The 57,671-nt window shown below is 42.2% G+C and carries 48 protein-coding genes, 1 other RNA gene and 1 pseudogene (1 of these 50 running past the window's edge); 46 read left to right on the top strand and 4 right to left on the bottom strand.

From position 1 onward, the window contains the following. Positions 1–8, top strand: the 3' end of a protein-coding gene (locus tag ABID27_RS08280; protein WP_354281503.1) for a metal ABC transporter permease. It extends 853 nt beyond the left edge of the window; the window shows 8 of its 861 coding nt (coding positions 854–861); its start codon lies off the left edge, out of view; its stop codon occupies positions 6–8. Then, positions 1–828, top strand: coding sequence for a metal ABC transporter permease (locus ABID27_RS08275; protein ID WP_253364733.1), 828 nt, complete (start codon positions 1–3; stop codon positions 826–828). Before ABID27_RS08280 ends, ABID27_RS08275 begins: the two co-directional genes overlap by 8 nt. Positions 829–891: 63 nt before the next feature. Beyond that, a complete protein-coding gene (locus tag ABID27_RS08270) occupies positions 892–2,787 on the top strand; it encodes a M13 family metallopeptidase (RefSeq protein ID WP_354281500.1) in 1,896 nt (631 codons plus the stop codon). Positions 2,788–3,097: 310 nt separating this feature from the next. Continuing rightward, entirely contained in the window at positions 3,098–3,778 is a 681-nt protein-coding gene (locus ABID27_RS08265; protein ID WP_253364737.1) for a helix-turn-helix transcriptional regulator, read from the top strand. 92 nt (positions 3,779–3,870) lie between these two features. After that, positions 3,871–4,713, top strand: coding sequence for a patatin-like phospholipase family protein (locus ABID27_RS08260; RefSeq protein WP_253364738.1), 843 nt, complete (start codon positions 3,871–3,873; stop codon positions 4,711–4,713). 39 nt (positions 4,714–4,752) lie between these two features. Here the strand turns inward: ABID27_RS08260 and ABID27_RS08255 are convergent, their stop codons facing one another. Further along, positions 4,753–5,979 (bottom strand): MFS transporter, encoded by a 1,227-nt coding sequence (locus ABID27_RS08255; RefSeq protein ID WP_354281497.1) that lies wholly within the window; start codon positions 5,977–5,979, stop codon positions 4,753–4,755. Positions 5,980–6,349: 370 nt separating this feature from the next. On the opposite strand from ABID27_RS08255, the gene leuS reads away from it, so the two are divergent. The 28 genes and pseudogenes from leuS to ABID27_RS08115 all read left to right on the top strand — a co-directional run bounded on the left by leuS (position 6,350) and on the right by ABID27_RS08115 (position 36,033). Beyond that, a complete protein-coding gene (leuS, locus tag ABID27_RS08250) occupies positions 6,350–8,851 on the top strand; it encodes a leucine--tRNA ligase (RefSeq protein WP_354281495.1) in 2,502 nt (833 codons plus the stop codon). Between the two features lie 275 nt (positions 8,852–9,126). Next, entirely contained in the window at positions 9,127–10,062 is a 936-nt protein-coding gene (locus ABID27_RS08245; protein WP_354281494.1) for a hypothetical protein, read from the top strand. Positions 10,063–10,109: 47 nt separating this feature from the next. After that, a complete protein-coding gene (tadA, locus tag ABID27_RS08240) occupies positions 10,110–10,640 on the top strand; it encodes a tRNA adenosine(34) deaminase TadA (protein WP_253364744.1) in 531 nt (176 codons plus the stop codon). Between the two features lie 84 nt (positions 10,641–10,724). Then, the gene (locus tag ABID27_RS08235) at positions 10,725–13,274 is read left to right on the top strand and encodes a pneumococcal-type histidine triad protein (protein WP_354281491.1); all 2,550 of its coding nucleotides are present in this window, start codon (positions 10,725–10,727) and stop codon (positions 13,272–13,274) included. A gap of 568 nt (positions 13,275–13,842) precedes the next feature. Then, positions 13,843–13,928, top strand: an RNA gene (ffs, locus tag ABID27_RS08230) — signal recognition particle sRNA small type. A gap of 97 nt (positions 13,929–14,025) precedes the next feature. Then, a complete protein-coding gene (locus ABID27_RS08225; RefSeq protein ID WP_253364748.1) occupies positions 14,026–15,375 on the top strand; it encodes a glucose-6-phosphate isomerase in 1,350 nt (449 codons plus the stop codon). A 199-nt stretch (positions 15,376–15,574) separates the two neighbouring features. Next, on the top strand, positions 15,575–16,375 hold the full coding sequence (locus tag ABID27_RS08220) for an SDR family oxidoreductase (RefSeq protein ID WP_354281489.1): 801 nt from the start codon (positions 15,575–15,577) through the stop codon (positions 16,373–16,375). A 12-nt stretch (positions 16,376–16,387) separates the two neighbouring features. Beyond that, complete coding sequence (locus tag ABID27_RS08215; protein WP_354281487.1) at positions 16,388–18,229, top strand: HTH domain-containing protein; 1,842 nt, start codon at positions 16,388–16,390, stop codon at positions 18,227–18,229. 9 nt (positions 18,230–18,238) lie between these two features. Then, positions 18,239–18,718: a transcriptional regulator GutM gene (locus tag ABID27_RS08210; protein WP_354281485.1), complete on the top strand. Its 480-nt coding sequence runs from the start codon at positions 18,239–18,241 to the stop codon at positions 18,716–18,718. A 12-nt stretch (positions 18,719–18,730) separates the two neighbouring features. After that, positions 18,731–19,274 (top strand): annotated as a pseudogene (srlA, locus tag ABID27_RS08205) (PTS glucitol/sorbitol transporter subunit IIC). 21 nt (positions 19,275–19,295) lie between these two features. Beyond that, positions 19,296–20,282, top strand: a complete 987-nt coding sequence (gene srlE, locus ABID27_RS08200; protein ID WP_253364758.1) for a PTS glucitol/sorbitol transporter subunit IIB — start codon at positions 19,296–19,298, stop codon at positions 20,280–20,282. A 32-nt stretch (positions 20,283–20,314) separates the two neighbouring features. Further along, positions 20,315–20,680 carry a PTS glucitol/sorbitol transporter subunit IIA gene (locus tag ABID27_RS08195; RefSeq protein ID WP_253364760.1) on the top strand — a complete coding sequence of 122 codons (366 nt, stop codon included), beginning with the start codon at positions 20,315–20,317 and terminating at the stop codon, positions 20,678–20,680. A 9-nt stretch (positions 20,681–20,689) separates the two neighbouring features. Further along, positions 20,690–21,370, top strand: a complete 681-nt coding sequence (locus ABID27_RS08190; protein ID WP_354281483.1) for a fructose-6-phosphate aldolase — start codon at positions 20,690–20,692, stop codon at positions 21,368–21,370. Positions 21,371–21,582: 212 nt separating this feature from the next. Continuing rightward, complete coding sequence (locus ABID27_RS08185; RefSeq protein WP_253364764.1) at positions 21,583–23,016, top strand: PTS sugar transporter subunit IIC; 1,434 nt, start codon at positions 21,583–21,585, stop codon at positions 23,014–23,016. A 31-nt stretch (positions 23,017–23,047) separates the two neighbouring features. Next, complete coding sequence (locus tag ABID27_RS08180) at positions 23,048–23,326, top strand: PTS sugar transporter subunit IIB (RefSeq protein WP_354281481.1); 279 nt, start codon at positions 23,048–23,050, stop codon at positions 23,324–23,326. Between the two features lie 73 nt (positions 23,327–23,399). Beyond that, on the top strand, positions 23,400–23,885 hold the full coding sequence (locus ABID27_RS08175) for a PTS sugar transporter subunit IIA (protein WP_253364768.1): 486 nt from the start codon (positions 23,400–23,402) through the stop codon (positions 23,883–23,885). A 38-nt stretch (positions 23,886–23,923) separates the two neighbouring features. Next, positions 23,924–24,589, top strand: coding sequence for a 3-keto-L-gulonate-6-phosphate decarboxylase UlaD (locus ABID27_RS08170; protein ID WP_354281479.1), 666 nt, complete (start codon positions 23,924–23,926; stop codon positions 24,587–24,589). A 5-nt stretch (positions 24,590–24,594) separates the two neighbouring features. Beyond that, positions 24,595–25,458 (top strand): L-ribulose-5-phosphate 3-epimerase, encoded by an 864-nt coding sequence (locus ABID27_RS08165; RefSeq protein ID WP_354281477.1) that lies wholly within the window; start codon positions 24,595–24,597, stop codon positions 25,456–25,458. Continuing rightward, positions 25,458–26,174, top strand: coding sequence for an L-ribulose-5-phosphate 4-epimerase (locus ABID27_RS08160; RefSeq protein ID WP_253364774.1), 717 nt, complete (start codon positions 25,458–25,460; stop codon positions 26,172–26,174). Before ABID27_RS08165 ends, ABID27_RS08160 begins: the two co-directional genes overlap by 1 nt. Before the next feature lie 175 nt (positions 26,175–26,349). Next, positions 26,350–28,014, top strand: coding sequence for a BglG family transcription antiterminator (locus ABID27_RS08155; RefSeq protein WP_354281475.1), 1,665 nt, complete (start codon positions 26,350–26,352; stop codon positions 28,012–28,014). A gap of 159 nt (positions 28,015–28,173) precedes the next feature. Next, positions 28,174–29,265 (top strand): L-ascorbate 6-phosphate lactonase, encoded by a 1,092-nt coding sequence (gene ulaG / locus ABID27_RS08150; RefSeq protein WP_253364778.1) that lies wholly within the window; start codon positions 28,174–28,176, stop codon positions 29,263–29,265. A gap of 108 nt (positions 29,266–29,373) precedes the next feature. Continuing rightward, on the top strand, positions 29,374–31,344 hold the full coding sequence (gene tkt / locus ABID27_RS08145) for a transketolase (protein ID WP_354281473.1): 1,971 nt from the start codon (positions 29,374–29,376) through the stop codon (positions 31,342–31,344). Between the two features lie 137 nt (positions 31,345–31,481). Further along, the gene (locus ABID27_RS08140) at positions 31,482–32,561 is read left to right on the top strand and encodes a beta-N-acetylhexosaminidase (protein WP_354281471.1); all 1,080 of its coding nucleotides are present in this window, start codon (positions 31,482–31,484) and stop codon (positions 32,559–32,561) included. Positions 32,562–32,680: 119 nt separating this feature from the next. Continuing rightward, positions 32,681–33,154: a hypothetical protein gene (locus ABID27_RS08135; RefSeq protein WP_253364784.1), complete on the top strand. Its 474-nt coding sequence runs from the start codon at positions 32,681–32,683 to the stop codon at positions 33,152–33,154. Between the two features lie 15 nt (positions 33,155–33,169). Then, positions 33,170–33,502, top strand: a complete 333-nt coding sequence (locus tag ABID27_RS08130; protein ID WP_253364786.1) for a hypothetical protein — start codon at positions 33,170–33,172, stop codon at positions 33,500–33,502. A 108-nt stretch (positions 33,503–33,610) separates the two neighbouring features. Beyond that, positions 33,611–34,309 (top strand): 2,3,4,5-tetrahydropyridine-2,6-dicarboxylate N-acetyltransferase, encoded by a 699-nt coding sequence (dapD, locus tag ABID27_RS08125; protein WP_253364788.1) that lies wholly within the window; start codon positions 33,611–33,613, stop codon positions 34,307–34,309. Positions 34,310–34,361: 52 nt separating this feature from the next. Next, a complete protein-coding gene (locus ABID27_RS08120; RefSeq protein WP_354281469.1) occupies positions 34,362–35,492 on the top strand; it encodes an N-acetyldiaminopimelate deacetylase in 1,131 nt (376 codons plus the stop codon). A 1-nt stretch (position 35,493) separates the two neighbouring features. Beyond that, positions 35,494–36,033, top strand: a complete 540-nt coding sequence (locus tag ABID27_RS08115; protein WP_354281467.1) for a 5-formyltetrahydrofolate cyclo-ligase — start codon at positions 35,494–35,496, stop codon at positions 36,031–36,033. Here ABID27_RS08115 and ABID27_RS08110 read toward each other — a convergent pair. Further along, the gene (locus tag ABID27_RS08110) at positions 36,030–37,367 is read right to left on the bottom strand and encodes an MATE family efflux transporter (protein ID WP_354281465.1); all 1,338 of its coding nucleotides are present in this window, start codon (positions 37,365–37,367) and stop codon (positions 36,030–36,032) included. The genes ABID27_RS08115 and ABID27_RS08110 overlap by 4 nt on opposite strands. A 121-nt stretch (positions 37,368–37,488) precedes the next feature. On the opposite strand from ABID27_RS08110, the gene ABID27_RS08105 reads away from it, so the two are divergent. Beyond that, a complete protein-coding gene (locus tag ABID27_RS08105) occupies positions 37,489–38,163 on the top strand; it encodes a rhomboid family intramembrane serine protease (RefSeq protein ID WP_354281464.1) in 675 nt (224 codons plus the stop codon). Between the two features lie 24 nt (positions 38,164–38,187). On the opposite strand, the gene galU is transcribed toward ABID27_RS08105, so the two are convergent. Beyond that, positions 38,188–39,087: a UTP--glucose-1-phosphate uridylyltransferase GalU gene (gene galU / locus ABID27_RS08100; protein WP_354281462.1), complete on the bottom strand. Its 900-nt coding sequence runs from the start codon at positions 39,085–39,087 to the stop codon at positions 38,188–38,190. 36 nt (positions 39,088–39,123) lie between these two features. Beyond that, positions 39,124–40,140 (bottom strand): NAD(P)H-dependent glycerol-3-phosphate dehydrogenase, encoded by a 1,017-nt coding sequence (locus tag ABID27_RS08095; RefSeq protein WP_354281460.1) that lies wholly within the window; start codon positions 40,138–40,140, stop codon positions 39,124–39,126. Positions 40,141–40,296: 156 nt separating this feature from the next. On the opposite strand from ABID27_RS08095, the gene ABID27_RS08090 reads away from it, so the two are divergent. From ABID27_RS08090 to ABID27_RS08035, 12 genes are all read left to right on the top strand, one after another. Next, positions 40,297–42,006, top strand: a complete 1,710-nt coding sequence (locus ABID27_RS08090) for an ABC transporter ATP-binding protein (RefSeq protein ID WP_354281458.1) — start codon at positions 40,297–40,299, stop codon at positions 42,004–42,006. After that, positions 42,006–43,757 (top strand): ABC transporter ATP-binding protein, encoded by a 1,752-nt coding sequence (locus ABID27_RS08085; protein ID WP_354281456.1) that lies wholly within the window; start codon positions 42,006–42,008, stop codon positions 43,755–43,757. The genes ABID27_RS08090 and ABID27_RS08085 overlap by 1 nt, the downstream gene beginning before the upstream one ends. Positions 43,758–44,130: 373 nt before the next feature. Continuing rightward, positions 44,131–44,574 (top strand): dUTP diphosphatase, encoded by a 444-nt coding sequence (locus ABID27_RS08080; RefSeq protein ID WP_253364806.1) that lies wholly within the window; start codon positions 44,131–44,133, stop codon positions 44,572–44,574. A gap of 64 nt (positions 44,575–44,638) precedes the next feature. Further along, on the top strand, positions 44,639–46,000 hold the full coding sequence (gene radA / locus ABID27_RS08075) for a DNA repair protein RadA (RefSeq protein WP_253364807.1): 1,362 nt from the start codon (positions 44,639–44,641) through the stop codon (positions 45,998–46,000). A gap of 90 nt (positions 46,001–46,090) precedes the next feature. Beyond that, entirely contained in the window at positions 46,091–46,588 is a 498-nt protein-coding gene (locus ABID27_RS08070) for a beta-class carbonic anhydrase (RefSeq protein ID WP_354281454.1), read from the top strand. Positions 46,589–46,773: 185 nt separating this feature from the next. Beyond that, entirely contained in the window at positions 46,774–47,487 is a 714-nt protein-coding gene (locus tag ABID27_RS08065) for a TIGR00266 family protein (RefSeq protein WP_253364812.1), read from the top strand. Between the two features lie 182 nt (positions 47,488–47,669). Further along, entirely contained in the window at positions 47,670–48,116 is a 447-nt protein-coding gene (locus ABID27_RS08060; RefSeq protein WP_253364815.1) for a LytTR family DNA-binding domain-containing protein, read from the top strand. A gap of 4 nt (positions 48,117–48,120) precedes the next feature. After that, positions 48,121–48,813 carry a LiaF transmembrane domain-containing protein gene (locus ABID27_RS08055; RefSeq protein ID WP_253364817.1) on the top strand — a complete coding sequence of 231 codons (693 nt, stop codon included), beginning with the start codon at positions 48,121–48,123 and terminating at the stop codon, positions 48,811–48,813. 83 nt (positions 48,814–48,896) lie between these two features. Then, positions 48,897–50,342, top strand: a complete 1,446-nt coding sequence (gene gltX / locus ABID27_RS08050) for a glutamate--tRNA ligase (RefSeq protein WP_354281451.1) — start codon at positions 48,897–48,899, stop codon at positions 50,340–50,342. Positions 50,343–50,513: 171 nt separating this feature from the next. Then, complete coding sequence (locus ABID27_RS08045; protein ID WP_354281449.1) at positions 50,514–51,308, top strand: trypsin-like serine peptidase; 795 nt, start codon at positions 50,514–50,516, stop codon at positions 51,306–51,308. A 699-nt stretch (positions 51,309–52,007) separates the two neighbouring features. Then, positions 52,008–53,849, top strand: coding sequence for a G5 domain-containing protein (locus tag ABID27_RS08040; RefSeq protein WP_354281447.1), 1,842 nt, complete (start codon positions 52,008–52,010; stop codon positions 53,847–53,849). A gap of 76 nt (positions 53,850–53,925) precedes the next feature. After that, the coding region (locus ABID27_RS08035) for an isopeptide-forming domain-containing fimbrial protein (RefSeq protein WP_354281445.1) at positions 53,926–57,671 on the top strand (3,746 nt) is incomplete at its 3' end.

Genomic DNA, 57,671 nt, shown 5'->3' with positions numbered 1-57,671 from the left:
GTGTTTGAAGTTTGGTTAGTTTTAGTATTGGTTTCTTCTTCTTGCGGTCTCATCGGTTCCTTGTTGGTCTTGCAAAATCAATCCCTGCTAGCAGATGCCCTATCGCATTCAGTCTTACTGGGAATTGTCTTGGGATTTTTCATCAGCAATAGCCTAGATTCCCCTCTTCTTATGTTGGGAGCGACGGTGTTTGGGGTTTTAGCTGTTTTGTCCATTGACTTTTTGCATAGCCAAAAAATACAGTACGATGCGGCAACAGGGCTAGTTTTTTCCTTTTTCTTTGCCTTGGCTGTTATCTTGATTTCCGTTTTTGCACGAAATGTCCACATCGATGTGGACATGGTTTTGATGGGGGAAGTGATTTTTGCACCTCTCCATCGAATGGATTTCCTAGGATTTTCAATCCCGGTTTCGGTCTTTAAGTCTAGCATCACCTTGCTGGCCAATCTCGTTTTTTTCCTGCTTTCTTATCAACATCTCAAACTCTATCTCTTCGATAAACGGCAGGCTCACCTCTCGGGTGTGGCTGGCAAGTCCATACGACTTGCAATTTTACTATTTGTATCTCTGACAACGGTTTTGGCCTTTGATGCTGTGGGTTCTATGACGGTCATTGTCTTTTTGGTAGCACCAGCTATGACAGTCTTACCTTGGTCTCGTCACTTTGGTCAATTTTTACTGTTTGGTCAATTGAGCGGCCTCTTGACAGCTAGTCTAGGATTTTTTGTGGGTAATAAACTGGACCTCACTTTATCAGGGACTTGTGTCAGTATCAGCCTCGTGATGTTTTGCTTGAGCATGATTCTTAGAAAAATAAAGAAAGCCTAGTTGGGAAGTGAAAATCTAAGTCAATTTTGCTAAGATAGTATAGAAAGAAACGGAGGAATTGAAATGGTACGTTTACAAGATGATTTTTACGAAGCAATCAATGGCGAATGGGCGAAAACAGCTGTTATTCCTGATGATAAGCCTCGTACAGGTGGATTTTCAGACTTGGCGGACGAGATTGAAGACTTGATGATGGACAAAACAGATGCTTGGTTGGCAGGACAAGACTTGCCAGAGGATGCTGTTCTCCAAAATTTTGTCAAGTTCCACAAGATGGTTGCTGATTTTGACAAACGTGAAGCACTGGGAACAGAGCCTGTGCAAGACTTGATTGCAGAATACAAGGCCTTGGGTTCATTTGCTGAGTTTGCTGAAAAAATTGCAGAGTATGAGTTGGCTGGTAAGCCAAATTATCTTCCATTTGGTGTATCTCCAGACTTCATGAATGCACAGATGAATGTCCTTTGGGCTTACGCTCCGCATACAATCTTGCCAGATACGACTTACTACGCTGATGATAATGAAAAAGGCAAGGAATTGCTTGCCAAGTGGCGTGAAATGCAGGAAGAACTTCTTCCCAAATTCGGCTTTACAGCTGAAGATGTCGCGGATATCTTGGATAAATGCATGGCCTTGGATGCAAAAGTTGCCAAGTACGTCCTCTCAAGTGAAGAGTCTTCAGAGTATGTCAAACTCTATCATCCATACGACTGGGCTGACTTTACACAGTTGACACCAGAGTTGCCACTGGACGCCATTTTCACAGCTATTTTGGGTCAAAAACCTGACAAGGTTATCGTACCAGAAGAACGTTTTTGGACAGACTTTGCAGCAGAGTTTTATTCTGAACAGAATTGGCCACTGCTTAAGGCTAGCTTGGTGCAAAATGCTGCGGTTGACTATGTCAGCTATTTGACAGATGAGATTCGTGTGCTTGCAGGTAGTTACAGTCGTGCCTTGTCTGGTACGCCTCAGGCCATGGACAAGAAGAAAGCGGCTTACTATCTTGCGCAAGGACCTTACAGTCAAGCACTCGGTCTCTGGTATGCAGCTGAAAAATTCTCCCCAGAAGCTAAGGCAGATGTGGAAGAAAAAGTAGCCACTATGATTGAGGTTTATAAGGACCGCTTAGCGAAAAATGACTGGCTCAAACCTGAAACGCGTGACAAAGCCATTACAAAATTAAATGTCATCACGCCACATATCGGTTATCCAGAAAAATTGCCAGAAACCTATAGCAAGAAAATTATCGACGAAAATCTTAGCTTGGTAGAAAATGCACAAAACTTGGCTAAGATTTCGATTGCGCATACGTGGAGTCAGTGGAATCAGCCTGTAGACCGCAGCGAGTGGCACATGCCTGCTCACATGGTTAACGCTTACTATGACCCACAACAAAACCAGATTGTCTTCCCAGCTGCCATCTTACAAGCACCATTTTACAGCTTGGATCAGTCTTCGTCAGCCAACTATGGCGGTATTGGAGCCGTGATTGCCCATGAAATTTCACACGCTTTTGATACCAACGGTGCATCTTTTGACGAGCATGGTAGTCTGAATAACTGGTGGACAGAAGAGGATTACGCAGCCTTCCAAGAACGCACAGACAAGGTCGTAGCTCAGTTTGACGGGATTGACTTTGCAGGTGGCAAGGTTAACGGGAAATTAACGGTTTCCGAAAATGTAGCCGACCTAGGTGGTCTTGCGGCAGCACTTGAAGCAGCCAAGAAAGATGCCGATTTCTCAGCTGAAGAATACTTCACCAACTTTGCGCGTATTTGGCGTATGAAGGCACGTGAAGAGTACCTTCAACTCTTGATCTCAGTCGATGTGCATGCTCCGGGTAAATTACGGACCAATGTGCAATTGCCAAACTTCGATGACTTTATCGAGACCTTCGATATCAAAGAAGGCGACGGCATGTGGCGCGCAGCAGAAGAACGTGTCATTATTTGGTAAAAAAAGAAGTCAGATGAATAATCTGGCTTTTGTCTATTTCAAATTCTTGCGATAGAAAAGGATTCAGTAGCTAAAGCAGAAAGAAAATTTATCATTAATTTGTGAAAAATTGTCTTTTGTAATTTTATTGAATAGTCTGAAAATACCTGTTTTATAGACTATTTGATAAAGCGATAAAGAAAAATATAATTTGTGAAAATTTCATAATTTTCATAAAAATTAGTGCTTTAATGATTGAGTTTTAAGATAATTATGCTACAATGAGTTTAAATATAAATGATCGTTTTTTGCGTAGAAAGATGAGGTTAAAATGGACGCAAGACTTAATCCCTACCCACCCCTAATTGACTTTTTTGCAAAAGTTATGGGGAAAGAGACAGAGATTGTACTTCAAGATTTTACAGAAGGGTTAGATCATTCTTTGGTTTACATTAAGAATAACCTATCAGGTCGCCAAGTTGGTGCGCCAGCTACGGACTTGATTTTGGAAATCTTACAATCAAAGGTTTATTTGGAGGAGGATTACGTTGTCAATTACCGCACAAGAACAGCTGCCGGGAAAGAGATGTATTCGTCAAGCTACTTTATTAAGGATGAAGGTCAACTAATCGGAGCTATCTGTGTAAATGTTGACAAGACAAAATTACTTGCTCTGAAAAATCTATTTGAAAGCACTTTGATTAGTTTGAAAGAATCTCTCCAATTGACAGATGAACCAGCTGAGCAAATCAGTTTCTCAGCAATTGAAAACTTCTATGAAACAGCAGACCAATTGATTGAAGATATTATTATTCGTGAAACCCAAGGGAAAGATTTGACCAAGCACCGGATGACACGCACTGAAAAGATTGCCATTGTCCGTTCGCTTTACAAGAAAGGATTCTTTGACTTTAAGGATTCAGTTTCCAAAACAGCAGAAGCTTTCCGGATGTCAGAAGTATCTATTTACAAGTATATCCAGCAAGTCAAACAAGAAGAATCACAAGAATAAGCTGAGCGTAAGCTCGGCTTTTTTTATAGTAAATTAAAGAGAGTTTTCTGCTTTTTTGCTATAATAAAAACTAAAAGAAAAGAGGGAAAACGATGAGAGTAGGATTGGTCTTAGAAGGTGGCGGCATGCGTGGGCTCTACACAGCTGGAGTTCTGGATGCTTTTTTGGACGCGGGCATCAAGGTAGATGGCCTTGTCGGAGTATCAGCTGGAGCCTTGTTTGGTGTCAACTTTGTGTCTGGTCAGCGTGGTCGGGCCCTTCGCTACAATAAGAAATACATTTCCTATCCAAACTATATGAGTTTTGGCTCTTGGTTGAAGACGGGAAATATGGTTAACAAAGACTTTACCTACTACGAAATTCCGATGAAACTAGATGTGTTTGATGAGCAGGCTTTTGAACAATCTGGTGTTGATTTTTATGCGGTCGCAACGGAAATGTCATCTGGTCAGCCAGCTTACTTCAAGATTGATAATGTTTTTGAGCAAATGGAGATTTTTCGGGCAAGCTCAGCTCTGCCTATCGTCTCCAAAATGGTCGAATGGCAAGGGAAGCAATACCTCGATGGTGGATTGTCAGACAGTATTCCGGTCGAGTTTGCACGCAGCCTTGGTTTTGACAAACTCATCGTGGTCCTGACTCAGCCAAAAGAATACCGGAAAAAACCATCTAGTGGACGAGCTTACAAGCTACTTTATCGCAAGTATCCAAACTTTGTAAAAGTTGCTTCTATGCGCTACAAACATTACAATCAAGCTGTCGAGCGCGTGATTGAGTTGGAAGAAGCTGGAGAATTGTTTGTCTTCCGTCCGCAGGAAAAACTAAAAATTGGCCGACTTGAAAAAGATCTGGATAAACTCCAAGAAATTTATGACCGTGGTTTGGAAGATACGCGGGATAGATTACCTGATTTAGAAAAATATTTAGCAAACTAAATACCCACCAAAACTGCTGTTCTGGTGGGTTTGGTTTGTCTAGGAAATTGTTGTGGGCTTGGTATACATTTTTGGCGTGAGATTGCGGATGCCCATCATAGCAAGGAAGCTGATGACGTAGAGGCTTGCAAGGAATACCATCACCATGGATACGCTAGAGGCATCAAGAATCATTCCAATGATAACAGAGGAGAAGCCACCGACAGCACGACCGACATTTAGAATGACATTGTTTGCAGTTGAGCGGATATGGTGGGGATAGAGTCGGGTAATCATAGCGCCGTAGCCCGCAAACATCCCATTGACAAAGAATCCGACAATGGCTCCGCCAACGAGCATGGCTGCCATAGAATTGGCGAATTGAAAGAGGTAGACGCAGACGGCAGAAGCTAGCAAGAAGATACCGTATACGAGTCTTGGTCCAAATTTATCTAGCAATTGACCAAAGACCAGCATCCCAACGCACATACCAAGAATAGTTGCAATCATCCATAGAGATGAATTTTTGACAGAAATATTGAGACTGGTCTGGATAATGGTTGGAAGCCAGTTCATCACGCCGAAGTAGCCCGCAATTTGCACAGTTGTCATGACCATGAGGGCAATTGTTTGCGCAGCGATAGCTGGTGTTTTGAAGAGTTCGTGGATGTTAATCGGCTCTTTTTTCTCTGCAGCAGTATTCCCGTTATCATTGATTGCTTGGTCGTTGATACTTAGTTGCATCCAGACGAGTAGCAGGATGGGAAGTAGTCCAAAGAGGAAGAGGCCTTTCCAACCAAGAGCAGGTGCGAGCCATCCAGCTAAGAGAGCAGAGCTGATAGATCCGACTTGACCAGCGATGCCGTTGAGTGAGGAAATACGCCCCATCTTACTTGGAGGGACGATACCCGCCATGATGGCAATGGCAATACCGTACTCGCCGCCAACCCCGATTCCTGCGATAAAGCGCATGAGGTAGAGGTAAGACAAGCTCTTTGTAAAGAAAATCAAACCTGTCGCTACTGAGAAAATGAGAATGGTTAGCTTGAAAATCTTGAACTTGTTGTAGCGGTCAGCCAAGAGTCCAAAGAGTAGTCCACCGACCAGCATCCCGAGATTGGTAATGGTGCCAATCCAGCCTGCTTGAGCTGCCGAGATAGATAGGTCCGATATAATCGTGGACATGGAAAAAGCCAGAAACATAACGTTCAAATCGTCAGTTCCAGAAGCAACAATGGCAGCGGTCAAAGCACGCCAATTGTTTTTATCAAGTTGTAATGATGACATTTCGTCTTCTCCTTTAATGATGGCTCACGGGCCAGCTTTATTAAATGGCATAAAAGTCCAAACAAGACCTTTAAAAACAATCATGCCATGCTGCTTGTCACATGCGCAAAGAAAAAACTCAAGGAAAGTCCTTGAGCCAGTAAACGTCCACAAAAATAGTAGGTAGTCAATGCTGAAAACCTCTTGTAGCGCTTATATGCCTCACGGGACATGATTAAAGCAGTATGTCATTTGGAATTAGTATAGAGGAAGTTGGTCTCCTTGTCAAGAAAATTTTGTGAAAAGCAGTTATTGGCGTGGATTTTCAGCTTTTTTATTACTATTATTCATGTTATAATAAAAAGAACGATATTTTTTGGAGAACATCAATATGGCAAACTTTAATCACAAAGAAATTGAGCCGAAATGGCAAGCCTTCTGGGCTCAAAATGAAACATTTAAAACGGGAACGGACGCGGAAAAACCTAATTTTTACGCTCTTGACATGTTCCCATATCCATCAGGTGCTGGTCTTCACGTAGGTCACCCAGAAGGGTACACAGCGACGGACATCCTTAGCCGTTACAAACGTGCGCAAGGTTTCAACGTGCTTCACCCAATGGGGTGGGACGCTTTTGGTCTTCCAGCTGAGCAGTACGCTATGGACACTGGTAATGACCCTGCTGAATTTACAGCGGAAAACATTGCTAACTTTAAGCGCCAAATCAACGCTCTCGGCTTCTCATACGACTGGGACCGTGAAGTCAATACTACTGACCCAAATTACTACAAATGGACACAATGGATTTTCACAAAACTCTACGAAAAAGGCTTGGCTTATGAAGCTGAAGTGCCTGTAAACTGGGTTGAAGAATTGGGAACAGCCATCGCCAACGAAGAAGTGCTTCCTGATGGAACATCTGAACGTGGTGGTTACCCAGTTGTCCGCAAACCAATGCGCCAATGGATGTTGAAAATCACAGCCTACGCAGAACGTTTGCTTGAAGACTTGGAAGAAGTCGACTGGCCAGAATCAATCAAGGACATGCAACGCAACTGGATTGGCAAATCAACGGGTGCGCATGTGACCTTCAAAGTGGCCAGTACGGATAAGGACTTCACCGTCTTTACAACTCGCCCTGATACATTATTTGGTGCGACATACGCTGTTATGGCTCCAGAACATGACTTGGTGGACGCCATCACTTCTCCTGAACAAGCAGAAAGCGTAGCCGAATACAAACGCCAAGCAAGCCTAAAATCTGACCTTGCTCGTACAGACCTTGCCAAAGAGAAAACTGGTGTTTGGACAGGTGCCTATGCTATCAACCCTGTCAATGGTCGCGAAATTCCAATCTGGATTTCTGACTATGTGCTTGCAAGCTACGGTACTGGTGCCATCATGGCGGTTCCTGCGCATGATGAACGCGACTGGGATTTCGCGAAGCAATTCGGTCTTGACATCATTCCAGTCCTTGAAGGTGGGGATGTACAAGAAGCAGCTTATACAGAAGACGGTCTGCACATCAATTCTGAATTCCTTGACGGCCTCAACAAAGAAGAAGCCATCAACAAGATGGTTGACTTCCTTGAGGAAAATGGTTACGGTAAGAAACAAATTAACTACCGCCTTCGTGATTGGCTTTTCAGTCGCCAACGTTATTGGGGTGAACCAATTCCAATCATCCATTGGGAAGATGGTACATCAACAGCTGTTCCAGAAAGCGAATTGCCACTTGTTCTTCCAGTGACCAAAGACATCAAGCCTTCAGGTACAGGTGAGTCACCACTTGCCAACCTGACTGACTGGCTGGAAGTCACTCGTGAAGATGGTGTCAAAGGACGTCGTGAAACCAACACCATGCCGCAATGGGCTGGTTCAAGCTGGTACTTCCTTCGCTACATCGACCCACACAATAATGAAAAACTAGCTGACGAAGAGCTGCTTAAAGCTTGGTTGCCAGTCGATATCTATGTTGGTGGTGCAGAGCATGCTGTTCTTCACCTGCTTTATGCCCGTTTCTGGCACAAATTCCTCTATGACCTTGGTGTGGTACCAACCAAAGAGCCATTCCAAAAACTCTTTAACCAAGGCATGATTTTGGGAACAAGCTACCGCGATAATCGTGGCGCCCTTGTTGCCACAGACAAGGTTGAAAAACGCGACGGTGGCTTCTTCAACATCGAAACAGGCGAAGAGCTCGAACAAGCACCTGCTAAGATGTCTAAATCCCTCAAGAACGTTGTCAATCCTGATGATGTAGTTGAGCAATACGGTGCCGACACCCTCCGTGTTTACGAAATGTTCATGGGTCCACTTGACGCTTCCATTGCTTGGAGCGAAGAAGGTCTCGAAGGGTCACGCAAGTTCCTAGATCGCGTTTACCGCTTGATGATAACTAAGGAGATTTCTGCGGAAAATAGCGGCGCTTTGGACAAGGTTTACAATGAGACTGTTAAAGCGGTGACAGAGCAGATTGAGCAAATGAAGTTCAACACAGCCATTGCCCAACTCATGGTCTTTGTTAACGCAGCAAACAAAGAAGACAAATTCTTTGCAGACTACGCCAAAGGCTTTGTTCAGTTGATTGCACCATTTGCACCACACTTGGCAGAAGAGTTGTGGCAAGGTTTGACCGCATCGGGTGAATCAATCTCATACGTGGCATGGCCAACATGGGACGAGTCGAAACTGGTTGAAAACGAAGTCGAAATCGTTGTCCAAATCAAAGGTAAAGTCAAAGCCAAATTGACGGTTGCCAAAGACTTGAGCAAGGAAGAATTAGAAGCTGCGGCTCTTGCAAACGACAAGGTCAAAGCTGAGATTGAAGGTAAGGAAGTCATCAAGGTTATCGCAGTGCCAAATAAATTGGTCAACATCGTGGTGAAATAAGCAGTGTATATCAAAATAACATGAGAGGGGCTTGCCTCTCTCTTATTTTTTTTAAAAAATCAAAATATGAACACTGATTTAGAAAGACGCTTCTTTTATAAGAAAAACAGAAACGAATAAAATGTTCGGTAAAAAATAGGTTCGTAAATAACCTATAAAAACCATAATAAACAAATTTGATGCATAAAAACGAATGTGAATGGTCGGTTACTGCTAAGTTATAAAGGTTGTTTTATAGGGAATATTCGTTATAATAGAAACGAAAGGAGTTTAATATGAAAAAAAATAAACTAATATTAACATTGGGTGCGATGCTATTTGCTAGTATGTTAGGGGCAACAGCTCAGGCAGATACACCTCTCTATCGTCTATATAATAAAGGTCTTAAAGTGCACCTTTATACAAAAGATACAAACGAATACGCTGTTTTGGGAACTCGTGGTTGGTCACAAGAGGGTGTGGCTTGGAATACTGAAGATCAGCAAGGTGAGCCTGTTTACCGCTTGTACAACCGTGGTCTGAAAGTACACCTTTACACGAAAGATGCCAATGAGTATGCTGTTTTGGCAACTCGTGGTTGGTCACAAGAAGGTGTAGCCTTCCGTTCATTTGGAGAAACGCCTGTTTACCGCTTGTATAACCGTGGTCTCAAAAAGCACCTTTACACGAAAGATGCCAATGAGTACGCGGTCTTGGCAACTCGCGGTTGGTCGCAAGAAGGTGTTGCATTTATGGCTTTGAGCAATAAAAAGGTCGAAGCTGAGAAGCCGGCACAACCAATAGAGCCAATGGCACCTACACAGCCAGTGGAACCAGCACAACCAGTAGAGCCAATGGCACCTACACAGCCAGTTTACCCAAATCAACCAAATCTTGAAAAAGATTTATATACTGAAAATCCAACCGAATATGATGTTCATGTTAGATATTTTACTGAAAATGATGGAATGGGAAGCATGACAATCAGTGGTGTAACAATTAGGCGCGGAGAGGTAGCCTCTTTACCAAGACCGTCAGGTTATAAAGTAAAATCTGCAATTTTAATGACCGCCACTTCAGATGCTTTTGGTGTACACAGAGGTGAAGTTATTATGGATCCAATCGAAAATAATCAGATGGGAGAACTGCCATTTTCTACTTTGGACAAGCTTTATGTTAAAACAAAGTATAGAGGATGGTATATTTGGGAAGTTACTTGGATCAAGGAATGATAAAATAGTCCAGCTCCGTGCTGGTCTTTTTGTGATATACTATTGTCATGGAATTTACACAAGAAGAAAAAGAGTATTATATGAGGAAGGCCTTGAAAGAGGCAGAGAAATCCTTGGCCAAAGAGGAGATTCCCATTGGCTGCGTTATTGTCAAAGAGGGACGGATTATCGGGCGTGGGCACAATGCGCGTGAGGAACTCAATCAAGCCATTATGCATGCAGAAATCATGGCCATCAATGAAGCCAATGCGACGGAAGGCAACTGGCGTTTACTGGATGCAACCTTGTTTGTGACCATCGAGCCCTGTGTTATGTGCAGCGGTGCGATTGGGTTGGCGCGCATTCCTCAGGTCATTTATGGCGCGGCCAATCAAAAGTTTGGGGGAGCAGGAAGCCTCTACCATATCTTGACAGACCAACGCCTCAATCATCGAGTTGAGGTGGAGACAGGTGTTCTTGCTGAAGAATGTACGATCCTTATGAAAGATTTTTTTCGGCAGGGGCGGAAAAAGAAAAAAGTGGCTAAACTTTTAGCCCAACAAGAGTCAAATAGTGATATAAGCGGGAATAATTTTTAGATTGATATTGACAAAATTGGTGAATAAGGTTAAACTTAACTAGTTAAATAACAACTAGTTAACAAAAGGAGACGTTGTGAAGTTGTGAATAAAAACAATCGTATTATGTATTTGGTAGGAATTACGCTGTCTTGTCAACTTGTTTTGACGGCTTGTCATATCGAACAAAAACAAACCACTAACCAGTCATATAAAGTGGAAAAGCAGGTTTCAAAAACCGATAAGGTTTCGGAAGAAGAGCTTGTTGTCGTAACTGCCATTAAAAAGGAAGGCTATCTGCGACTCCAAGGAGGGGATTCCTATTTTGTTCAAGGGCAAGTTCCGTATAGGGCGATGTTCTTGAAAGAGACCCTCCCAGATAAGTCCTATACCTTTAAAAAAGAAGATATTTTCTATAAGGTTGAGCAGGGTTACATTATTTCTGTTAACGGCTATTATCATTATTACCCGAAAGAAAAAGATGCCAATATTATCTCTCTGAAATACGCTAAAAAATTAACAAAAAATCAAAAGAGAATGGATGCCAAGGGTGTTGCTGGTATTGATTTTCCAACAGATGATGGATTTTTATTTGAAAAAGAGTCACAAATTATCAGTAAGACGGATGACGGGCTTGTCATTGACCATGATGGACACTCTCACTTTATTTTCTATAAGGATTTACAGAATAGCAAATGGGCTTACTTAATTCCTAAGCAATCTGGCAGCGGTACTAGCGCTAGCACAAAAAAAACTGGTGAGAAGGTTTCTTCTGGTGTGACACTAGATGATGGCTATGTTTTTGATCCTAAGGATATTGTTGCCGAAGATGAAAATGGCTACACGGTACGACATGGGGATCATTTCCACTATATCTGGAAAAAAGACCTTTCAGGAACAGAGCTCCCTAAGGTCAGTCCAAGGCCTCTAGGACATCTTAACAGTGGTGAGACAGGACAGGCTTTGGCTCCAAGTTCTAAAAAAAATCAGTCAAACGGTAGTCAGATACCATCGGTACCATCTGTTAAGAAGAGATTCCCAGGTGTCGATTATCCAACCAGTGACGGTTTTCAATTTAATGGTAGTGGCGTTCAAGGTCAGACAAGTTTAGGTCTGCTGGTAGACCATCATGGTCACACCCACCTGATTCCTTATAGTCATTTGGTTGCTAGTAAATGGGAAAGCCATATTCCTCAGGTCTACCTTGAAGTAGCTCGGAAAGAATATCAGGTCTTGGGAACTGTGACAGAGAAAGATTTACCACCTGTCAGCCCTCAAAAACCTCAAGAAGATGAAACTGCCAAGCAAATTCAGTCAAAGAAAGAATATTTGGCTCATATTTTGGGCCTTTCAGCGGACAGTATCAAAGTGGCAGACACCGAAGATGGACCAGTTTTTGTCTATCCCCACGGTGACCATTCCCATGCGATTTTGATTGATAAGGTTGATATTGGAAAGCCGATTGATGATCCTCATCAAGATCCTCATGCCCATGATAAAATCGGGATGGCTACCTTAAAATCATTAGGTTTTGATGACGAAATTATCGAAGATATTCTTCATGCGACAGCAGATCAACCATTTCCTTCGACAGAAACTGACCCTGAACGGATGAAAGAATGGTTGTTGACGGTTAAATACCTCAATATTGGTCAGCGTACAGATCCTTTGAAACGAAAGAACTTGGATTTGATGCCAAATCTTGAAGTCTTGGGTATTGGTTTTACAAAGATTGATGATGTTAGACCGGTTTTGCAGTTTAAGAACCTGAAACAGATCTGGATGACGCAGACAGGTATTAAGGACTTTACCTTCCTAAAAGAGTTGCCCCAGCTGGAAGGCATTGATATTTCTCAAAATGAGATTACAGACCTGTCCTTCTTGAAAGACTTTACCCATTTGAAAGTTGTTGCGGCGGCTGGGAATAATTTGACAGACCTCAGCCCTCTAAGTCAGTTAAGCAAGCTAGAATCCTTGAATTTGGACTATAACCGCATTTCTGACTTGACACCGATTTCCCATCTGACCAATTTGACAGCTGTAAGTTTGGAACACAACAACCTTTCAGATATTTCTGCGCTTTCTAACAAAGACAAACTTAATCGTTTGTTCCTGTCCTACAATGAAAAACTTGACTTGTCAACCTTGAAGGCAGAGAAATTGGAAGAATTGACAGCAACTAATAGTAAGGTTTCTAATCTTGAATTCTTAAAAAACAATCCAAGCCTGCGTGAATTGAATTTGACTGAGAACCAGTTGACCAATCTTAAGGGAGTGGAAGAAGCAGAGAAGCTGAAGACTCTCTCTGTGGAAAGAAATCATATCGAAACTTTAGCAATTGACGGTGAGCAGACTTCTGTTGAAACTCTAAATGTTTCTGGCAATCAACTGACAAACTTGGAAGGAATCAATCATTATAAGGCTCTTGAAAACCTGAATGCTTCAAACAATACGATTGAAACTTTGAAATTGTCAGAGACTAACCCAAGCCTCCAAACGATTGATGTCAGCAAAAACCATATTCCACAAGAAGAGCTTGTTCCTAATAGCGAAGGTATTCCACAAGCTATTGCCCAAAACTTCCCAGAAGTTAAGGGAGGAGACATTTCGGAAAATACTCCAAAGGAGGAAGTTGCCTCAACCGATAAAAATTAGTTTTTAAAGAATATTAAGCTAAGTGTGATAAGTTTTATCTGGTAAATAGTTGACTGTTTGAAACACACTTTTCAGTTTTTGGTGGATATAGGAAGCTATCTTAGACCGATTTTCTGCTGTAATGAGCGTCAGTAGTTTCTCCTTAGAGATAAATTCTCTGAGGAATCCGTTGACAAGTTCATGATACCTTTAGATTTGTATTGACTGGGTATCCCCCGCTTGTGAAGTATTCTTGTTTAATGATTTCTTAGATTTGTTTTATAGTGTTTTCAGTGCTATGGATTAGTAATTGTCTCTAATCGTTTTGGCGGTTACTTTAACCATCGTTTTTGGTTTCATTGGTAATCAGAATGATGACGCTTTGATGTTTCGTCTAGTGTAAGGATGTTGGATATTGTCAAGTTCACTCAAAGATGCAAACTCAGAGCTGTTATCAACGGCAATGTTTTTGATTAGTTACTTCTTGATTGGTAGATGTTGCCTTCTTACTTACTAGATAGAGTTGTATATTATTATTAACAATGAGCAGGTACCGAACTTGCATAAACTGAGATTTGTGGTATAATACTCTTTGGAGCAACATTTGTGCGTGAAGCGGGTCAGGGGAGGAATCCAGCAGCCCTAAGCGATGTCAGGTGTGTGCTCTTTTGCTTTATGAAAATTTCTTGAAAATGTGTAAAAGTTAACAAACTACTTGAAAAATTGCTTGTAAAGCGGTATCATAGAATAGATTCAAAAATGGAGGATTACTATGGCACATATTAAATTTGACTACTCAAAGGTCTTGGACCAATTTGTAGCACCACATGAGCTAGACTACCTACAAATGCACGTAACAGCAGCAGATGCAGCTTTGCGTGAAGGTACAGGACAAGGAGCAGAAATGTTGGGTTGGCTCGACCTTCCTGAAAATTACGACAAGGAAGAGTTTGCTCGTATCCAAGAAGCAGCTAAGAAAATCCAATCAGACAGCCAAGTCTTGGTGGTCATTGGTATCGGTGGTTCATACCTTGGCGCGCGTGCGGCAATTGACTTCTTAAACACATCATTTGTGAACTTGCAAACTGCTGAAGAGCGCAAAGCACCACAAATTCTTTACGCAGGAAATTCAATTTCTTCAAACTACCTTGCAGACCTCGTAGAATATGTAAAAGATAAAGACTTCTCAGTTAACGTTATCTCTAAATCAGGTACGACTACTGAGCCAGCTATTGCTTTCCGTGTCTTCAAAGAACTTTTGGTTGAAAAATACGGTAAAGAAGAAGCGAACAAACGTATCTATGCGACAACTGACCGCGTAAAAGGTGCTGTAAAAGTTGAAGCAGATGCTAACGGTTGGGAAACATTTGTTGTTCCAGATAGCGTAGGTGGACGCTTTACAGTATTGACAGCTGTAGGTCTTTTGCCAATCGCAGCTTCTGGCGCTGATATTACAAAATTGATGGAAGGTGCTAATGACGCTCGTAAGCACTATTCATCAAACAAGATTTCAGAAAATGAATCTTACCAATATGCAGTTGTTCGTAACATCCTTTACAGAAAAGGGTATGTGACAGAAGTTCTTGCTAACTATGAGCCATCTCTCCAATACTTCTCAGAATGGTGGAAACAATTGGCAGGTGAGTCAGAAGGTAAAGACCAAAAAGGTATCTATCCAACTTCAGCAAACTTTTCAACAGACTTGCACTCACTTGGACAATTTATCCAAGAAGGCTACCGCAACATGTTTGAAACAGTTGTTCGTGTAGAAAAACCACGCAAGAACATCACAATCCCAACTGAAGAAGCAGACTTGGATGGCCTTGGTTACCTCCAAGGTAAAGACGTTGACTTTGTAAACAAAAAAGCAACAGACGGCGTTCTCCTTGCTCACACAGACGGTGGCGTGCCAAATATGTTTGTGACACTTCCACAACAAGACGAGTACACTCTTGGTTATGTGATTTACTTCTTCGAATTGGCTATCGGTCTTTCAGGTTACCTCAACGGTGTTAACCCATTTGACCAACCAGGTGTAGAAGCTTACAAGAAAAACATGTTTGCCCTTCTTGGCAAACCAGGATTTGAAGAACTTGCAGCAGAATTGAATGCACGTTTGTAACCGATAAAACCGAAATCTCCAGTCGAATGACTGGGGATTTTTTTGTATTGAATCGGGTAAATTGCTTTGATATACTTGTTATGTATGATAATTTACGAGTTAAGGACATATCTTTTTAAAAGCGAAAAAAATAATGTCCTTAAGTATTAATCGCTTTCATTCTATAATAATGTTGAAAAAGACATTAGGAGGAAAGCGTATGTCAGATTGGTTAGGAATCTGTGACAAGGTCTATGTTGTGACGGGAGGTAGCTCGGGAATTGGTCTTGCTATTGTTCAGAGCTTATTAGAACAAGGAGCTAAGGTTGCAAATTTCGATATTCGAGACTCAGATTTTCAAGATGAAAATTTGTTATTTGTAGAGACGGATGTGTCAAGTGCTTTAGCGGTTCAGGATTCAGTTGATAGGGTAATTGAGCGTTTTGGCACGATTGATGGTCTAGTGAACAATGCAGGGATTAACCTCCCAAGCTTACTAGTAGATGCAGCCCAGCCACAAGGAACTTATGAGTTAGATGAGGCCAAGTTTGATAAGATGGTGGGAATCAATATCAAGGGTCTGTTCTTCGTATCGCAAGCGGTAGCGCGCATTTTGGTTGCTAAAAAAGAAGGAGTTATTATCAACATGGCTTCGGAAGCAGGACTTGAAGGTAGCGAAGGACAAAGTATCTATGCAGCCACAAAAGGTGCTGTTTATTCATTGACACGGTCTTGGGCCAAGGAACTAGCCAAGCATCAAATTCGAGTAGTAGGTATTGCTCCGGGCATTATGGAAGCGACAGGATTACGTACTCCCGCATACGAGAGTGCCCTCGCATACACACGTGGTAAAACAGTTGAAGAACTCCGCGCAGGTTACAGTAATACTAGCACCATTCCATTGGGACGCAGTGGGCGTTTGAGCGAAGTTGCTGACTTGGTTTGCTATTATTTGTCAGACCGGGCAAGCTATATTACTGGGGTAACGACTAATGTGGCAGGAGGTAAGACAAGAGGCTAGAAATGGAGAACTATGAGTCTAGAACGAAACAAAAAAGAATTACTATATTATTTGTCTTCTCATCCACATGTACATTACGAGAAGATAAGCTCTAGACTTCAACTTTCTAAACGATCAATTAAATTGTTGGTAGAGAGTTTACTCTATAGCTATGGTCACATTTTTTCTATACAGGAAAAGGGAGAACAACTTTCGTTATTTATCTATGATTCAGAGGCGTTTCGCTTGCTGATATCAGAACAATTATTGCTGTCAACAGATTTAAATTCATTTCATAAAAGACAAGCTATTTTCTTTAAAACCTTACTTGCAGTTGATGGTTATATTTCTGCAGATGATATAGCAGATCAACTAGGGATCAGCCGAAGAAGCCTCAGTCGAGATATGGCCAAAATGAAGCTCGTTTTGGAGAGGTATGGATTAGCATTGACTTCTAAAACGGGGATTGGAATTCGCCTAGATGGTGCAGAACTGTCAAAACGATTGCTCTATCTGTATGAAGTGATGGATTATGTTGAAGACGACATTGAATTGCCAAGCGAAGTTAATGAGACTTATCGTGACTTTGTTTTAAGTAAGAATCTTCCTTTGGATGTACAAAAAAGCTTTTTATATACCATGAAAATCACCTGGATACGCAAAGATAAGCCAGTGGACCTAGAACAACTTAAGTGGTTTACAAGACAAAATCAGTTGGATTTACCGACAATATTCTACGAAATTTTGGAATATTATTGGCAGCGTTCGATCACAGAAGCTGAAAAAGATTTTTTAACTTTTCCGATGCAGATTGGTTTGTTACCTGCAGAAATTCATCGTTCGGATGTTATGGAAGTTGTACAGGATACCTTGCGACGAACGGTTGAAGAATTTGGAATTCAGTTGGCAGTTAACGAAAGCGCTCAATTACTGGAGCAACATCTGATTTATTTGTTAAATCGAAGTACCATGCAATGGGAATTTTCAGAAGTAGGGCTTCGTGAACAGTTGATGCGATCTTCATTTTCGACAGTTGTTGCTCAGTTTTTTCTACAACAATTGGGAGCAGCCCTTCACATGCGCATTTCAGAAAAAGAAAGTGTTCTTTTAGCTGTATGGATGGATTTGCTACTAGCTAGAAATAGTAAACCTTTGATTTCACGGATTGCAGTCATTACTCAAGCAGGACTTTCATTTAACCAACTTGTGGAACAAGAGATAGTTCGTCTGTTCGGCAGAGATGTTCAATTGGATTTTCTTGAATTTACGAATCATCAACCGTATGAAGAGTTAGAAAAACGGTATGATCTGATTTTTACGGATAATTTACTTTGCAGTCAAGAGCTATTTCAATCTTTTTTATCCTTGACGTGGGTAACGAAAGAAAATCAAGCAGAGCGTGAAAGTATCGAGAGGATGGTGTTGGCTCGAAAAATTCAATTATATGGTCAGGTATTGACGGTTGATTTTATAAAAGAAGCATCTTACGAAGTCAATTTACAAACTTTGTTGGACACATTGGTAGATAAGGGATTTTTGATGCCAGAGGCGGTTCATAAGTTGATTGCAAAAGAGAAAAAGCACTCAGCAATTTCTGACAATGGCTTCGCTTTTCCACATTTAACAGTCAGCGGTCTTTCACAAATTACATTATTAGTACCAGAAGATGATGAAGTTTCTTTGATGACCATTCATGGTCAAGAGATTACAGATTTTATTTTATTACTAATTCCAGAAGAATTGAGCGAAGAGCACCAAGATTTACTCTATCAAATATTTGATAATACATTTCGTTTAGAACAGAAATCACAAATTAAAGAACGGTTGGGTTTTCCATTTATGACTGCTTTGCAGAGTATCAGGGAGATGGACTAGGAGGACAATATGAATAGTATTTATATATTGGGGGCAGTTGTAATTGTAGCCTATATTTTGCAAATTATATTGGGGTTACAGCAATTGAAGAATTTCAATAAGACCTACTCAGAATTACGAAAGAAAGGGCGTGTTGCGATTGGACGTCGAGCTGGAAAAATTAAATCAGGGACGATTGTCATGTTCGCTGTGGATGCTAACGGGATGGTGTTAGATGCACGTAAGATGCAGGGAGTAACTGTCTTAGCTCAATTTAAACCCATGCCTGATTATGTTGGACAAGATATTCATTACTTTGACACATACAACCCTCTGGTACGTAAGGAAAATAAATTACTACAAATCGCGATAGAGGATGCGCGTGAGCTCTATCTACGTGTGGAAGCAGGAAACTACAAAGAAGTTCCTAAATCTGCACCATTATTGGATGTAACTAGCCAATGGCAGCTCTTAAAAACACGGTTTAAACTACAATTTAATCATAAATAAAGGAGTTTGATTATGAACTACATTACAAAATTTGCAGAAGGTTTCATGAAATTGTTCCAATCAGGGGGCGAGACTTTCATTAGTTGGATGACTGGAATTGTACCAGTTGTACTGATGCTTTTGGTAGCAATGAATGCACTGATTGCACTTTTAGGAGAAGAAAAGGTTAATAAATTAGCAGAAGCATCTGCTAAAAATCCAGTGAGTCGGTACATGATTCTTCCATTCATTTCAGCCTTTATACTTGGAAATCCAATGGCCATCAGTATGGGACGCTTCTTGCCAGAGTACTACAAACCAAGTTTTGTTGCAGCTCAAATGCAATTCTGTCACACTTCAAACGGTGTATTCCCTCATATCAATCCAGGTGAATTATTTGTTTGGTTGGGAATCGCTTCTGGTCTTGAAACACTCGGTCTAAGTACAATGGATTTGGCGATTCGTTATATGTTGGTTGGTCTTGTGATGAATGCTGTGGGTGGTTGGGTAACTGACTTTACAACTTGCCTGGGTATGTAAACAACAAGGCGTTACATTGAGCAAAACGTTGAGCTAATAAGAGAAAGAGGATAAGAAAATGGCATATAATAGCATTAAAGTTGTTAAAGGTAGTGGCGGTTTTGGTGGTCCCTTAGTCATTACACCAACAGAAGAAAAACATAAATTTATCTATATCACAGGTGGTGGTGAAAAACCAGAGATTGTGGATAAAATTGTAGAATTGACAGGTATGGAAGCTGTAAATGGCTTTAAAACTTCTATTCCGGATGAAGAAATTGCTTTAGCAATTGTAGATTGTGGTGGAACCCTTCGCTGTGGAATTTATCCTAAAAAAGGTATTCCAACTATCAATATTGTTGCGACAGGAAAAAGCGGTCCATTAGCTCAGTACATCACTGAAGAAATCTATGTATCTGCTGTTGGGGTTGATCAAATTACACCAGCAACTGAAACAGGAGTAGCAGTCGAAAAAGTTTCAACTCCAAAACAAGCAACTTATGATACTAGCAAGAAAATTACAGAGCAACGTGCAGAAACAAGCTTTGTAGCACGTATCGGTATGGGAGCTGGTAAGGTTGTAGCCATCTTTAATCAGGCTGCACGTGATGCAATCCAAACTATGTTGAATACTATTTTGCCATTCATGGCTTTTGTATCGTTGCTGATTGGGATCATCAATGGTTCTGGTGTCGGAAATTGGATTGCGAAATTAATGGTTCCACTGACAGGAAATGTCTGGGGATTAGTGATTATTGGTTTTATTTGTTCACTACCATTTCTGTCTCCTCTCTTAGGTCCTGGTGCAGTCATTTCTCAAATTATTGGTACCTTGATTGGTGTTGAAATTGGTAAAGGTCACATTCCACCACAAATGGCATTACCAGCTTTGTTTGCCATCAATACACAAAACGGTTGTGACTTTATTCCGGTGGCGCTTGGTTTGTCAGAAGCAGAAGCTGAAACAGTAGAAGTTGGTGTGCCATCTGTGCTTTACTCACGTTTCTTGAACGGTGTTCCTCGTGTTATCGTAGCATGGATTGCAAGTTTTGGTATGTATAGTTAAAATAGAAGGAGAAAACAGAGAAGGGAATTGTAATGACAACATTATTTGAGACACATATTGTAGGTATTGGTCCAGAGGCTGAAGGGATGCTCTCTGAGGCAAATATGTTTATTCTTTTTGGTGCAGGTGCCCCGGTTGATTTGGCAGAGTATTGTTTCACCATTGACAATAAAAATCTTGCTGGAGAAATTCAAATCGGTGGGAAATTGTTGGTAGATGGTGTTGCCTATCCTATCACAGCAGTTGGGAATTTGGTAGAAACGAATCTTGCTAATTTAGGGCATATTACAGTTTCTCTAGATGGTAGTGAAGAAGGCAGTCTGCCAGGGACTCTTCACATCCAGGCAGAAACATTACCGCAATTAAAAGAAGGAAGCCTTATCCAAATAGTTGCATAAGGAGGGAATATGGCCTTTCTATTAGATAGTGCAAATCTTGCAGACATTCAACGATATCAAGAAATTTTTCCGATTGAAGGTGTAACAACAAATCCATCTATTTTGAAAAAGGTGGGAAAGGTTGACACCTATACTCATCTAAGAGAAATTCGAAAAATTATTGGACCAGAAAAAACGCTTCATGTACAAGTTGTTGGGACAGATGCGGATACAATGCTAGAAGAAGCCGATTGTATTTTAAAGGAAATAGATGCGACAGTTTTTATTAAAGTTCCGGTGACAACAGAGGGTTTAAAAGTAATAAAGACTCTCAAAAATAGAGGTGTTGGAGTTACGGCGACAGCAATTTATTCAAAAATGCAAGCTTTTCTAGCTATTGAGGCTGGTGCGGATTATATCGCTCCTTACTACAATCGTATGGAAAATCTGAATAGTGACATGACAGATACGATGACAGCTATTGTAGAATATATTCGAGATAGAAAAGTTGTGACAAAAATTTTAGGAGCGAGCTATAAAAATATAGCGCAAGTTAATCACACTTTAACATTGGGTGGGCATTGTGTTACGGTCAATCCAGAGTTGTTGTGGAATGCTGTCGAGACTCCTGCGGTTCAAAAGGCGGTAGTAGATTTTCAATCGGATTGGGAGTCTGTCTACGGCGGAGGAGCTAACATGTTGTTAAAATAAATTGGATTTCCAATGGAAATATCCAACCAGAAAAGGCAAGGTCTAACTGACCTAGCCTTTTTCTTTTGCGTTTTCCAAGCTATTTTATTATAGGTGAAAATGAAAAGTCTAGTTTTGCACACTTGGGTGTGTACTTATTGGTCTTTTTTAAAACGCTTACAAAAACTATAATGAACCTATAGAAAACAAATAAAAGAAAAGAGGTAGTTATCATGGATTTATTCCTAGCTCCCCTAAATTGGTTCTCGCAAAATATCTTGCAGAACCCAGCCTTCTTCGTTGGTCTCTTGGTTTTAATAGGATACCTTCTCCTGAAAAAGCCATTTCATGAAGTGTTTGCAGGCTTCATCAAGGCCACTGTTGGTTATTTAATTTTGAACGTTGGTGCCGGTGGTTTGGTAACGACATTCCGTCCAATCCTCGTTGCCCTGGCTAAGAAATTTAGCTTGGAAGCAGCCGTTATCGACCCTTACTTTGGTTTGGCAGCTGCCAATGCGAAATTGGAAACCATGGGCTTCATCAGTGTGGCGACAACAGCTTTGCTGATTGGTTTTGGTGTCAATATCCTGCTCGTTGCTCTTCGCAAAGTGACGAAAGTACGGACTCTTTTCATCACTGGTCACATCATGGTTCAACAAGCAGCAACTATTTCAGTATTTGTCTTGCTTTTGATTCCAGCCTTTCAAAATGCCTTCGGCGCTTGGGCAGTTGGTATCATCTGTGGTCTTTACTGGGCTGTCAGCTCAAATATGACTGTTGAACCAACCCAACGCTTGACTGGTGGCGGTGGATTTGCCATTGGACACCAACAACAATTTGCTATCTGGTTTGTCGACAAGGTTGCACCATTCTTCGGTAAAGAAGAAGATAACTTGGACAACTTGAAATTGCCAACATTCTTGGGCATTTTCCACGATACAGTCGTTGCTTCTGCAACATTGATGCTTGTCTTCTTTGGTGGTATCCTTGCTGTCCTTGGCCCAGAAATCATGTCCAATGCAGAACTCATTGGTGCTGGTGCCTTTAACCCAGCAAAACAAGCATTCTTCATGTATATCCTACAAACATCACTTACATTCTCAGTTTACTTGTTTATCTTGATGCAAGGTGTACGTATGTTCGTTGCTGAATTGACAAATGCCTTCCAAGGTATTTCAAACAAATTGCTCCCTGGTTCATTCCCAGCGGTTGACGTTGCAGCTTCATACGGCTTTGGTTCTTCAAATGCAGTACTTTCAGGATTTGCTTTTGGTTTGATCGGTCAATTGATCACGATCGCACTTCTCGTTATTTTCAAAAATCCAATTTTGATCATCACTGGTTTCGTTCCAGTATTCTTCGACAATGCAGCCATTGCAGTTTACGCTGACAAACGCGGTGGTTGGAAAGCTGCAGCAAGTCTGTCCTTCATTTCAGGTGTTATTCAAGTAGCGCTTGGTGCAGTTGCAGTTGGTTTGCTGAGCTTGACTGGTGGTTACCATGGAAATATCGACTTTGAAATTCCTTGGTTGCCATTTGGATACTTATTCAAATACCTAGGAATTGCTGGTTACGTGATTGTCTGTGTCTTCTTGCTTGCAATCCCACAATTGCAATTTGCAAAAGCAAAAGACAAAGAAGCTTACTATCGTGGTGAAGCACAATAAATGGAAGATTTCTTTATAGGAGGAAAACACAATGGTTAAAGTTCTTACAGCATGTGGAAATGGCATGGGCTCATCGATGGTCATTAAAATGAAAGTTGAAAAAGCCCTTCGTGAACTCGGTGTGACAGATATCCAATCTGCGTCTTGCTCAGTAGGTGAAGCAAAAGGTCTCGCAGCAGGATATGATATCGTGATTGCGTCAAATCACCTCATCCATGAATTGGCTGGTCGTACAAAAGGTCATCTTGTTGGTCTTGACAACTTGATGGATGACAATGAAATCAAAACAAAATTGCAAGCAGTTTTGTAAGCGAATAACAAGTGGGTGCTTTCAAGACGATTGAGAGCACCTTCTCTTTAGAAGATAAATAGGGAGAATTTCCATGAATCTCAAATCATCATTTATTGACAATCAATCCATTCGTCTGGGCTTGTCTGCGAAGACGTGGCAAGAAGCGGTTCATAAATCTGTGGAACCCTTGATTGAAAGCGGTGCGGCTACGGAAGAATACTACGAAGCCATCATCGCATCAACTGAGGAATACGGACCGTACTACATTTTGATGCCGGGCATGGCTATGCCACATGCTCAAGCAGGTGTCGGGGTCAATCGTGACGCTTTCTCACTCATTACCCTCACTGAGCCTGTGACTTTCTCAGATGGCAAGGAAGTTTCTGTCTTGCTTTGCCTCGCAGCAACATCGGCAGATATCCATACGACAGTAGCCATTCCGCAAATCGTGGCTTTGTTCGAGTTAGAAAATTCAATCGAGCGTTTGGTAAATTGCAAAACAGCCGAAGAAGTACTGGCAATGGTTGAAGAATCAAAATCAAGTCCATTCTTAGAAGGTATGGATTTGGAAAGCTAACAAAAGACGATAAGACAAGATAAAGAGAGGATAATACTATGACAAAACACATTCCAAATTTACAAGTTGCCCTTGACCATTCTGATTTGAAAGGGGCGATTACAGCAGCTGTTTCAGTTGGTGCAGAGGTTGATGTGATTGAGGCAGGCACCGTTTGCTTGCTTCAAGTTGGCTCAGAACTCGTTGAAGTCTTGCGCAGCCTTTTCCCTGAAAAAATCATCGTGGCAGACACTAAGTGTGCTGATGCTGGAGGAACAGTTGCCAAAAACAATGCCAAACGTGGTGCAGACTGGATGACGTGTATCTGCTCAGCGACTATTCCAACTATGAAAGCAGCCCTAAAAGCCATCAAGGAAGAACGTGGCGAAAAGGGAGAAATCCAAGTGGAACTCTATGGCCACTGGACTTACGAACAAGCTCAACAATGGCTTGACGCAGGTATCTCACAAGCCATCTACCACCAATCACGTGATGCCCTACTTGCAGGCGAAACTTGGGGTGAAAAAGACTTGACTAAGGTGAAAAAATTGGTTGACATGGGCTTCCGTGTGTCTGTCACAGGTGGTCTTGATGTGGATACCTTGAAACTCTTTGAAGGTGTAGATGTCTTTACCTTTATCGCAGGACGTGGCATCACAGAAGCTGAAAATCCAGCCCAAGCTGCTCGTGACTTTAAAGACGAAATCAGACGTATCTGGGGGTGAGGTCTATGACACGACCAATTGGTATTTATGAAAAGGCGACGCCGAAGCACTTCAGCTGGCTTGAACGCCTTAATTTTGCAAAAGAGTTAGGATTTGACTTTGTTGAAATGTCGGTTGATGAATCAGATGCTCGCCTCGCTCGTCTCGACTGGACAAAAGCTGAGCGTTTGGAAGTTGTCAAAGCCATTTACGAGACAGGTGTTCGCATTCCAACCATTTGCTTTTCAGGGCACCGTCGTTATCCACTAGGGTCAAACGATCCTGAGGTGGAGGCAACCTCGCTTGACTTGATGAAAAAATGCATTGAGTTAGCGCAAGACTTGGGTGTCCGCACGATCCAGCTAGCTGGCTATGACGTCTACTACGAAGAAAAATCACCTGAAACACGTGCTCGCTTTATTAAAAATTTACGTACCGCTTGCGACTGGGCTGAAGAAGCACAAGTCATGTTGTCGATTGAAATCATGGATGATCCCTTTATCAATTCTATTGAGAAGTACCTGGCAGTCGAAAAAGAAATTGATTCTCCTTATCTTTTCGTTTACCCAGATACGGGCAATGTCTCAGCTTGGCACAATGATATTTGGAGTGAGTTTTACAATGGACACCGCTCCATTGCAGCCCTTCACCTCAAGGACACTTATGCGGTCACGGAAACCTCAAAAGGTCAGTTCCGAGACGTGCCATTTGGTCAGGGCTGTGTAGACTGGGAAAACATGTTTGGGGTCATCAAAAAGACCAATTACAAAGGACCATTCTTGATTGAAATGTGGTCTGAAAATTGTGAAACAGTGGAAGAGACAAGAGCTGCCATCCAAGAAGCGCAAGCCTATCTCTACCCACTCATCGAGAAAGCGGGGTTACGCTAATGCCAAAAGATTTACAAGAAATGCGCGAGCGCGTCTGTGCAGCCAATAAATCCTTACCAGAACATGGTTTGGTCAAATTCACCTGGGGCAATGTCTCTGAAATTTGCCGTGAACTCGGACGCATTGTTATTAAGCCAAGTGGCGTTGACTATGACAAGTTGACTCCTGAAAATATGGTAGTGACAGACCTTGATGGGAATGTCATTGAAGGGGACCTCAATCCGTCATCCGATTTACCAACACACGTGCAGCTTTACAAGGTTTGGTCAGAGGTTGGAGGTATCGTGCATACTCACTCAACTGAAGCGGTGGGTTGGGCACAAGCAGGGCGTGACATTCCATTTTATGGGACAACGCATGCGGACTATTTTTATGGACCAGTACCATGTGCGCGTAGCTTGAGCGAAGATGAAGTCAACTCTGCTTATGAAAAAGAGACAGGAGCAGTTATCATCGAAGAATTCGCCCGTCGTGGCTTAGACCCAATGGCAGTGCCAGGTATTGTCGTTCGCAATCACGGACCATTCACTTGGGGCAAAGACCCAGCGCAGGCAGTTTATCACTCAGTGGTGCTTGAAGAAGTGGCTAAGATGAACCGCTTCACCGAGCAAATCAATCCACGTGTTGAGCCAGCGCCAAAATACATCATGGACAAGCACTATCTCCGTAAACACGGGCCAAATGCCTATTATGGACAAAAGGGTGATGCACACTGAGTACACTAGTCCAATGCATAATCAAAAAGAAGCTGGTAATGTTCCAGCCTCTTTTTACCTGTAAAGGATAGCGCTCACAACAAGTGCTAAATATGGTAGAATAAGACTACAGTCTAAAAAATTGTCATTGAAATAGTAACCTTTGTAGCAGAGGGTTAAAGAAAGGAGTGCACAGATGTTATTGGATAAAAAAAGTCACGAGCTCTTGCTGTATTTGCTTAAGTTAGAGTCTCCAGAGACGGTTATGACTATATCCCAAGCTTTAGGGCAATCACGTCGGAAGATTTACTATCATTTAGATAAAGTGAATGACGCACTTCCAAAAGATGTGGCACAAATCATAGCCTATCCTCGTGTGGGCGTTGTTTTAGATGAGCCACAAAAGGAAGCCTGTAGGCACCTCTTGGCCGAAGTGGATGATTACTCCTATGTCATGAATATCGATGAGCGTTTGCAGTTGATGCAGACCTATATCGCGGTTTCAATGGAGCGCGTGACCATCGACAAGCTCATGCAGTTGACCGATGTATCGCGCAACACCACACTTCATGACCTCAGCCTCATCCGAGATCGCCTGACGGAAGAATCCTACCAACTCCAGCTGATTGCCACAAAATCAAGTGGCTACCTTTTAGAAGGGCACCCTCTGACAAAATTCCAAAGTCTGTATTATTTGCTCAATACGATTTATTGGCAACGAAGTGATCATTTTTGGGATTTTTTCCAGAGGAAAATGGAAGAATTTGTAGCCATCGAATCGTATTTTTCGAGAGAGTTAGTGGATTTTATCAGTAATTTTCTAACTCAGGCTCAGAGCCAATGGGGGAAGAAGATTGGTCAGCAGGACAAGGCATTTATGCAATTTAGCCTCCCGTATATCCTGCTTAGTTACCGTAATATGGCTTTGGATGAGGACTTAAAAGCTGCCTATTTACGTGACTTTAATTTAATTCTACAGAGGAAAGAATACGAGATTGCCCAGCAGTTAAGGGCGAGTTTGAGTGATTCGTTTGACTTTGAGCTGGATGAGATTGAGGTCTCTATCATTGCGATGTTGCTTTTGTCATTTCGTAAGGAAAAAGACAGCCACTTGGAGAGTCGTGATTATGATGAAATGCGCTTGATGTTGGGGGTCTTTTTAGACGAATTAACTGCACGATATGGCTTGGTATTTGAACACCGTTCGGAGTTACTGCATCAATTATTGACCCATTGCAAGGCGCTTCTGTATCGGAAAACGTACGGTATTTTATCAAGTAATCCTTTGACGGACCATATTAAGGAAAAATACACCGAGCTTTTTGAAATGACCAAGGCTTGTTCAGAGGTGTTGGAAGAGGCTTGGTTTATCCGTTTGAGTGATGATGATATTGCCTATCTGACCATCCATCTGGGCGGGGAGTTGAGACGGAGTGAGTATTGCCCAAAGGCACAGCGCCTCATTATCGTCTGTGATGAGGGGATTGCTATTCAAAAACTACTTCTAAAGCAGTGTCAACGGTACTTGCCAAAGCAAACGATTGAAGCGGTTTTTACGACCGAGCAGTTTAACAGCGTGCGTGACTTAATCACAGCTGACTTGCTGATTTCAACGACGGATGCCTTGGATGCAAAGCAGCCGACATTGGTTGTGCATCCGATATTGACGGATGCGGACACGGTGAGATTGCTCCGTTTTGTTCGCCAACAAGGTCGAGACAATAATCAGGATTTGCGTCAGCAACTAGATCGCTACATCAAGCACTATGTCAAAGATGACAAATCTGCTTACGTTCTTCGCTCGAAAATTGAACAATTAATTCATCGTGAATTGCTGCTTGAAGCGGTTCATGAGTCATAAATTTTGGAACTCAGTTGGTAGCCAACTGGGTATTTTTAGTGCCAGAAGGTCCACTTTTGAACACTTGACTGTGTACTTCTTGGTCTTTTTTGAAAGGGCTATCAGCGTTATACTTATCATATAAGAAACATCAAAAACAATTATCAGGAGGATAGTCTGATGGGTAAAGTACAAGAAATTACACGTGAATCATGGATTCTCTCAACGTTTCCAGAATGGGGAACTTGGCTCAATGAAGAAATCGAAGAAGAAGTGGTGCCAGAAGGCAACTTTGCTATGTGGTGGCTAGGCAACTGTGGTGTTTGGATTAAAACACCTGGCGGTGCCAACGTGGTTATGGACCTTTGGGCTAACCGTGGGAAAGCAACAAAAAAAGTCAAAGACATGATTTGGGGACATCAAATGGCGAATATGGCAGGTGTTCGTAAACTCCAACCAAACCTTCGTGTGCAACCAATGGTCATTGATCCATTTGCCATCAATGAACTGGACTACTATCTCGTGTCACACGTTCACTCTGACCACATGGACATCTCAACATCAGCTGCCATTCTCAACAATCCAAAACTGAACCATGTAAAATTTGTCGGACCAAGCGGCTGTGCAGAAATTTGGAAAGGCTGGGGCGTGCCAGAAGACCGCATTCAAGTGGTCAAACCAGGCGACAGTTTTGAATTTAAAGACATTAAAATTACAGCTCTCGAATCTTTTGACCGTACCTGTCTTGTAACCCTTCCAATCGAAGGTTACGAAGAAAATGGCAATAGCTTGAAAGGTCTTCCAGTGACAGACGAACTCATGGCATCTAAGGCTGTTAACTACGTCTTTGAAACACCTGGTGGAACGATTTACCACGGTGCAGATTCACACTTCTCAAACTACTTTGCAAAACACGGTCGTGACTTCAAGATTGACGTTGCTATCAATAACTACGGTGACAACCCAATCGGTATCCAAGACAAGATGACATCTATTGACCTTCTTCGGATGGCTGAAAATCTCGGTGCAGAAGTCATCATCCCAGTTCACTACGACATCTGGTCAAACTTCATGGCATCAACAGATGAAATCATTGAACTATGGAAAATGCGCAAAGAACGCCTGCAATACAAATTCCATCCATTCATCTGGGAAGTGGGCGGCAAGTACACTTATCCGCTTGATAAAGACCGCATTGAATACCACCACCCACGTGGATTTGATGACTACTTCTTAGAAGATTCAGATATTCAATTCAAATCACTTTTGTAATCTATCATGTGAACCTAGGGCAAAAGTCCTAGGTTTCCATTTTATAAAATATCACATTAGAAAACGCTTTATGGTATAATAGAGCTATCTTAAAATTAGGAGGAACTTATGTCAATTCTTTCTGTAAATGCGATTCGTTTCCTTGGAATCGATGCAATTGAAAAATCAAAATCAGGTCACCCAGGAATTGTAATGGGTGCTGCGCCAATGGCTTACAGCCTCTTTACTAAACACATGCGCATCAATCCAGCACAACCAAACTGGATTAACCGCGATCGCTTTGTCCTATCAGCAGGTCATGGTTCAATGTTGCTTTACGCACTCTTGCACTTGTCTGGCTTTGCGGATGTGAGCATGGATGAGATCAAAAACTTCCGTCAATGGGGTTCAAAAACACCAGGTCACCCAGAATTTGGTCATACAGCAGGTGTTGATGCGACGACAGGTCCTCTTGGACAAGGGATTTCGACAGCAGTTGGTTTTGCACAGGCAGAACGTTTTCTTGCTGCAAAATACAATAAAGAAGGCTACAACCTCTTTGACCATTACACCTATGTTATCTGTGGCGATGGCGACTTGATGGAAGGTGTTTCTTCAGAAGCAGCTTCTTATGCAGGTTTGCAAAAACTGGACAAATTGGTCGTGCTTTACGATTCAAATAACATCTGTTTGGACGGTGAAACAAAAGACGCCTTCACAGAAAATGTCCGTGCACGTTACGATGCATACGGCTGGCACACAGCTTTGGTAGAAGACGGTACAGATGTTGATGCTATTCATGCAGCTATCGAAGAAGCAAAAGTTGCTGGCAAACCAAGCTTGATTGAAGTGAAAACAGTTATCGGTTATGGTTCACCAGCAAAAGCAGGCTCAAATGCTTCACACGGCGCTCCTCTTGGCGCAGAAGAAGCAGTTGCCACTCGTGCAAATCTTGGTTGGGACTACGCTCCATTTGAAGTACCTGCAGAAGTATATGCAGATTTCAAAGAAAATGTGACAGACCGTGGTGCAGAAAGCTACGCTGCTTGGGAAACATTAGTTGCAGACTACACGGCGGCCTTCCCAGAATTGGCAGAAGAAGTAACAGCTATCTTGTCAGGTAAAGACCCGGTTGCTATCAAACCAGAAGACTTCCCAGCTTTGGAAGCAGGTTTCTCACAAGCAACTCGTAATTCATCACAAGATGCCTTGAACGTAGCTGCAGATGTGATGCCAAACTTCCTTGGAGGTTCTGCAGACTTGGCTCATTCAAATATGACCTACATCAAAGCAGACGGCTTGCAAGATGCAGCAAACCCACTGAACCGCAATATTCAATTTGGTGTACGCGAGTTTGCCATGGGTACTATTTTGAATGGTATGGCTGCTCACGGTGGACTTCGTGTTTACGGTGGTACATTCTTCGTCTTCTCAGACTACGTAAAAGCAGCGATTCGTTTATCAGCTTTACAAGGTCTTCCAGTGACATATGTCTTCACACATGACTCTATCGCCGTTGGTGAAGATGGCCCAACTCATGAGCCAATCGAGCACTTGGCTGGACTTCGTGCTATGCCGAACTTGAACGTTATCCGCCCAGCAGATGCGCGTGAAACACAAGCGGCTTGGTACCTAGCATTGACAAGCACAACAACTCCGACTGCTCTTGTCTTGACACGTCAAAACTTGACTGTAGAAGAAGGTACAGACTTTGATAAAGTTGCCAAAGGCGCTTACGTTGTTTATGAAACTCCTGGCTTTGATACGCTCCTTCTTGCTTCAGGTTCAGAGGTCAACCTTGCTGTTGCAGCAGCTAAAGAATTGGAAGCAGCTGGCACAAAAGTGCGCGTGGTTTCTGTACCATCTACTGAACTCTTTGATGCACAAGATGCAGCTTACAAAGAAGAAGTATTGCCAAATGCAGTTCGCCGCCGTGTAGCGATTGAAATGGCTGCAACACAAAGCTGGTACAAATATGTCGGTCTTGATGGACAAGTCATCGGTATCGACAAGTTTGGTGCATCAGCTCCAGCAGCGACAGTTATCGAAAACTACGGCTTCACAGTAGAAAATGTTGTGAACGTGGTCAATAGCTTGTAAGAAAAGAACACAAAAAACTGACTTCGTTTGAGGTCAGTTTTCTCTATGTTTTGTAGAGTAGTTAATAAAGAATGTGGAGGGCTTTCTAGCTGATTGCAGTTTATAATACAGAAAAAACGAGAATTTCGGAGGTTCTTATGACAGCGACAGGTAGACGCATTTTTTCACTGGATGCAGGTCGAAAATATTTCTCACTAGAAGAGTTGAAAACTCTAGTAGCAAAAGCTGCCCAGCTTGGCTACACGGATATTCATCTCTTGTTGGGAAATGAAGGCCTACGCTTTGTTCTTGACGATATGTCCCTCGAAGTAGCAGGGCAATCCTATCCTCATGATGCAGTAGTTGAAGCCATCCGTATTGGTAACGAATGCTATTATGCAGAAGACAATGGTCGGTATTTGACAGAGGGAGAATTGACAAGTCTGATTCATCAAGCGGCCGAGTTGGGTCTGGGTTTCATTCCAGCTATCAATTCACCAGGGCACATGAATGCCATGTTGACAGCTATGGAGCACTTAGGTGTTGAGAGTCCACGCCACCATTATGGCGACATGACATCCAGGCAGACGCTAGATTTGGACAATGAAGTAGCTTGCGCTTTTGTAAAAGAATTGCTCAGTAAATACTTGGTCTACTTTAGAGATAAGTCAGATTATTTTACCATTGGTGCGGATGAGTTCGCAAATGACCTGTATGTTGAAGCGGCTGCCGCTAAAGGCATTACCAATGGATTTTCCGCTCTCCAACAAGTTGGGGAGTACAAAAACTTTATCGCCTATGTGAATGACCTAGCCAGCTTGGTAAAATCATTCGGCATGACACCGATTGTCTTCAATGATGGTTTCTATTTTGCAGGTGACACAACCTATCCTCTAGATAAGGATGTCATGATTTCTTACTGGACAAGCGGCTGGGAAGGCTATGACGTTGCGAAGCCAGCCCTGTTACACCAGCAAGGCCACGTCCTTCTCAATACAAGTGACAAATGGTACCACGTTTTAGGTCGTTTGGTAGAAGAAGATGGTTTCTATCATGTCGCGCAAACCAAGGCAGGGGTGGCTCAAGTGCCACTTGACCAACTACCAAGTCAGGAATCGGGGGAAATTCCTCAGTGGGGTGCAATGTTTGCCGTATGGAGTGACCAACCTGAAAAAGAATACCAGGAAGCCATTATCCTAGAACTCATGGAAGACTTTGCCCGGAACTTCGAAAAATAGAGAAAAGTAGGTAGAAATGCCTACTTTTTTGGTGGGAATGGCTTCATATCAATAAAGAAAACGCTTGACAAATTATATATATAATAAATGGGAATAGTTTTATATAAAAGGAGATTTTTATGAAAAGAATCAAATTAGCCTTTATGTCAGTGCTGGCTATCACTGCATTAACGGCCTGTTCGACCACATCATCGAAATTAAAAGATGCAGCAGCTTCTTTGAGTTCGAGTTCTGCAAGTTCAGAAGTATCTTCTGAAAAAGTTGAGTCTAACTTCGTTGCAGCAGATACATCAGATGCTACCATTGAGAGTATGGTTACTTATAGTAATTATCTAGATATGTATCAGAAAATTTTAGATGAGTATTATACAAATTATGGGAATACCATTGCGGGAACTGCTCTGGATGATGGCGGAGCAACCATTGAAAAAATGAAGCAAGAAAACCAAGCAGCTTTTGAACAACAAAAAGCACAGTATGAATCCATTAAGGACACAAAAATTATTGGCAAAGATACTTTGGTTAAGTTTTTGAAAGATTATAGAGATAATTTAAAACAAACTGTAGATACCATTGCTGCATCACTACAATAGTAAGGAGAAAATAAATTGAAAACAAAAACATTAGCATTGGCAAACGGAATTTTAGGTTTAGTTGGAGGAATTTTCCTTCTGTTTGGAATTTGGTTTATTTTAGGAGTTGCTGCAACTGGAGTGATGACCACTTTTGTATACATTGTGAAAATCGCACTTTTAGTATTGGGGATAGTTGGAATTGCCTACTATAAAGGAGATGAGAGAGTTGGAGCGGCTCCGAGCGTTCTTTTGATTGTTGGGGGAGCAGTTTCTTTGACTCCTTTTCTTGGATGGATTGGCGGAATTTTAGCAATTATTGGTGGTTCTCTCTATTTAAGAACGTTGAAAAAATTTGCAAAAAATTAATTTAAAAAAAGATTTCTGGATCCAGAAATCTTTTTTTAATATCAAATTTCCAAATTTTCTGAATTTTTGATATACTAAAAAGGTAAAATCTTTGAAAGAGGGAAATGTATGACTGCACAAAAAATGACTGCGCAAGAAATTATTGCTTTTATCGGTAATGCTGTGAAGAAAACGACTGTCAAGGTGACTTTTGAGGGAGACTTGGCTGCGGCCGTGCCTGAAACAGTGACTAAGCTTGGAAATGTTCTGTTTGGTGATTGGAAAGACATCCAGCCTTTGCTTGCTAACTTGACTGAAAACAAGGACTATGTCGTAGAGCAAGATGGCCGCAATTCTGCTGTGCCCTTGCTTGATAAACGTGCGATTAATGCGCGTATTGAGCCAGGTGCCATTATCCGAGACCAAGTGACCATCGGTGACAATGCTGTTATCATGATGGGTGCTGTGATCAACATTGGCGCTGAAATTGGGGAGGGTACGATGATTGATATGGGTGCTATCCTTGGAGGTCGTGCCACAGTTGGGAAAAATAGCCACATCGGTGCGGGAGCTGTACTTGCAGGTGTGATTGAGCCTGCATCAGCTGAGCCGGTGCGCATCGGCGACAATGTCTTGGTGGGAGCCAATGCCGTTGTTATTGAAGGCGTTCAGGTTGGCAGCGGATCAGTCGTAGCGGCTGGCGCGATTGTAACTCAAGACGTCCCTGAAAATGTGGTTGTGGCTGGTGTGCCAGCTCGTATTATCAAGGAAATTGATGCGCAAACACAACAAAAAACAGCCTTGGAAGACGCTCTCCGTAATTTGTAATCAATTAGAAAAAGCTTGTGGTGACACAGGCTTTTCTTCGAAAGGATAGAGAATGACACTAGATTTGATAAAGATTCGTCGGGACTTGCATCAAATTCCTGAAATTGGGCTTGAGGAGTTTAAGACACAGGCTTACTTGTTAGAACGTATTGCTGACATAACAGTAGGTAAGGATTTTGTGGAAAAGCGGACTTGGCGAACAGGAATTTTGGTTTTCGTAAAGGGGGCAAATCCAGAAAAAACTATTGGCTGGCGGACAGATATTGATGGCTTGCCTATTGTGGAGCAGACGGGTTTAGCCTTTGCCAGTACCCATGAAGGGCGGATGCATGCCTGTGGTCATGATATGCACATGACGGTTGCGCTCGGTTTGCTCAATGAACTGGTGCAGAAGCAACCCAAGGAAAATGTTCTCTTTCTCTTTCAGCCTGCTGAGGAAAATGAAGCAGGTGGTATGCTCATGTATGAAGACAGCGCCTTTGGCGACTGGTTGCCGGATGAATTTTATGGCCTTCATGTGCGACCAGATTTGAAGGTGGGCGATATTGCGACCAATACAGGAACACTTTTTGCGGGAACCTGTGAGATGAAGATTACCTTTAAAGGAAAAGGTGGACATGCGGCCTTTCCTCATATGGCCAATGATGCTCTGGTTGCTGCAGCGCATTTTGTGACTCAAGTACAGACGGTCGTAAGCCGCAATGTAGATCCCATCCAAGGTGGGGTTGTGACCTTTGGCGCCATGAGAGCTGGTACGACCAACAATGTCATCGCAGATGAAGCTTTCTTGCACGGGACCATTCGTAGCTTGACGCAGGACATGAGTCTGCTCATACAGGACCGTGTACGGACGATTGCTCATGGTGTTGCGGCCGCATTTGACATGCAGGTGGATGTGGAGCTCAAGCAGGGAGGCTATCTACCTGTGGAGAATAATCTAGCCTTGGCAGCTGACCTGATGACTTTTTTTGCAGAGCAGAATGGTGTCAATTTGATTGACTGCCTACCGGCTATGACGGGAGAGGATTTTGGTTATCTTTTGAATAAAGTGCCTGGCGTTATGTTTTGGTTAGGAATTGATACTCCATACGCTCTTCACCATCCCATGATGAGCCCAGATGAGGCAGCCCTTGCCTTTGGCGTTGAGCATATCGGAGCATTTTTGAAGAAGAAAGCGGGTTGAGATGGAGAAAAAAGAGCTTCGAGCGCAGATGCTATCTTTTCTGAAAAAGCAGGAAAAAGAAGGGAAAAATCGTCGAGATGAGTTACTCTTGCAACACTTTACTTATATTTCTGCCTATCAAACAGCCAAAACGATAGCAACCTACTTGTCCACAGAGCTTGAGTTTAACACCCAACCCTTGATTGCCCAAGCCTTAGCAGATGGAAAACGAGTGGTCGTTCCCAAGGTCTTGCCGGGACGGAGAATGGTTTTTATGGTCTATGATGCTGGATCGATTCAGACTTCTGCATTTGGAGTACCTGAGCCGATTTCAGGGGAGATTGTGGAAAAGTCAGCTATTGACTTGATTCATGTGCCAGGATTGGCATGGAACGATGCTGGCTTTCGTATCGGATATGGCGGCGGATTTTATGATCGTTATCTAGCTGATTTCCAGGGGAAAACAGTCAGTACCATCTACGATTTTCAAGTCCAGGCATTTGAGGCAGAATCATTTGATATAGCAGTTCAGACTGTTTTAACACCTAAAAAAGAAGCCTAATGAAGGGCTTCTTTTTGTAATTTTTTTCTTAAAATCAACGTACTTGGAATGAGTACGAGCACACTTCCAATCCAAGCGGCAGGATTCGCAGCTGCAACACCATTGAAGCCGAAGTAAATCAACCCAATAATAGCGACGCCAGCCCGCATAATTAATTCCATAAACCCAGCCAAGGTTGGCACAAATCCATATCCCAACCCCTGAATAAAACTACGTAGGATGAAGAGAATGGCCAGAATCCAATAACAAGAGCCGTTGATAACATAGTAGACCAAGGCCAGGTGGAAGACCGCAGGATTGCCATCGGATAAGAAAAGATTGGAGAAGAAGCGGTTAAAGACCACCAGTATAATAGCAAAGAAGATAGCCCAGATAATATTGATGAGCAGGGTCTTCTTGAGTCCGTCGAGGATGCGCTGGTATTTTTTAGCGCCATAATTCTGGGCACTGAAAGTAGAGATTGCCAGCCCTAGGTTGATCATAGGGAGCATGGCAAGTTGGTCGGTTTTACTGGCAATGGCTTGCGCTGCAACGGCATCTGTCCCCAGTTTATTGAGAGTGACCTGCAGTGTAATGGAGCCAAGAGCGATGATACTTGCTTGAAAAGCCATGGGAAATCCCAGTCTAGCATGGTGCTTGAGGTTGTCCCTATCCAGATGTAAATCGCTCATTTTTACTTGGAAATAGGGCACCCGAAAATGAATATAGACCAACAAGTAAACTACCGAGAAAATCTGAGCAATCACAGTTGCTAAGCCTGCCCCAAAGACACCCATATGAAAGTTGAGGATGAAGATAAAGTCCAAGGCAACATTGATGCAGCAAGCGATGACCAGAGCGACTAAGGGCGTTTTTGAATTGCCCAAAGCCCGCACAGCGCTAGAGAGGTAGTTAAACAAAATCGTAAAGACCATTCCACCAAAAATAGCTAGCAAGAAACGATGAGAATGCTCGATGAGTTTGTCAGGAGTCTGCATGAGGACCAGGAGAGGCTTCAACCATATCAAGGAGAGTACCGTCAGGACAAGGCTGACTAGAATGGAATAGAACAAGCCATGCACAAAACTAGAACGGATCCCAGCCTCATCACCTGCACCAAATTTTTGGGAGGTGACAATACACAATCCCGAAGTTAGCCCTTGAGCAAAACCAATAATCAAGAAGGTTAGACTGCCCGTTGCTCCGACAGCCGCAAAAGATGTCTGACCAAGTGTGTGCCCGACAATCATACTATCGGCGAAGTTGTAGGCCAACTGAAAAAAGCTACCGATTAGCAGCGGGATGGTAAAAGCTAATATGACTCGTAGAGGATTTCCTTTAGTTAAATCGTGCACGTTTTTCTCCTTTTTCAACCGTCATTATATCATGATTTTACAGGCATGATTAGTAAAAATCAAGTAAACTTGCCCAGCAACTGGAATTGTGCTACTATTACAGTATTTTAAGGAGGATGAGATGGGACAAGTATTTAAGAAAGAATATCCTATTACAAATAGTTTATTGGCTATTACGACGGCTGTATTTTTGGCGATGCAAATTTTTCGTTTTGGACAAGCGACTAGCGCACAGACGATTTTTGACTTCGGAGGCTTGTTGGGGCTTGCTGTGGAGCAAGACATCACGCAGATATGGCGGTTGGTGACGCCAATTTTTGTTCATATCGGCTGGGAACATTTCCTCTTCAATAGTTTCACCTTGCTGATTTTTGGTTATCAGGTGGAAGATATATTTGGGAGTTGGCGTTTTTTAGCCCTCTATCTTTTGTCTGGCTTATTAGGAAATGTATTTATCTTGTGTTTCACTCCAACTGTTGTTGCAGCAGGGGCTTCGACGTCTCTGTTTGGCTTGTTTGGGGTAATGGCGGTGCTCCGTTACCAGTCTCGCAGTGCCTATGTCCGTTTTTTGGGTCAGCGCTATGTGGGCTTGCTGATTGCCAATCTGATTGTGACAGCTATCACTCCCAATATCAGCGTTGCAGGTCATATTGGTGGCTTAGTCGGAGGTGTCCTGTGTGCATTTATTTTGGTCTTACCTAGAGAACCCTGGCTCTTTACCAAGCAACAACGATGGCTTGCAGCGGGAGGCTACATTCTGTTGACAGGCTTCCTTCTCTTTTGGGGAATAAAATAGGCTCGGAAATTCCGAGCCTATTTTCTATTTCTCAGCTGCTTCTAATTCCTTCCCTAATTCGATGATGTATTTTTTCAAATCATCTTTGGTTTGAGGGTGGTTGAGTCCGTAGTCAATTGATGTCTTCATGTAGCCAAATTTATCTCCGACATCATAGCGGTTGCCTTTGAATTCACGGGCAAATACGCGCTGTGTTTTATTGAGGGTATCGATGGCATCTGTCAATTGGATTTCGTTACCGGCACCAGGTTTTTGATTTTCCAAAATATCAAAAATTTCAGGCGTCAAGAGGTAGCGACCAATGATTGCCAAGTCAGAAGGAGCATCTTCTGGAGCGGGTTTTTCCACGAAAGTTTCAACGCTGTAAAGACCATTTACGCCTTCACCTTGAGGAGCGATGACACCGTAAGCTGACACTTCTTCGTGTGGGACAGGCATAACAGCGATAGTAGATGCATGTGTATGTTTGAAGTCGTTAATTAGTTGTTTTGTCAGTGGTGTGCTTGTACCGTTGATGTCCATTAGGTCATCACCAAGCATAACGACAAATGGCTCATTTCCAACGAAAGCTTTGGCTTGAAGAACGGCATCACCAAGGCCACGAGGATGACTTTGACGGATGAAGTGAAGTCGGATACCAGTTGTTTCGTCAACTAATTTTAGTAAATCCGTTTTTCCTTTTTCTTTGAGGTTGTACTCCAATTCAAAGTTTGAGTCAAAGTGGTCTTCAATAGAACGTTTTGACTTACCAGTCACCACCAAAATATCTTCAATGCCAGATTTGAGGGCTTCTTCAACGATAAATTGGATGGTTGGTTTATCAACGATTGGCAACATTTCTTTTGCCAATGCTTTGGTAGCAGGGAGGAAACGAGTTCCCAAACCAGCAGCTGGAATGACTGCTTTTCTAACTTTTTTTGTCATATTGTCTCCTTTGAGATAATGTAATAATTGTTGAGATTAAGACCATTCGTTTTCTTCGCGGAATTCGCTAGACATGATGGTTTTGATAGCTTGGTCGATTGTAGTACCTTGGTAGATAACACTGTAGATGGCTTGGGTGATTGGCATATAGACACCGAGTTCTTGAGCTAATTCGTAAGCTGCTTTTGTAGTGGAAATTCCTTCGATGACCATGCCCATGTTGCGCTCGATATCTTCTAATTTTTCACCGCGACCGAGCTGATCACCTGCACGCCAGTTACGTGAATGCACAGAAGTTCCGGTTACAATCAAGTCCCCCACACCAGATAGACCGCTGTAAGTCAGGGGATTTGCGCCTAGTCGAACACCGAGACGTGTAATTTCAGTCAATCCACGAGCGATGATAGCTGCTTTGGCATTGTCGCCGTAGCCAAGACCGTGAAGAGCACCAGCACCAACTGCGATGATATTTTTCAAAGCGCCGGCTGTTTCCACACCGATAACGTCATTATTGGTATAGAGGCGGAAGTAGTGGTTGCTGAAGAGATTTTGCACGTACTTGGCAGTATCCAAGTCTTTTGAAGCTGCTGAAATCAAGGTAATATCACGAACGATTGTTTCCTCAGCATGACTTGGTCCGGATACAGCAACGATTTCAGAGCGAAGACTTGCTGGAATTTCTTCTTCCAAAACTTGAGAAAGACGCTTGTGCGTATCTGGTTCCAATCCTTTTGAAGCGTGCATGATAACAACTTTGTGGTCTAGCGTTTCAGCGACTTGCTTGGCAACAAGGCGAGTTACTTTTGTTGGGACAACAAAGAGGACGGCATCTACACCATCTAGGGCTTGCGCTAAGTCTGTATAGGCCTTGATAGTTTCGTCTAATACCACATCTTTGAAATAGCGTGTATTGGTGTGTTTTTGGTTGATTTCATCGATTTGTTCAGGGACATTTCCCCAGATGCGTACTTCATGTCCATTGTCGTTTAATACTTGAGAGAGGGCTGTTCCCCAAGAACCTGGCCCTAAGACTGCAATTTTTTGTTTTTCCATTCGGATTCTCCTAGCCTAGTCTATTCATTCCATTTTACCATATTTATTGATAAAAAGCGAAAGGATAAAAGCCTTTTCAGCAGCATGTGTAATTTGTCAGTTTTCCCATCTTATGTTACTATGGAAAGATAGTTAATATTTACATAAGGAGAAATTATGCTCTTTCATCTCTTGAAAAAGTACAAATGGCAGGCTATCGGGTCAGTTGGGATGATTCTCATCTATGTCCTTAGTAGCCTCTTGCAACCGCGTTTTTTACAGAATGTCTTGGCTGCTGTCACGGCAAATCAGCAATCTGAAATTATGCGATTAGGAGTCTGGCTCTTGGTCATTGCGGTTATCGGTCTAGCTGCCGGAGCTTTGAATACAGTTCTAGCATCCTACGTTTCCCAGTCTGTCGCAGCAGATTTGCGGGAGAAGGTTTTTCGTAAAATTCAAACCTTTTCCTATGCCAATATTGAAGAATTCAATGCTGGAAATCTGGTTGTTCGGATGACAAACGACATCAACCAAGTACAAAACTTGCTGATGATGGCCTTCCAGGTTCTCTTGCGCATGCCGATTTTATTTATCGGTGCAACGGTTCTGGCCTTGACGACTCTGCCGCAATTGTGGTGGATTGTTGTGCTGATGATTGTCTTGATTGCTATCGCTATGATGGTCATTATGGGGATTATGGGGCCACGCTTTGCTATTTTCCAAAAGCTGATGGACCAGATTAACGCCATTGCCAAGGAAAATCTTCGTGGCGTTCGTGTCGTAAAATCTTTCGTTCAAGAGAAAAATCAAGCTGATAAATTTCAGAAAGTTTCTGACGAACTTTTGGAACAAAATCTCTTTATCGGAACTGGTTTCGCCTTTCTAGAGCCGGTCTTCATGCTGGTTTCCTATCTTGCCATCTATGCGACAATTTACGTGGTTTACACGATGACAGGCAGTCAGCCAGATGCAGTGACTAAGTTGGCTTCTTTCAATACCTACCTGATGCAAATCATGTTTGCCATTATCATGGTAGGATTTATGGGAAGCAATATCACTCGTGCCATGGTTTCCATCAATCGGATCAAGGAAGTCTTGGATACGGATCCAGCCATGACCTTTGAGGAAAATGGTGTCACGGACGTAGCGGGGACTATTTCATTTGAAAATGTGACCTTTACCTATCCACACGATGAATATCCGACCTTGAAAAATATCTCATTTGAGATTGAAGCGGGTCAGATGATTGGTGTCGTCGGTGCGACGGGTGCTGGTAAGTCAACCTTGGCCCAGCTCATTCCACGTTTGTTTGACCCACAAGCAGGTCAGATTAAAATCGGCGGAGTTGATATAAAAACCATCAGCCAATCGACGTTGCGTGATACGGTATCGATTGTTTTGCAAAAAGCCATTCTCTTTACGGGAACGGTGGCTTCCAATATCCGTCAAGGGAAATTAGATGCACATGATACCGAGATTGAACGTGCGGCTCGGATTGCTCAAGCGCGTGAATTTATTACCCGGATGCCGGACCAATACGACAGTCAAGTCGAAGAGCGCGGTAACAACTTCTCAGGCGGTCAGAAGCAACGGATGTCCATTGCTCGCGGTCTCGTTTCCAATCCAAAAATCTTGATTTTGGATGACTCGACTTCAGCCCTAGACGCCAAGTCTGAAAAATTGGTTCAAGAAGCTCTGGCTCATGATTTGAAGGATACAACGACCATCATTATTGCACAGAAAATCTCGTCTGTTGTCAAAGCGGATAAGATTTTGGTCTTGGATGAAGGACGTTTGATCGGGCAAGGGGCCCACGCCGAATTGGTAGCAGGAAATGCTGTTTACCGAGAAATTTTTGAAACGCAAAAAGGAAAGGAGGAAGACTAATGCAGACAGCACGTTTTTTCTGGTCTTATTTTAAACGCTATAAACTTCAGTTTTTCATCATTTTCTTAGCGGTGATTGCTTCGGTTGCCATGCAAGTTCTCTCGCCGGTCTATATGGGACGAGCGGTGACAGAATTGACTCATTTTGTTCAAGATGGTGGAGCGGATACCAGCGCATTTTTTGCCACTTTGCACAATTTACTCTTAGCAGTTGTCCTCATGGCTGGCGCTTCTATGGTTTACTCGCTCTTGTTTACACGGGTTATCGCCAATTCTACTAATGAAATGCGTAAGGGGTTGTTCGGGAAATTGGAACGATTGACCGTTTCCTTTTTTGACCGTCATCAAGATGGAGAAATCCTTTCTCGCTTCACGTCTGATTTGGACAATATTCAAAATGCCTTCAACCAATCAGCAGTAACGGTGGTTACGCAAGCGGTGCTTTATGTTGGAATTCTCGTCATGATGTTCCTGCAAAATGCCAAGCTTGCCTTGGTCACGACAGCCACGACGCCGATTGCTCTTCTCTTCCTCTTCTTTATCATCAAGACCGCTCGAAAATATACGGATCTGCAGCAAAAAGAAGTAGGAAAACTCAATGCCTACATGGATGAAAATATCTCAGGTCAGAAAGCCATTATCGTTCAAGGCTTGCAGGAGCAAGTCATTGACGGATTCCTAGAGCAAAATGAAAAAGTACGCAAGGCAACTTTTAAAGGGAGAATTTTCTCAGGTCTTCTTTTCCCAGTGATGAATGGTTTGAGTTTGATTAACACAGCCATTGTAATCTTTGCAGGTTCTAGCATGGTACTGCAGGACAAGAGCTTGTCAGTAGCCGCAGGACTTGGTCTAGTTGTGACCTTTGTCCAATATTCGCAGCAATATTATCAACCAATGATGCAAATTGCTGCCAGCTGGGCGGAAATGCAGTTAGCCTTCACAGGTGCTCACCGCATTCAAGAAATGTTTGATGAGCCGGAGGAAGTACGGCCACAAGCGACACCAGCCTTTACCGAGCTGACAGACAAGGTCGAAATTGACCACGTAGACTTTTCTTACGTGGAAGGCAAGCCAATCCTTCGCGACGTGACCATTACTGTGCCGAAAGGTCAGATGACAGCTGTTGTCGGACCAACTGGTTCAGGAAAAACGACCATCATGAACCTCATCAACCGCTTTTACGACGTTAATGGAGGAGCTATTAAGTTTGATGGGCGCGATATTCGCGAGTATGAGCTCAATAGCTTGCGCCAACATGTCGGCATCGTGCTACAGGAGTCGGTCTTGTTCTCAGGCACCATCGCAGAAAACATTGCTTTTGGTGGGGAAAATATCAGCCAAGAAATGATTGAAACAGCAGCGCGTGCCACTCATATTCATGATTTTATTATGAGTTTGCCAGATGGATACGAGACTCATGTTGACGACGAGCAAAATGTTTTCTCGACTGGACAGAAACAGCTGATTTCCATTGCTCGTACACTTTTAACAGACCCACAAGTTTTGATTTTGGACGAAGCAACATCCAATGTAGACACGGTGACAGAGGCTAAAATCCAAGCAGCCATGGAAACCATTATTGCTGGACGGACAAGTTTTGTCATTGCTCACCGCCTCAAAACCATCCTCAATGCGGACCAAATTATCGTCCTAAAAGATGGAGAGGTCATCGAGCAAGGCAATCACCACGAATTGCTGAAATTGGGTGGATTCTACGCGGAACTCTACCACAATCAGTTTGTCTTTGAATAATCAAAATAAATAAAAATAGCCAAGTTGGCTATTTTTGTTATCTTAAATATGTTGAAAGTTACATAAACTAAATTTATGTAAGCATTAAAATTTATATATTTGTAAATTATTGAAAAAAGATGGTAAAATAGATTTATCGCATGAAAGGGAGCCATCAAGTGTTTTTACTTGTATCCTAGCATGATTCTCGTGTAACGATAGAAACCCCAAATTAACTCCTGTTAGACGGGAAGCAGGCTTGCCAAAAGGAAGCTCATTCCAATCCTTTTGATGCGATTTTTTATTGCCTGTTGAAAAGTTCGAGATTCGGACTTTTTTATTTCTTCAGAAGCTCAGGTATAGTATAATGAAAAAAACGCTTTGAGGAGAAAAGATGAAAATTCGTGGATTTGAATTAGTTAGTGCCTTTACAGATAAAAATTTATTGCCAAAAAGAGAGACGGCTCATGCGGCTGGCTATGACCTGAAGGTGGCGGTCGAAACGACGATTGCACCCGGAGAAATCCAGCTAGTACCGACGGGTGTCAAGGCCTACATGCAGCCCAGCGAGGTACTCTACTTGTATGATCGCTCATCCAATCCTCGTAAAAAAGGCTTGGTGCTCATCAACTCGGTTGGGGTGATTGACGGAGATTATTATGGCAACGCTGGAAATGAAGGTCATATTTTTGCTCAAATGAAAAACATCACCGATGAGACGGTTACACTAGAAGTGGGAGAACGGATTGTCCAAGCTGTTTTTGCACCATTTTTGATGGCTGATGGCGATGATGCAGATGGCGTGCGGACAGGTGGATTTGGTTCGACAGGCAATTAAATACGAATAATCAATAGGGTACTTGCAATAAGTTACCCTTGTTTCATGAAAGAAAGAGGAATGAATGGCTAAGAAAAAAACGACCTTTGTCTGTCAAAATTGTGAGTACCATTCACCAAAGTATTTGGGACGATGCCCCAACTGTGGTGCCTGGTCTAGCTTTGTCGAGGAAGTGGAAGTGGCAGAAGTTAAAAATGAACGCGTCTCATTGACGGGTGAAAAGATACGACCGATGAAGCTCAACGAGGTTTCCTCAATCCAAGTTGCGCGCACGAAAACGGAGATGGATGAATTCAACCGCGTACTTGGCGGTGGTGTCGTTCCAGGAAGTCTGGTTTTGATTGGCGGGGATCCTGGTATCGGCAAGTCCACCTTGCTCTTGCAAGTATCCACTCAGCTATCGACGATCGGAACAGTTCTCTATGTATCTGGGGAAGAATCTGCCCAACAAATCAAGCTGCGTGCGGAGCGCTTGGGGGACATTGATAGCGAGTTTTATCTCTATGCCGAGACCAATATGCAATCTATTCGCACGGAGATCGAGAAAATCAAGCCAGATTTTTTGGTTATTGACTCCATTCAGACCATTATGAGCCCGGACATTTCCAGTGTGCAGGGGTCAGTCTCTCAAGTACGGGAAGTGACCAATGAGCTCATGCAGATTGCCAAGACAAATAACATCGCGACCTTTATCGTTGGACACATGACCAAGGAAGGAACCTTGGCTGGACCACGGACGCTGGAGCATATGGTGGATACGGTGCTCTATTTTGAAGGGGAGCGCCAGCATACCTTCCGTATCTTACGGGCTGTGAAAAATCGCTTCGGTTCAACGAATGAAATTGGTATTTTTGAAATGCAGTCTCAGGGATTGGTTGAAGTGACCAACCCAAGCGAAGTCTTCTTGGAAGAACGCTTGGATGGTGCGACAGGGTCAGCTATTGTGGTGACTATGGAGGGAACACGTCCAATTCTAGCTGAGGTGCAAGCCTTGGTGACGCCGACTATGTTTGGCAATGCAAAACGGACGACGACGGGTTTGGACTTTAATCGGGCGAGTCTCATCATGGCAGTCTTGGAAAAACGCGCCGGCCTCCTCTTGCAAAATCAAGATGCCTACCTCAAATCGGCTGGTGGCGTGCGTTTGGATGAACCGGCAATTGACCTAGCTGTGGCGGTGGCCATTGCATCATCCTATAAGGATAAGCCGACCAATCCTCAGGAGTGCTTCATCGGGGAAATTGGCTTGACAGGAGAAATCCGTCGCGTCAATCGAATCGAGCAGCGTATCAACGAAGCAGCTAAACTTGGATTCACCAAGGTTTATGCCCCTAAAAATTCTTTAGCCGGTATTCAACCGACAAAAGATATTCAAGTTGTCGGTGTCACAACGCTGAGTGAGGTCTTGAAGCTAGTCTTTGCCTGAGAGCTTGAGTCGGACAAATGGGATGAAAAGTGATAAGATAAAGAGGTACTAGTTTGATAACCAAACAATTTCTCTAAAAGGAGACCTCTTATGTCCTATTTTCAAAATTTTATGAAGGCTAATCAAGCCTATGTTGATTTACATGGTACCCAGCATTTGTCGCTGAAGCCTAAGACAAAAGTAGCCATTGTGACCTGTATGGACTCACGGCTTCACGTTGCCCAGGCTCTTGGACTAACCTTGGGAGATGCCCATATTTTGCGGAATGCAGGTGGGCGCGTGACGGATGATATGATTCGTTCGCTGGTCATTTCCCAGCAGCAAATGGGGACGCGCGAAATTGTCCTTCTCCACCATACGGACTGTGGCGCGCAGACATTTACAAATGAAAGTTTTGCAAGACATATCCATCAAGAGATGGGTGTAGATGTCACTGGTCAAGACTTTTTACCCTTTACGGATATTGAAGAGAGTGTTCGTGAAGACATGGAGCTATTGAGAAAATCTCCCTTAATTCCAGACGATGTGGAGATAAATGGTGCCTACTATGATGTAGATACCGGTCGGATTATCGCAGTGGATGATTGATTGTAGCAGCAGTTAAATAAACCATCAGACAAGCCAAATTCTAACAAAGATAGGCTTGTTTTTTAGTTATCAGTTGACAGATTCTAAGTCGAGGATTATAATTGTGTTATAAAAATAGTACAAAACGACAAAAACTAGAATTTCTCTAGTCACATGTCATTTCCTCGATATAAAAGGAGCACACTATGTCAGATAATCGCATGAAATACACTATTGACCCTACAATGCAATTTCCCTTGGTAGAAATTGAGCTTGAGGCAGGGGAGTCAGCCTACATCCAGCAAGGAAGCATGGTCTACCACACACCAAGTGTGACTCTCAATACTCGACTCAATGGACGCGGATCAGGTTTGGGAAAACTGGTAGGAGCTATCGGACGTTCTATGGTGTCTGGTGAGTCTATGTTTATCACCCAGGCAATTTCTAACGGGAACGATGGCAAGCTGGCCTTAGCACCCAACACACCAGGTCAAGTGATTGCACTTGAGCTCGGAGTCAATCAATACCGCTTGAATGATGGTGCTTTTTTGGCATTGGACGGCTCAGCCCAGTATAAAATGGAGCGACAAAGTGTGGGACGTGCCTTGTTTGGTGGACAGGGTGGCTTCTTTGTCATGACAACAGAAGGGGAAGGAACGCTTTTAGCCAATAGTTTTGGCTCAATTAAGAAAATGGAGCTCAATGGCAATAGCATCACCATTGACAATGCCCATGTCGTGGCTTGGAGCACCAGTCTGGACTATGACATTCATCTAGAAAATGGCTTTATGCAGTCTATCGGTACTGGTGAAGGAGTGGTCAATACATTTAGAGGTTACGGCGAGGTCTATATTCAAAGTCTCAATTTGGAACAGTTTGTCAATCAACTCAAACCCTTTATTCCAACTGGAAATTCTTAAAAGGGAACATTTTACGAATAGAATAAGAGCCTAGATGAAAAAATCAGGGCTCTTTTTACTTACCGTTCTACACCACTTAACCTTGTATATCTACCGCTTACTGAAAAAGACTTGAAAATGTGGACGGACTTGCTATAATGAGTACATAGCTTAGGATTGAAAAAACAGAGAGAGGAGATGGCATGAAGATTCGTATTGAAATGGATCCGACTTGTGAGGAGATGGAAATTGTGTTGCGAACTAGTCAACTGACTCCGCAGGTTCAGCAGATTCAAGAAGCGCTGGCAAAGCTAGATCGAAAGCCGCTTATTTTTTATAAAGGAACCAGCGAATTTTTTCTTCCACTGGAGGAGATTCTATTCTTTGAAACGGATGGAAACAAGATTTTTGGTCACACCAAGGACAATGCCTATGAAGTGCGCTTGAAACTCTACGAATTAGAAGATTATCTTCCGACAAGTTTTTGTCGAGTTGCCAAGTCCGCCATTGCCAATATCCGACAGATTTATGCCCTGGACAAATCCTTTTCGGGAACCAGCACAGTTCAGTTTTATCAGACGCAGAAGCAGGTGCACGCCTCGCGGCACTATTATCAATTATTAAAAGAAAAATTGCAGGAAATGAGGTAGGAAAATGAAAAAAACACTAACAGGAATTGGTTTGATTGTCTTAGCGGTGGCCATCTTATTTAGAGACCAGCTATCCTTTCTTAGCTATGGTATGCCATTATGGCGCCTAGCCTTGATTGTTTTCTTTGGGGTAGAAACTCTTCAAAACGCCTTTAGAAAGGATGTTAAAGCGAGTTTTATTGGTTTGGCCATTACCTTCATTTTGCTCAATGGTCATTTTCAATGGTTGCAAGTGGGAACAGGGACGCTGATTATTGTTACCGTCTTGCTTTACTTCGGATTTAGCATGATTTTGAAACCAAATAGAATCAGCATGAAGTATTATAAGGGCAAAAAGGGTAAATTTGTGGGCTGGACAAATAATCCTGAGTTTAAAGAAAGTTCGGACACCGTTTTTGGTAACGCCACTCGTTATGTCAATGACGATAATTTTGTCAATATTGGCGGAGATGTCGTCTTCTCTGGCACGTCTATCTATTTTGATCAGGCTATTATTCTGGGTGATACAGCTAGCTACTCTGGGGATGCTGCCTTCTCAAGTGTTAAACTTTTTGTTCCAAGAAATTGGAAAGTAGAATTTACAGGAGACCGCGTCTTTAGCTCAATTGAAGCCAATCCAAGCGGTCTACCAACTGATAAAACATTGGTTGTCAGTGGAGACTATGTCTTTAGCCGCTTGACGGTTTACTATATCTAAAATTCTTTATGGCGCTAAGGCTTTTGTCTTGGGGCTATTTTTGATATAATGTAGGGAACGTAAATTTTACAGGAGAATGCATCATGGCAAATAAAATTCGTGTGCGTTACGCACCAAGTCCAACTGGATTGCTACATATCGGTAATGCGCGTACGGCGCTTTTCAACTATCTATACGCACGTCACTACGGTGGTGATTTTATCATCCGTATCGAAGACACTGACCGTAAACGTCATGTGGAAGATGGGGAACGTTCTCAGCTTGAAAACCTTAAATGGTTGGGAATGGATTGGGATGAAAGCCCCGAAACACATGAAAACTACCGTCAGTCAGAACGTCTCGACCTTTACCAAAAATACATCGACCAATTATTGGCAGAAGGAAAAGCTTATAAATCTTACGTGACGGAAGAAGAATTAGCTGCGGAGCGTGAACGTCAAGAAGCTGCTGGTGAAACACCTCGCTATATTAACGAATACCTTGGCATGTCTGAGGATGAAAAAGCAACCTACATTACTGAACGTGAAGCTGCTGGTATCGTGCCAACTGTTCGTATCGCCGTTAACGAAACTGGTATCTACAAATGGACGGATATCGTTAAAGGTGATATCGAGTTTGAAGGTGGTAACATCGGTGGTGACTGGGTTATCCAAAAACGCGATGGTTACCCAACTTACAACTTCGCCGTAGTTATCGATGACCATGATATGCAAATCTCACACGTTATCCGTGGAGACGACCACATTGCAAACACACCAAAACAATTGATGGTTTATGAAGCTCTTGGTTGGGATGCGCCTCAATTTGGTCACATGACATTGATTATCAACTCTGAAACGGGTAAAAAATTGTCTAAACGTGACACCAATACCCTTCAATTTATCGAAGATTATCGTCAAAAAGGTTACCTTCCAGAAGCTGTCTTCAACTTTATCGCTCTCCTTGGTTGGAACCCAGGTGGTGAAGATGAGATTTTCTCACGTGAAAAATTGATTAAACTCTTTGATGAAAACCGTCTCAGCAAATCACCAGCCGCCTTCGACCAGAAGAAATTGGACTGGATGAGCAACGAGTACATCAAAAATGCAGAACTTTCAACGATTTTTGACATGGCAAAACCTTTCTTGGAAGAAACTGGTCGTTTGACTGATAAAGCGGAAAAAATGGTTGAACTCTACAAACCACAAATGAAATCTGTTGATGAAATCGTGCCATTGACTGACCTCTTCTTTGCAGACTTCCCGGAATTAACAGAAGCTGAAAAAGAAGTCATGGCAGCTGAAACAGTGCCAACTGTTCTTAACAGCTTTAAAGAAAAATTGGCAGCAATGTCAGATGAAGATTTCAAATTAGAAAATATCTTCCCACAAATCAAGGCTGTTCAAAAAGAAACAGGCATTAAAGGGAAAAACCTTTTCATGCCAATCCGTATTGCCGTTTCAGGTGAAATGCATGGACCAGAATTGCCAGATACGATTTATTTATTAGGGCGTGAATTAGTAATGTCCCGATTAGAGAGTTTTTTGTAACAACGTACATATGTATAATATTAAAAGGATATATTTTAGGGAAATTTTATTTGATTTCTTTAGGTTTTTGTCCTCTATAAATAAGAAAACGTTTACATACTGTTAGAAGTGTGTTAAAATGACATAAAAGGCTCATCTGAACAGAGAGGAGAAAATGAATGAGGTAAAATCATGAAAAAGATAATAGGAACGTTTCTTACTAGTTTATTATCAGTTGTTGTTGTCTTGGGGTTCATACCAGCGGTTTCAGCAGACTATCTACGAGAACCGGTTTCTGAACAAGAGCGCGGGCAGTTTCCGAATAGTTTGACTTATGCTTGGAATATTACAAAGGGTGATGGGCGTGTGATGCGTTGTACAGGTACCTATATTGGCGACAGACTGTTTTTATCGGCTGGACACTGTGTAACTACTCGAGATGGGGATTCGAAAAAAACGAAGAGTGCAGAAACTGAATCAAATGGCAGTACTCACCCTGTAGACTTTAAGATGTATAAAAAGAATTTTTTGAGTAAGAACCCTTTTAAACCAATGCCTGGATATAGCGGCTTTACAGATTTGAAGAATGATGTAAGTATTACGACGGTTACAGAACCTAAAACTATAAATTTGGATACAAGTAATGTTCGCCTAGCTGCTTATTCAGATTTACAACAATTAGTAGGGAAAGAAGTTACAACTGTTGGTTACTCGAATTATTTCTATGGAGATCTTACAAAAACCTCGGGTCGTGTTCTAGCGGTTGAAGCTGATGGTACTTTAACAGTAGATTTTTATGTTGCTGAGCAAAATTCAGGATCCGCTGTTTATTTAAATGGGGAGATTATCGGAATTTTGACAGCGACTGCTGACATTGAAGAATGTCGAGGAAGTGCTATGTGTAAACTTGCAACTGTCACACCATTTACCAAAGATATAAAAGCTAAATTATTTGATCCAAATGGAGTAAATGTACTTGTGCATTAAGCGAAATAGCTTTAAACGAATGACGATGATTTATATGTAATTGAAAATTTGGTATTAAGTACAGATATAAGAAGAGGAATATTTCTCTATAATAAAAATTATTCAATTATGTAGTGTATCTGTTTAGATGAGTTTTATATTGATTATTGATGCAGACAAATCAGGAAATACTGATTTGTCTCTCTTTTTTTACTTACGTATAATTCACTTTAGATGAAATACATGGAAGGCTATAAAAAAATATATAGGGCAATTATGAATAATATGAAAATGTTTTACGGTTTTAAGGTCTTGTTTTAGGGATAATTCGACATAAAAATACTATACGATGTATAGTATGGGAGTTGACTGTTAAAAATGGGATATACTGGGAATTCAAAGTAGTTGCATAAATGTATTTTTTATGATATACATATTTACAAGACTAATACAATAAAGGGGGGCTTTAGAGAGCCTTTTATGAACACAGAGACAGACAAGGTTTGGTTTGTCTACCTTTTTGTTGTTAAAAAGCATCAAACTAGTTGACAACTCGTGTATAAAAGGTTAAATCGGTAGCCGGTTTGTAGGGCTACAATAAAATGAGGTTCAGTATGGGGGAGAGTTTGGTAAACTCAATACGCCAAGAACCTTTGTGTGGTTGTGTGTTGGTTGAAGCCAATAGTTATTGTTTGTGTTAATTTTAAAAAGGAGAAATCAATGAACAAAAGAATGAAAAAATTCGCAATTGCATCAGTAGTCACTTTATTTTCTACTAATGTCCTTTCTGTGGCGACTCTTCAAAATCTTCACCTTGGTAATAACGCAGGTGTAGTACGAGCGGAAGAACCTCCTGCGGATGAAGATGTTCCGAGCGGTGCTGAAGTGCAACTCATCAATGAAGCACGCACGATGCTCGAAGATGTTCGTTCGGTATTAGCTGAGAATGATCTCGAATTTGCGAAGGAGCTCTTTGAAGAATTCAATCATACAGCTCTTAAGAACATTCCAAAATTAGATGTGAAAGCACCAGGGTTGTTAGCTGAAATCGAAAAACTTCGTGGAGAGTTGTACGGAACAGCACCAACTCCTACGCCAACACCAGTGACAAAGACAGAAGCCATTCCTGTTACAACTCGCTATGAAGCGGATCCAAACTTGGACTATGGTCAACAGACCACAAAACAAGGGATTCCAGGAGAAAAGACTTGGACTGAGACAAATGGTGTAAAAGATGCGGGGTCAGAAAAAGTTACAAAAGAAATGGTGCCGACAGTTGTTAAAGTTGGTACGAAGACAAAAGTTGAAACAGTTACAACTCCAGCACCAACTGGCGAAGTTTTGGAAAACAATTCAAACTTAGACAAAGGTGTCAAGCAACTGAAAACAGCAGCGGCTCCAGGAAGCAAGACAGTTACAACAACATATACACTTGTTAGTTCGACTTCTGCGGATGTTACAACTGCAACAAGTGAGTCAAATGTTGTTCCAGGTACACAAGCGGTCTACTATATTGGAACGAAAGAAGCTGTTGTGACACCGACTGAAACAATTGAAAATATCGTAGAACGTGAAACAGTTGCTGTTACTACCACTCGTGTCGCAAATCCAAACATGTATGAAGGAGAAGAAACACGTACACTGGGTGTTGCAGGAACTGACTTGGTAACCTACAAAGTGTATAAGCTGAACGGTGTAGAAACAAAACGTGAAGAAGTGAGTCGTGTACATGAAAAAGCGATGGTACAAGAAGTTGTTGAATATGGTACGAAGAAAAAACCAGTTACAGCGATTTCTGAAATCAAAGTTGATGAACCAATCAGATTCACAAGCCGTACAGAAGAAAATCCGAACCTTCCAAAAGGTACACGCAATGTGAAAATTGAAGGAAAAGATGGTATAAAAACTGTAACGTATGCAGTGACAACTGTTGATGGCGTGGAAACAGAGCGTGTTAAAACAGGTGAAATTGAGAAAGTAGCGCCAGTTCAAGAAGTTATTGAAATTGGAACAAAAGAAGTCATCGACCAACCTTGGACACCAATCATTGTTCCTGAAGTTAAATCTGAAACAACAACTGAAGTTATCAAATTCACAAGCCGTACAGAAGAAAATCCAAATCTTCCAAAAGGCACACGCAATGTGAAAATTGAAGGGAAAGATGGCTTACGTACAGTTGTTTACACAGTGACAACTGTTGATGGTAAAGAGGTCAAGCGTGTAGTGGCATCTGATACAACAACACCAGCGATTGAAGAAGTGATTGAGGTTGGTACGAAAGTAGAACCAGTGCCGCAACCACGTCCGAATCCAGAACCACAACAGGAACCAACACCAGTACCACAGCCTAAAGATGGTCAAAAACCGGCTCAGAAGGAAGGTGTACCAGAAGAAAAACAACCAGAGTCCTCTATTAAACCTGTATCAGCAAAAGCTGAAAATCAGAAGACTTTGCCACAAACAGGTGAACAAGGCTTAAGTCTTGCGGCAATTGGAGCGGTGCTCTTAACAGGTTTGGCAGGTTTGGCAGGTTTGGCAGGTTGGAGGAAAAAGAAGAACTAATAGGAGAAATGGAAAATATATGAAGACAAATTCTAATAGGCGGAGAGCAAATTGGTTTATGAGCTGGATTAGCACCATGAGCATTTTGTTTCCGATGTTGCTTAGTCTAGTAGGAGGCTTAATGGTGTCCGCTGAGGGGGGTGGGAATGTCTCAACTAGTGCCACTGATCCTAAGGTCATTCAAGAGGGGTGTGCTATTAAGATTGAAACGACTGAAAATGTGTCGTGGGCATTACCGCGTCAGCCGATTGATCTGGTCATCTTACAAGATACTAGTGGATCTTTTGCTAATACAATTGGGAATGTACAATCGGCATTGCGTGAAGTGACTACCCCGGTTGCATTAAAAGATTATGATGAAAAAAATCCGCGTCTTGTTTTCACAGGAGATGAGAAGACAACAGATCGTGTCATGGTTGCTACGTTTCAAGGGATTGATCAAATTAGGTACTATAGTGCAACCACTGCTTCGGACCATGCTACTTTGAGTGGGGTTAGCCAAGTGGGAGGTGCTGGTAAGGTCTATACTTATGGAAACTCAGGACTACTAACAAACAATACTCAAGTTCAAAATTTTATCAACAGTTTTTCAGTAGGCGGGGGGACACCAACAGTTCCTGCAATAGAAGATACACTTGCAAGATACGAGGCGGCTAAAAAGTTGGGTGGAGGAATGCAGAATAACCGTAAAACGGTTTTCCTTCTAATAACGGACGGTGTAGCCAACGGATATCGGGAAACCAATGATGGGAATGTCTATTTTGATTCAAGTCTAAAACGAAGAGATTCATTCGCAGCTGTTCACAAAATAAATAATCTAGAAGTTACTAATGATTATTTAAAGCGTTCAAAAGAAGTTGAAGCTGCTGGGAACAAAATAAAACAGGCTATTGGAACTACAGGTACTGTAGTTGTTGGTTTTTGGGAAGATGTTGCGAGCTTTGAAAAAATAACTCAGTACGCAGATGGTTACCGTGGAGATTTCACTGGATATAATTTTAATACGAATGGGGACAAGCGTTCAGTTCAATCAGTCTTTCATTCTGCGTTGGAAAGTGTAGCCTCTCCAGCAAAAGAAATAAATGGAGAAAGTGTTTCTTTCTATGTAAACGAGCAAAGTGATGCGAAGGTATTTGCTGACAAAATTTTAAAAGCAGTAACAGCTGCTTTTGTAAAGGAAAACGTTTCAGGTGAGTTCGAAGTTACTGAAGGTTACAAAGTAGGATCCGTTACTATCAACGGTAAAAAAGTAGTTGATAAAGTCAAGGATGAAGCCAAAGAAATTCCTGGCACTGTTAAACAAGACGGCCGTAAGGTAACGATTTCTGTTCCAGAAAGTGTCTTCAATCCAGGTAACAATAAGTTCGATTATGAGTTGAAACGTACAGAGGAAGCTGAAAACTTAGACGAGGCTGATGAAACAGAGCCCCCAGCAGACTATAAGCCACAACAGGTAGAACGTAAAGTGGGTCAGTTGGTCGGTACCTTTAAAGTTGGTGACTATGAAAGTGCCAAAATAGGCTCAAAAGAACCAACAAGTGTTACAGTTAACGATTTGAAGTACTGTTACCCACGTGTGACGAAAGATGTCAAAGATAAAGATACCTCAAATGATAAAAATGGTGATGAGGGCAAAGGTGGATTTATCGCACAAGACCCACTGCTTGTGAATGTTGATCCATCTAAGACCATTAAGCGTTCCTCTTATGCGGCTACCTTGACAGAAGAGGGGGAGACGTTTACATATGCTGTTGATTACAATATGTACAACGTTGCGCTTGAGATGAAACAAAACGTTATGTTTGTGGATGCACTTGACTACCGTGTGAAGTATATTGATGCAAAAGTAACGGACGAAAAAGGTACAGTATTACCAGACTTCAAGGTTTCGACGAAAGCAACTGTAGATTCTAAAGGTAAGTCGAATACGACGGTTATCGCAACAGTTCCTGAAAAAGCAGGAGAAAAGACTGCTACTGTAAATGAAGGGAACTACGGTGGACACAAGTTTAAGAAATACCGTCTTGTAATTACCGCAGAAATCAAGGATGAATACAAACTTGAGAAAAATGCGACAGAATACTACAAGATGATGCAAGAGAACGAGGGACGTGGTTTTGCAAACCAAGCCTCTATCGTTTGGAACGGAAAAACAGATGATCCAATAGATTCAACTGCTAAAGTCCGTCGTTCAAATAACGTGTTTGTAACGCCACCACTTGATACAGATATTACCAAAAAAGTGACTCAAACCTTGGATCCGAAAACAAAAGGTTCAGAGCACTTGGACTTGCCAGCAGTAGATGATGAATACTATTATACGATTGAATCAACCTGGCCAGGTCTCTTTGATGAGTATATCATTGAAGATATTCTTGTTCCAGAATTGGAATCATTGAACGCAGCTGGTGAAGACACTGTCTATGTTAATGGAAAAGAATCTACAGTATTGAAGAAATACTTGAAGGTAGATGCAGCCAACTCACAACGTGTTTACTTTGAGTTGAACAAAAAGGAATTGTCACGTACAGAGCTTCTTCGTATTAACCGTGAGATTGCTAAATTGAACGAAGGTAATGACGGTCCAGCGAAAATTAAGCTAGGTATCAAAGCCAAAATTCGTGAGAATGCGGACCTCAGCAAGTACCGTGAAAATGGAAATGGTCAAGTTAAGGTGCCAAATGATGCGACCGTTAAATTAAACAACAAGTCTAAGACTTCTAAGAAAGTAACGGTTACTCCACCGGGCCTACCACCAAAACCAGAGAAGACGGTTGATAAAAAAGCATCCCTTTCTCTTGATGCAATGGAACAAGTTTTCACATATGAAGTGAAAGCGACTGTGCCAAAAGAAGTAACTGGCTTTACGAAGTTTGAAATCAGCGATGATCTTGAGGACATCTTGACGATTACAGAAACAAAAGTAACTGTAGGCGGAAAAACAGATGCGTCCGTTGTTGTGACAACTGCTGCAGCAGCCAATGCGAACGCCACAACGAAAGGTCTTGTTGTCGCAAGCTTGCCAAAAGACAAGATTGCAGCTTACAAAGGCCAAGAAATGGTTTTGACAATCAAGGCTCGTATTAAAGAAGGTGTTACAAGTGAAGAGCTTGCGAAGTATGTCGATAATACGATTCCGAATAAGGCAACCTTGAAGGTTGGTGATAAACCAAACCAAAGTGAAGATACCGAAAATGTACCTGTCACTCCTCCAGGAGAAACACCAACACCTAAGAAAACCGTTGATGAACAAGCTAGCTTAGATCTTACAGGTCTAAATCAAGAATTTACTTATCGCGTAAAAGCAACTGTTCCACAAAATGTGACCGGCTTTACGAAGTTTGACATCAGTGATGACCTTGAGGACATCTTGACAGTCACTGGAACATCAGCTACTGTTGATGGTCAATCTGATGCAGCGGTGAAAGTAACATCGGTGGATGCAGCTAATACTGCAAACGGTAAAGTAGTAGCAAGCTTGCCAGCAGATAAGATTGCTGACTACAAAGGAAAAGAAATCGTATTAACCATCAAAGCACGCATCAAAGCAGGTGTAACTTCAGCTGAGTTGGCGAAATATGTATCAACAGACAATACGTCTGGTTCAATTCCAAATAAAGCGAAATTAACAGTCGGCGACAAACCAGAACAAAGTAAAGATTCAAACGAAGTTCCGGTTACTCCTCCAGGAGAAACCCCAACTGTAGAGAAGAAGATTAATGGTAGCGAAACAAAAGCAGTTGTCTTGCCAGAGTCCAACTATACTTATAACATTACTTCAACGCTTCCAAGCGACATCACTCGCTATAAAGCCTATAGTAT

This window comes from Streptococcus gallinaceus, from assembly GCF_040545695.1.
GTDB lineage: Bacteria > Bacillota > Bacilli > Lactobacillales > Streptococcaceae > Streptococcus > Streptococcus gallinaceus.
Note: the sequence above shows the minus strand (reverse complement) of the source record. Positions and strands in the feature narration are given on the sequence as shown.

Coding starts and splice junctions, on each gene's coding strand:
- ABID27_RS08270 (WP_354281500.1), top strand. CDS start 892: ATGGTACGTTTACAAGATGATTTTTACGAAGCAATCAATGGCGAATGG.
- ABID27_RS08265 (WP_253364737.1), top strand. CDS start 3,098: ATGGACGCAAGACTTAATCCCTACCCACCCCTAATTGACTTTTTTGCA.
- ABID27_RS08260 (WP_253364738.1), top strand. CDS start 3,871: ATGAGAGTAGGATTGGTCTTAGAAGGTGGCGGCATGCGTGGGCTCTAC.
- ABID27_RS08255 (WP_354281497.1), bottom strand. CDS start 5,979: ATGTCATCATTACAACTTGATAAAAACAATTGGCGTGCTTTGACCGCT.
- leuS (WP_354281495.1), top strand. CDS start 6,350: ATGGCAAACTTTAATCACAAAGAAATTGAGCCGAAATGGCAAGCCTTC.
- ABID27_RS08245 (WP_354281494.1), top strand. CDS start 9,127: ATGAAAAAAAATAAACTAATATTAACATTGGGTGCGATGCTATTTGCT.
- tadA (WP_253364744.1), top strand. CDS start 10,110: ATGGAATTTACACAAGAAGAAAAAGAGTATTATATGAGGAAGGCCTTG.
- ABID27_RS08225 (WP_253364748.1), top strand. CDS start 14,026: ATGGCACATATTAAATTTGACTACTCAAAGGTCTTGGACCAATTTGTA.
- ABID27_RS08220 (WP_354281489.1), top strand. CDS start 15,575: ATGTCAGATTGGTTAGGAATCTGTGACAAGGTCTATGTTGTGACGGGA.
- ABID27_RS08215 (WP_354281487.1), top strand. CDS start 16,388: ATGAGTCTAGAACGAAACAAAAAAGAATTACTATATTATTTGTCTTCT.
- ABID27_RS08210 (WP_354281485.1), top strand. CDS start 18,239: ATGAATAGTATTTATATATTGGGGGCAGTTGTAATTGTAGCCTATATT.
- srlE (WP_253364758.1), top strand. CDS start 19,296: ATGGCATATAATAGCATTAAAGTTGTTAAAGGTAGTGGCGGTTTTGGT.
- ABID27_RS08195 (WP_253364760.1), top strand. CDS start 20,315: ATGACAACATTATTTGAGACACATATTGTAGGTATTGGTCCAGAGGCT.
- ABID27_RS08190 (WP_354281483.1), top strand. CDS start 20,690: ATGGCCTTTCTATTAGATAGTGCAAATCTTGCAGACATTCAACGATAT.
- ABID27_RS08185 (WP_253364764.1), top strand. CDS start 21,583: ATGGATTTATTCCTAGCTCCCCTAAATTGGTTCTCGCAAAATATCTTG.
- ABID27_RS08180 (WP_354281481.1), top strand. CDS start 23,048: ATGGTTAAAGTTCTTACAGCATGTGGAAATGGCATGGGCTCATCGATG.
- ABID27_RS08175 (WP_253364768.1), top strand. CDS start 23,400: ATGAATCTCAAATCATCATTTATTGACAATCAATCCATTCGTCTGGGC.
- ABID27_RS08170 (WP_354281479.1), top strand. CDS start 23,924: ATGACAAAACACATTCCAAATTTACAAGTTGCCCTTGACCATTCTGAT.
- ABID27_RS08165 (WP_354281477.1), top strand. CDS start 24,595: ATGACACGACCAATTGGTATTTATGAAAAGGCGACGCCGAAGCACTTC.
- ABID27_RS08160 (WP_253364774.1), top strand. CDS start 25,458: ATGCCAAAAGATTTACAAGAAATGCGCGAGCGCGTCTGTGCAGCCAAT.
- ABID27_RS08155 (WP_354281475.1), top strand. CDS start 26,350: ATGTTATTGGATAAAAAAAGTCACGAGCTCTTGCTGTATTTGCTTAAG.
- ulaG (WP_253364778.1), top strand. CDS start 28,174: ATGGGTAAAGTACAAGAAATTACACGTGAATCATGGATTCTCTCAACG.
- tkt (WP_354281473.1), top strand. CDS start 29,374: ATGTCAATTCTTTCTGTAAATGCGATTCGTTTCCTTGGAATCGATGCA.
- ABID27_RS08140 (WP_354281471.1), top strand. CDS start 31,482: ATGACAGCGACAGGTAGACGCATTTTTTCACTGGATGCAGGTCGAAAA.
- ABID27_RS08135 (WP_253364784.1), top strand. CDS start 32,681: ATGAAAAGAATCAAATTAGCCTTTATGTCAGTGCTGGCTATCACTGCA.
- dapD (WP_253364788.1), top strand. CDS start 33,611: ATGACTGCACAAAAAATGACTGCGCAAGAAATTATTGCTTTTATCGGT.
- ABID27_RS08120 (WP_354281469.1), top strand. CDS start 34,362: ATGACACTAGATTTGATAAAGATTCGTCGGGACTTGCATCAAATTCCT.
- ABID27_RS08115 (WP_354281467.1), top strand. CDS start 35,494: ATGGAGAAAAAAGAGCTTCGAGCGCAGATGCTATCTTTTCTGAAAAAG.
- ABID27_RS08105 (WP_354281464.1), top strand. CDS start 37,489: ATGGGACAAGTATTTAAGAAAGAATATCCTATTACAAATAGTTTATTG.
- galU (WP_354281462.1), bottom strand. CDS start 39,087: ATGACAAAAAAAGTTAGAAAAGCAGTCATTCCAGCTGCTGGTTTGGGA.
- ABID27_RS08095 (WP_354281460.1), bottom strand. CDS start 40,140: ATGGAAAAACAAAAAATTGCAGTCTTAGGGCCAGGTTCTTGGGGAACA.
- ABID27_RS08090 (WP_354281458.1), top strand. CDS start 40,297: ATGCTCTTTCATCTCTTGAAAAAGTACAAATGGCAGGCTATCGGGTCA.
- ABID27_RS08085 (WP_354281456.1), top strand. CDS start 42,006: ATGCAGACAGCACGTTTTTTCTGGTCTTATTTTAAACGCTATAAACTT.
- ABID27_RS08080 (WP_253364806.1), top strand. CDS start 44,131: ATGAAAATTCGTGGATTTGAATTAGTTAGTGCCTTTACAGATAAAAAT.
- radA (WP_253364807.1), top strand. CDS start 44,639: ATGGCTAAGAAAAAAACGACCTTTGTCTGTCAAAATTGTGAGTACCAT.
- ABID27_RS08070 (WP_354281454.1), top strand. CDS start 46,091: ATGTCCTATTTTCAAAATTTTATGAAGGCTAATCAAGCCTATGTTGAT.
- ABID27_RS08065 (WP_253364812.1), top strand. CDS start 46,774: ATGTCAGATAATCGCATGAAATACACTATTGACCCTACAATGCAATTT.
- ABID27_RS08060 (WP_253364815.1), top strand. CDS start 47,670: ATGAAGATTCGTATTGAAATGGATCCGACTTGTGAGGAGATGGAAATT.
- ABID27_RS08055 (WP_253364817.1), top strand. CDS start 48,121: ATGAAAAAAACACTAACAGGAATTGGTTTGATTGTCTTAGCGGTGGCC.
- gltX (WP_354281451.1), top strand. CDS start 48,897: ATGGCAAATAAAATTCGTGTGCGTTACGCACCAAGTCCAACTGGATTG.
- ABID27_RS08045 (WP_354281449.1), top strand. CDS start 50,514: ATGAAAAAGATAATAGGAACGTTTCTTACTAGTTTATTATCAGTTGTT.
- ABID27_RS08040 (WP_354281447.1), top strand. CDS start 52,008: ATGAACAAAAGAATGAAAAAATTCGCAATTGCATCAGTAGTCACTTTA.